General features: G+C 59.9%; 37 protein-coding genes, 3 tRNA genes and 3 riboswitches (2 of these 43 cut by a window edge). Of the genes, 26 read left to right on the top strand and 14 right to left on the bottom strand.

Features of this window, described 5'->3' with window-relative positions; all coding sequences use genetic code 11:
- The 4 genes from AC3E6W_RS07320 to AC3E6W_RS07305 form a co-directional block, all read right to left on the bottom strand.
- Window positions 1-1,010 carry the beginning of an AMP-binding protein gene (locus tag AC3E6W_RS07320; RefSeq protein WP_490646641.1) on the bottom strand. It extends 1,129 nt beyond the left edge of the window, so the window shows 1,010 of its 2,139 coding nt (coding positions 1-1,010); it begins with the start codon at window positions 1,008-1,010; the stop codon falls past the left edge of the window.
- 4 nt (window positions 1,011-1,014) lie between these two features.
- Window positions 1,015-1,132: riboswitch (SAM riboswitch) on the bottom strand.
- Between the two features lie 270 nt (window positions 1,133-1,402).
- Window positions 1,403-2,230, bottom strand: a complete 828-nt coding sequence (locus AC3E6W_RS07315) for an ABC transporter permease (RefSeq protein ID WP_049333929.1) — start codon at window positions 2,228-2,230, stop codon at window positions 1,403-1,405.
- The gene (locus AC3E6W_RS07310) at window positions 2,230-3,291 is read right to left on the bottom strand and encodes an aliphatic sulfonate ABC transporter substrate-binding protein (protein ID WP_371556204.1); all 1,062 of its coding nucleotides are present in this window, start codon (window positions 3,289-3,291) and stop codon (window positions 2,230-2,232) included. Before AC3E6W_RS07310 ends, AC3E6W_RS07315 begins: the two co-directional genes overlap by 1 nt.
- Window positions 3,292-3,410: 119 nt before the next feature.
- On the bottom strand, window positions 3,411-4,250 hold the full coding sequence (locus AC3E6W_RS07305; protein ID WP_306540152.1) for an ABC transporter ATP-binding protein: 840 nt from the start codon (window positions 4,248-4,250) through the stop codon (window positions 3,411-3,413).
- A 5-nt stretch (window positions 4,251-4,255) separates the two neighbouring features.
- Window positions 4,256-4,352: riboswitch (SAM riboswitch) on the bottom strand.
- A 175-nt stretch (window positions 4,353-4,527) separates the two neighbouring features.
- Window positions 4,528-4,636, top strand: a riboswitch (SAM riboswitch).
- Between the two features lie 113 nt (window positions 4,637-4,749).
- Between AC3E6W_RS07305 and AC3E6W_RS07300 the strand changes: the two genes are divergently transcribed.
- Window positions 4,750-6,177: an LLM class flavin-dependent oxidoreductase gene (locus AC3E6W_RS07300; protein ID WP_049327388.1), complete on the top strand. Its 1,428-nt coding sequence runs from the start codon at window positions 4,750-4,752 to the stop codon at window positions 6,175-6,177.
- 183 nt (window positions 6,178-6,360) lie between these two features.
- Entirely contained in the window at window positions 6,361-6,789 is a 429-nt protein-coding gene (locus tag AC3E6W_RS07295) for a YchJ family protein (RefSeq protein WP_314081279.1), read from the top strand.
- 143 nt (window positions 6,790-6,932) lie between these two features.
- Here the strand turns inward: AC3E6W_RS07295 and AC3E6W_RS07290 are convergent, their stop codons facing one another.
- Both AC3E6W_RS07290 and AC3E6W_RS07285 read right to left on the bottom strand, forming a co-directional pair.
- On the bottom strand, window positions 6,933-8,381 hold the full coding sequence (locus tag AC3E6W_RS07290; RefSeq protein WP_490652725.1) for an NCS2 family permease: 1,449 nt from the start codon (window positions 8,379-8,381) through the stop codon (window positions 6,933-6,935).
- A gap of 317 nt (window positions 8,382-8,698) precedes the next feature.
- The gene (locus AC3E6W_RS07285) at window positions 8,699-10,165 is read right to left on the bottom strand and encodes an NCS2 family permease (protein ID WP_294646779.1); all 1,467 of its coding nucleotides are present in this window, start codon (window positions 10,163-10,165) and stop codon (window positions 8,699-8,701) included.
- A gap of 391 nt (window positions 10,166-10,556) precedes the next feature.
- Between AC3E6W_RS07285 and AC3E6W_RS07280 the strand changes: the two genes are divergently transcribed.
- From AC3E6W_RS07280 to AC3E6W_RS07240, 9 genes are all read left to right on the top strand, one after another.
- Window positions 10,557-10,961 carry a DUF2218 domain-containing protein gene (locus AC3E6W_RS07280; RefSeq protein WP_490652724.1) on the top strand — a complete coding sequence of 135 codons (405 nt, stop codon included), beginning with the start codon at window positions 10,557-10,559 and terminating at the stop codon, window positions 10,959-10,961.
- A gap of 278 nt (window positions 10,962-11,239) precedes the next feature.
- Window positions 11,240-12,643: an FAD-dependent oxidoreductase gene (locus AC3E6W_RS07275; RefSeq protein ID WP_490652723.1), complete on the top strand. Its 1,404-nt coding sequence runs from the start codon at window positions 11,240-11,242 to the stop codon at window positions 12,641-12,643.
- Between the two features lie 1,487 nt (window positions 12,644-14,130).
- Window positions 14,131-14,203, top strand: a tRNA-Glu gene (locus AC3E6W_RS07270).
- 69 nt (window positions 14,204-14,272) lie between these two features.
- Window positions 14,273-14,346: transfer RNA gene (locus AC3E6W_RS07265), tRNA-Asp, on the top strand.
- A gap of 73 nt (window positions 14,347-14,419) precedes the next feature.
- A tRNA-Phe gene (locus tag AC3E6W_RS07260) sits at window positions 14,420-14,492 on the top strand.
- A gap of 257 nt (window positions 14,493-14,749) precedes the next feature.
- Window positions 14,750-15,700, top strand: coding sequence for an ABC transporter ATP-binding protein (locus AC3E6W_RS07255; RefSeq protein WP_490652722.1), 951 nt, complete (start codon window positions 14,750-14,752; stop codon window positions 15,698-15,700).
- Window positions 15,697-16,476 (top strand): ABC transporter permease, encoded by a 780-nt coding sequence (locus AC3E6W_RS07250; RefSeq protein WP_490652721.1) that lies wholly within the window; start codon window positions 15,697-15,699, stop codon window positions 16,474-16,476. Before AC3E6W_RS07255 ends, AC3E6W_RS07250 begins: the two co-directional genes overlap by 4 nt.
- 3 nt (window positions 16,477-16,479) lie before the next feature.
- The gene (locus tag AC3E6W_RS07245; protein ID WP_490652720.1) at window positions 16,480-17,178 is read left to right on the top strand and encodes an ABC transporter permease; all 699 of its coding nucleotides are present in this window, start codon (window positions 16,480-16,482) and stop codon (window positions 17,176-17,178) included.
- A 5-nt stretch (window positions 17,179-17,183) separates the two neighbouring features.
- Window positions 17,184-18,149, top strand: a complete 966-nt coding sequence (locus AC3E6W_RS07240; RefSeq protein ID WP_490652795.1) for an ABC transporter substrate-binding protein — start codon at window positions 17,184-17,186, stop codon at window positions 18,147-18,149.
- A gap of 142 nt (window positions 18,150-18,291) precedes the next feature.
- Here the strand turns inward: AC3E6W_RS07240 and AC3E6W_RS07235 are convergent, their stop codons facing one another.
- Window positions 18,292-20,088 carry an alpha,alpha-phosphotrehalase gene (locus AC3E6W_RS07235; protein WP_490652719.1) on the bottom strand — a complete coding sequence of 599 codons (1,797 nt, stop codon included), beginning with the start codon at window positions 20,086-20,088 and terminating at the stop codon, window positions 18,292-18,294.
- A gap of 403 nt (window positions 20,089-20,491) precedes the next feature.
- Here AC3E6W_RS07235 and ilvD point away from each other — a divergent pair, with 403 nt between their 5' ends.
- Window positions 20,492-22,336: a dihydroxy-acid dehydratase gene (gene ilvD, locus AC3E6W_RS07230; RefSeq protein ID WP_070483302.1), complete on the top strand. Its 1,845-nt coding sequence runs from the start codon at window positions 20,492-20,494 to the stop codon at window positions 22,334-22,336.
- A gap of 251 nt (window positions 22,337-22,587) precedes the next feature.
- Window positions 22,588-23,622 (top strand): 2-oxoglutarate dehydrogenase, encoded by a 1,035-nt coding sequence (locus AC3E6W_RS07225; protein ID WP_490652718.1) that lies wholly within the window; start codon window positions 22,588-22,590, stop codon window positions 23,620-23,622.
- A gap of 87 nt (window positions 23,623-23,709) precedes the next feature.
- Here AC3E6W_RS07225 and AC3E6W_RS07220 read toward each other — a convergent pair whose 3' ends face one another.
- A complete protein-coding gene (locus AC3E6W_RS07220) occupies window positions 23,710-23,988 on the bottom strand; it encodes a putative quinol monooxygenase (protein WP_490652717.1) in 279 nt (92 codons plus the stop codon).
- A 254-nt stretch (window positions 23,989-24,242) separates the two neighbouring features.
- Between AC3E6W_RS07220 and AC3E6W_RS07215 the strand changes: the two genes are divergently transcribed.
- Together AC3E6W_RS07215 and AC3E6W_RS07210 are read left to right on the top strand one after the other, a co-directional pair.
- Window positions 24,243-25,439 carry an RNase H family protein gene (locus AC3E6W_RS07215; protein WP_070679784.1) on the top strand — a complete coding sequence of 399 codons (1,197 nt, stop codon included), beginning with the start codon at window positions 24,243-24,245 and terminating at the stop codon, window positions 25,437-25,439.
- 205 nt (window positions 25,440-25,644) lie between these two features.
- On the top strand, window positions 25,645-26,742 hold the full coding sequence (locus AC3E6W_RS07210) for a YdcF family protein (RefSeq protein WP_490652716.1): 1,098 nt from the start codon (window positions 25,645-25,647) through the stop codon (window positions 26,740-26,742).
- Window positions 26,743-26,841: 99 nt separating this feature from the next.
- Here the strand turns inward: AC3E6W_RS07210 and cls are convergent, their stop codons facing one another.
- Window positions 26,842-28,320 carry a cardiolipin synthase gene (gene cls / locus AC3E6W_RS07205; protein ID WP_313967952.1) on the bottom strand — a complete coding sequence of 493 codons (1,479 nt, stop codon included), beginning with the start codon at window positions 28,318-28,320 and terminating at the stop codon, window positions 26,842-26,844.
- Between the two features lie 170 nt (window positions 28,321-28,490).
- Between cls and AC3E6W_RS07200 the strand changes: the two genes are divergently transcribed.
- The 11 genes from AC3E6W_RS07200 to AC3E6W_RS07150 all read left to right on the top strand — a co-directional run bounded on the left by AC3E6W_RS07200 (window position 28,491) and on the right by AC3E6W_RS07150 (window position 48,132).
- Window positions 28,491-29,168, top strand: coding sequence for a TetR/AcrR family transcriptional regulator (locus AC3E6W_RS07200; RefSeq protein ID WP_049347283.1), 678 nt, complete (start codon window positions 28,491-28,493; stop codon window positions 29,166-29,168).
- 128 nt (window positions 29,169-29,296) lie between these two features.
- Entirely contained in the window at window positions 29,297-31,024 is a 1,728-nt protein-coding gene (locus tag AC3E6W_RS07195; RefSeq protein ID WP_304025075.1) for an MDR family MFS transporter, read from the top strand.
- A gap of 517 nt (window positions 31,025-31,541) precedes the next feature.
- Window positions 31,542-32,537, top strand: coding sequence for an ABC transporter permease (locus AC3E6W_RS07190; protein WP_070648347.1), 996 nt, complete (start codon window positions 31,542-31,544; stop codon window positions 32,535-32,537).
- Complete coding sequence (locus AC3E6W_RS07185) at window positions 32,534-33,511, top strand: ABC transporter permease (protein WP_049333950.1); 978 nt, start codon at window positions 32,534-32,536, stop codon at window positions 33,509-33,511. The genes AC3E6W_RS07190 and AC3E6W_RS07185 overlap by 4 nt, the downstream gene beginning before the upstream one ends.
- Window positions 33,511-35,604, top strand: a complete 2,094-nt coding sequence (locus AC3E6W_RS07180; protein WP_304025076.1) for an ABC transporter ATP-binding protein — start codon at window positions 33,511-33,513, stop codon at window positions 35,602-35,604. Before AC3E6W_RS07185 ends, AC3E6W_RS07180 begins: the two co-directional genes overlap by 1 nt.
- A 414-nt stretch (window positions 35,605-36,018) precedes the next feature.
- A complete protein-coding gene (locus AC3E6W_RS07175; protein ID WP_070679673.1) occupies window positions 36,019-37,716 on the top strand; it encodes an ABC transporter family substrate-binding protein in 1,698 nt (565 codons plus the stop codon).
- A 352-nt stretch (window positions 37,717-38,068) separates the two neighbouring features.
- Entirely contained in the window at window positions 38,069-39,802 is a 1,734-nt protein-coding gene (locus tag AC3E6W_RS07170) for an ABC transporter family substrate-binding protein (RefSeq protein ID WP_070679676.1), read from the top strand.
- Between the two features lie 406 nt (window positions 39,803-40,208).
- A complete protein-coding gene (locus AC3E6W_RS07165) occupies window positions 40,209-41,909 on the top strand; it encodes an ABC transporter family substrate-binding protein (RefSeq protein WP_490652715.1) in 1,701 nt (566 codons plus the stop codon).
- Between the two features lie 443 nt (window positions 41,910-42,352).
- Window positions 42,353-44,062, top strand: a complete 1,710-nt coding sequence (locus AC3E6W_RS07160; protein WP_490652714.1) for an ABC transporter family substrate-binding protein — start codon at window positions 42,353-42,355, stop codon at window positions 44,060-44,062.
- Between the two features lie 408 nt (window positions 44,063-44,470).
- Window positions 44,471-46,171 (top strand): ABC transporter family substrate-binding protein, encoded by a 1,701-nt coding sequence (locus AC3E6W_RS07155; protein WP_049342725.1) that lies wholly within the window; start codon window positions 44,471-44,473, stop codon window positions 46,169-46,171.
- Window positions 46,172-46,428: 257 nt separating this feature from the next.
- Window positions 46,429-48,132, top strand: a complete 1,704-nt coding sequence (locus AC3E6W_RS07150; protein ID WP_490652713.1) for an ABC transporter family substrate-binding protein — start codon at window positions 46,429-46,431, stop codon at window positions 48,130-48,132.
- Between the two features lie 188 nt (window positions 48,133-48,320).
- Here AC3E6W_RS07150 and AC3E6W_RS07145 read toward each other — a convergent pair whose 3' ends face one another.
- The 5 genes from AC3E6W_RS07145 to purQ form a co-directional block, all read right to left on the bottom strand.
- Window positions 48,321-49,259 (bottom strand): dihydrodipicolinate synthase, encoded by a 939-nt coding sequence (locus tag AC3E6W_RS07145; RefSeq protein ID WP_490652711.1) that lies wholly within the window; start codon window positions 49,257-49,259, stop codon window positions 48,321-48,323.
- A 303-nt stretch (window positions 49,260-49,562) separates the two neighbouring features.
- Window positions 49,563-51,629, bottom strand: a complete 2,067-nt coding sequence (locus AC3E6W_RS07140; protein WP_049333958.1) for a glucose PTS transporter subunit IIA — start codon at window positions 51,627-51,629, stop codon at window positions 49,563-49,565.
- Window positions 51,630-52,146: 517 nt separating this feature from the next.
- Complete coding sequence (locus tag AC3E6W_RS07135; protein WP_490652709.1) at window positions 52,147-54,723, bottom strand: HAD-IC family P-type ATPase; 2,577 nt, start codon at window positions 54,721-54,723, stop codon at window positions 52,147-52,149.
- 298 nt (window positions 54,724-55,021) lie between these two features.
- Window positions 55,022-57,340: a phosphoribosylformylglycinamidine synthase subunit PurL gene (gene purL, locus AC3E6W_RS07130; protein WP_490652708.1), complete on the bottom strand. Its 2,319-nt coding sequence runs from the start codon at window positions 57,338-57,340 to the stop codon at window positions 55,022-55,024.
- A gap of 25 nt (window positions 57,341-57,365) precedes the next feature.
- On the bottom strand, window positions 57,366-57,671 hold the 3' portion of the coding sequence (gene purQ, locus AC3E6W_RS07125) for a phosphoribosylformylglycinamidine synthase subunit PurQ (protein ID WP_070679697.1). The gene runs 507 nt beyond the window's last position; only the last 306 of its 813 coding nucleotides appear in the window; its start codon lies off the right edge, out of view — the gene reads right to left on this strand; its stop codon occupies window positions 57,366-57,368.

The raw sequence follows: 57,671 nt of genomic DNA, 5'->3' as shown, positions 1-57,671 counted from the left end.
GTGCACCAGTGAACGGTGGACTCCACCTTCTCGGGGTCGTTGACGGCCGACAGCTCGTCGGGGCGCAGCACGCCGTTCTCATCCACGTAATCCGGCAGCAGATCGTAGAGCAAAGCGTGGGTGTACGCGGTCTGCACCAGGTAGCCGCCCATCGTGTGCACCAGGCCCTTGGGCTTACCGGTCGTGCCGGAGGTGTAGATGATGAACAGCGGATCCTCTGCGTCGTGCAGCTCGTAGGCGTGGGTGTCGGGCTGGTCGTCCACCAGGTCGTGGTACCAGACGTCGCGGCCCTCGGTCCAGGGAACCTCAGCGTGCGCTACGGGGTCGGAGGCGCTGGTGCGGTCCACCACGATGACGTGCTCGATGTTGTTCTCGCCCGAGCAGGCCTCGTCGGCGTTGACCTTCACGGGAACAACCTTGCCGCGGCGGTTCTGGCCGTCGGTGGTGACGAGCACCTTCGCACCGGTGTCTTCCACACGGAATTTCAGCGCCTCGGCGGAGAAACCGCCGAACACGAGGGAGTGGATCGCGCCAATACGCGCGCAGGCCAGGGTGAAGATAATGGTTTCGGGAATGACGGGCAGGTAGATGACCACACGGTCACCCTTGCGCACGCCCAGGGACAGCAGACCGTTGGCGGCCTTCGCGATGCGGCGCTGCAGCTCGGCGTAGGTGATGGCCTCGCGGTCGCCGGGCTCACCCTCGAAGTAGAGGGCGACCTTGTCGCCGCGGCCCGCCTCCACGTGGCGGTCCACGCAGTTGTAGGCGACGTTGAGCTTGCCGCCCTCGAACCACTTAATCTCGGGAACAGTGAACTGCTCGATGCCCTCCTCGTCGAAGCCGAGGGACTTCGGCTTCTCGAAGCGGTGCGCGGTGTGCCAGGGCTCAGCCCAGGTGAGTCGCTGCGCCTGCTTCTCCCAGAACGCGACGCGTGCCTCGTCAGATTCGAGCGCGGGGTTCGGGGTGGGGTTCAGCGGGTCGGTGAACGAAAAGGGGGTGGGCAGTCCCATATCTCTCCCATCGGTAGCTGGCATTAGCACCCTTGCTCGCGCTGCCTACTCGTGTGTGCAGATGCGCGAGGGGGTTGCTGCGACGTCATGGAGCCAGGTCTCTCGGTCGCTCTGGATGGTTTGCCTTCTTAGTAAAGCGCGCCGCGGGGCCCGATGCAAAGGTTCCCGTCATAAAAGGCACACTGTGTAGCGCTTCGTAATATAACGACACATTAAGAACCCCGCCCCGCGCTCACTACTGTGGGGCGCGGGGCGGGGCACATCATCATCATTCAGTAGGCGACAGGTTTCCCCGCCGACTTCTTTTTCCTGCGCGTCACGATGACTGACGCGCGGACATCTCTCCTGAAAACTCAGCGTGTGCTGAGCGTTGTGTTTAGCTGCCGGTGGCGCTAGTTACTGGGGTACTTTGCCTTGACCCAGCGCTCAAACAGGCCGACGAGGGCGTCCGTAATCTTGCCCAGGATGGCCAGCGCCACGATGGCGAGCAGCAGGCGGTCGGTGCGGCCGTTGTTCTGCGAGTCGGTCAGCAGGTAACCCAGGCCCATGGAGGCGCCCAGCAGCTCGGCGGCGACCAGGAACAGCCACGCCTGAGCGAGCGCGAGGCGCAGACCCGAGATGACGGCGGGCAGAACCGCGGGAAGCTGAACCGTGGTGAACAGGCGCAGGCCCTTCAGGCCGAAGGCGCGGGCCATCTCCACGAGCTTGGGGTCCACGTGGGCGAGGGCTGCGGAAACCGTGGTGTACACGGGGAAGAACGCGCCGATGGCCACGAGGGTCACCTTCGAGTTCTCGCCGATACCAATCCACAGCAGAAGCAGCGGGACCCACGCTAGTGAGGGGACCGCGCGCAGAGCGCCGATGGTCGGGGCGACGAACACGCGCACCGGGGCCGACAAGCCAATCAGCGATCCCAGCACCAGGCCGAGTACCGCGCCGATGCCGAAGCCAATCAGCACACGCTGGGTCGAAATCGCGACGTGCTTGGCCAGCTCACCGCGCTGCGCCAGCTCGATACCGGCGCCCACCACACGGTCGGGGGAGGGCAGCTGGACCTGCGTGAACACGCCGTTGGTGCTCAGAATATACCAGAGCGCAATGAGCGCCAGGGGCAGGATCAGGCCCAGGTACTGCTTGCCGGCGAAGGGGTTCGAGGGAAGCTTCGGCGTCGGGAGCTTGGCCGCGCTCTCCTGCGCGGGGGCAATGGTTGCGGCGCTCATTACTTCTCCACCGCCTTGGCAATCTTCTCGACTGCGGCGCTGTCAGCCTTCTTCGCGAACTGGTCGTCCACGATGCTGTTCAGGGCCTTGTCCACGTCGGACTGGGAGGGGACGTCGCCGGACTCGACCAGAATCGGGCCAACGCCCTTGAGTACCTCAACCTGCTTGGCGCCCGGAACCGGGTCGATGTCCAGGTGGGTGCGGTCCATGACGACCTGGGCGGTCTCGTGCTTAATGCCGGACTCTTCCTCCACGATCTTCACGGCCTCTTCGGGGTTCTTCTTGGCCCAGGCGCGAGCGTACTCGTACACGTCCACGATGACCTGCGCGGCGGTCGGGTTGGACTGAATGAACTTCTCGGTGGCGTTCAGGAAGCCGTAGGTGTTGAAGTCCAGGTTGCGGTAGAAGAGCACGTCGCCGCTCTCCACCTCGGCGGCAGCCATAATCGGGTCCAGACCGCTCCACGCGTTGACCTGGCCGTTGTCCAGGGCGGTGCGGCCGTCGGCGTGCTGCAGGTTCTGAATGTTCACGTCGGAGGCGGAAACGCCGGCCTGCTTGAGGGCCTGCAGGAGCAGGAAGTAGGGGTCGGTACCCTTGGTGACGGCCACGCTCTTACCCTTCAGGTCGGTGACCTTGGTGATGCCCGAGTCCTTGCGGGTGACGAGCGCCGACCACTCGGGCTGCGAGTAGAGGCTGATGACCTTGATGGGGGAGCCGTTCGCGCGGGCCAGCAGCGCCGCCGAGCCCGCGGTGGAGCCGACATCGATGTTGCCGCTGCGCAGCGCCTCGTTGGCCTTGTTCGAGCCGGCCGACTTGACCCACTCAACCTTCTTGCCCTCGGCGGACAGGGCGGTCTCGAGCCAGCCCTTCTTGCGGATAATCAGCGAGAGTGGGTTGTAGGTGGCGTAGTCAATGGTCACGGTGTCCTTGCCGCTGCCGGCTGCACCGGAGGCGTTGGAGGAGCCGGAACCCTCACCGGCGCAACCGCTGAGCAGGGTTGCGAAGGCGGCGGCTGCGGCCAGGGACTTGAGGGCGGTACGGCGAGACGGGGAGAAAGTCATGATGGTTCTTTTCGCTTCTGAAGATGATGATGTGATGAGATGGGGAGCGCGGCCCGCAGAATATAGCCAACCGGATATATGCCCTGGACAGCGCTAATACAGAGAGGGGTGGGGACGGCTTAGGCCGCGGCTTCCTCCACGCCGAGCTCGGCGAGCAGTTCGCTACGCAACGCGGTGATTTCTGCATCCGCGCGGTCGCGGGGGTGGGCACGGTCAACGGTCACGATGCGCTGAATGGTCGCGGGGCCCTCCGGGGTGTCCTTGCCGAGCACGATGACCCGATCGGAGAGGTAGAGCGCCTCCTCCACGTCGTGGGTGACCAGCAGGATCGTGGTCGGATCCTGACGGTGCACGTCCAGCAGCAGGTCCTGCATGTTGATGCGGGTCAGCGCGTCGAGGGCTCCGAAGGGTTCGTCGAGCAGCAGCACGCCGGGGGTGCGGGCGAGCGCTCGGGCCAGGGAGACGCGCTGCGCCATGCCGCCCGAAATTTCCTTGGGGCGGTGGTCGGCGTACTCGCTCAGGCCGACCAGGCTCAGCAGGCGGGTTACGGTCGCCTCGCCCTCGGCTTTCTTGGTGCCCTGCGGCAGTCCGAGCGCCACGTTGTTGGCGACGGTGCGCCAGGGGAGCAGGCGCGGTTCCTGAAAGCCGATAGCTACGCGGGGGTCGAGCCCGGTCACGGCCTTCTCGCCGATGCGCACGGTGCCGGCGGTGATGCGGTTCAGGCCGGCGGCTGCACGCAGGAGGGTGGACTTGCCGCATCCCGAGGAGCCAATTACCGAAATAATTTCGCCGGGTTCGGCGGTGAAGGTGACCTCGCGCAGAACCTCGTGGGTTCCGCCGGGTACCGCAAAGGACTGGCCAACGGCATCGAAGACGAGGGGCACTGCGGCACTGGATACGGCGTGCCGGTTCGCTGAGGATTCGGATGCGCCGGGAGTTACTGCACTGTTGAGTGTCATAGTCACTTCCATCGTTCCTGGCGTTAGCACCGGCGGTGGGGAAACCGCTATCGGTTGCTGCGACGTCGTGGAGCCAGGTCTCTCGGTCGCTCTGGATGGTTTGCTCTACTCACCCTATGGGCTGTGCCACGCCTCAATCAACCCGACGGGCGCGTATGAATTTCTATGACTCTTTATTTCGCATTTATCACGAAATATTTCGGTTCCGCGTCACAAAAATATTTTTTCGTCACAAACGTGCCCTCCCTCCCGCGCGCCCCGTACACTCAAACCACGAGATCATGAGTCCCGGCGCTAAGCTCTGGCTAGCCGGGCGGCAACCCTCTCCCGTAGCGGGGTGCCCCAGATGATGATCTGGCCTCAACGGAAAGAGGCAAGTACGGCGCGAACGCGCCACCTGCACGAAGGCCACCACCGAACGCAGAAGGCAAGAAGGAGGCGGCGCGCGGGGTGCAGGGTACAACCCGATCGTCCCCAATCATTCGCGAAAGGAAAATCGATGGCTGAGCAGAAGAAGCGCATCGTAGTTAACGCATTCGAGATGACCTGCATCGGTCACCAGAGCTTCGACCTCTGGCGTCACCCGCGCTCCCGCGCAACCGAGTACAACACCATCAAGTACTGGACTGACCTGGCTAAGACCCTTGAGCGCGGCCTGTTTGACGCCGTGTTCATCGCTGACGTGGTCGGCATCTACGACGTGTACAAGAACTCTGCCGCTCCCGCCATCGAGGGTGCCGCTCAGGTTCCCGTGAATGACCCCGCAACCCAGATTTCTGCAATGGCTGCAGTGACCGAGCACCTCGGCTTCGGCGTGACCGCTGCCGCTACTTTCGAGCAGCCCTACACCCTGGCTCGCCGCTACGCCTCCCTCGACCACCTCACCGAGGGCCGCGTCGGCTTCAACGTGGTGACTTCTTACCTGCCGTCGGCTGCTGAGAACCAGGGCCTGCCCACCCAGATCCCGCACGACGAGCGCTACGAAATCGCCGACGAGTTCCTGGACGTCTGCTACAAGCTGTGGGAAGGCTCCTGGGAAGACGGCGCAGTCATCAAGGACCGCGAGCGCGGCATCTACGCTGACCCCTCCAAGGTCCACCCGATTGGCCACAAGGGCAAGTACTTCTCCGTACCCGGCATCTCCCTGACCGAGCCGAGCCCGCAGCGCACCCCCGTGATCTTCCAGGCTGGCGCATCCAGCCGTGGCCAGCAGTTCTCCGGTAAGCACGCTGAGGCTGTGTTCATCAGCGCCCTGCGTCCCGACCTGACCCGCGTTGTGACCGACCGTATTCGCGCCGCTGCCGAGGAGCAGGGCCGTAGCCGCGACGACGTCAAGATCCTCGCAATGCTCTCCGTCATCGTGGATGAGACCGAAGAGAAGGCAAAGGCAAAGTACGAGGAGTACAAGAAGTACATCAACCTCGACTCTGCACAGGCTATCATCGGCGGCTGGTCCGGCGTTGACCTGTCCCAGTTCGACGAGGACGAGGTTCTGAACTACGTGCAGACCGAGTCGATTCAGTCCTTCCTGACCCCCTTCACCCTGCAGGCGAAGGACAAGAAGTGGACCCGCAAGGCCATCGCTGAGCACACCACCCTCGGCGGCATGGGCGATGTCATTGTTGGTGACCCGGTTCAGGTTGCTGACGAGCTCGAGCGCTGGATCGACGAGGGCGGCCTGGACGGCATCAACCTGGCGTACCACGTCTCCCCGGGCTCCTTCGAGGACTTCATCGAGTACGTTGTTCCCGAGCTGCAGAAGCGCGGCCGCTACCGCACCGAGTACGAGGGCAACACCCTGCGCGAGAACATCTTCGGCAAGGGCCACACCAAGGTCGCTGACTCCCACCCGGCCGCTAAGTACCGCGGCGCATACGTGGGCAAGCCTTCGGCTGCTGACACCCCGGCTCGCGCAATCGCTGAATAAGCGGTGCCGCTGATGCGAACCGTGTAGGTGCGCTCAAACTTAACGATTGAAAACAAGAACACCCGTTCTGCTGAGGACAGTGTCCCCGGCGGAACGGGTGTTTCTCTGCGCTGTGCCTTCTTGCCGCTGTGCTTTCTTGACGCGGGGCTTCCTTGGCGCGGCGCGTTCCCTATACTGGTTGGCATGACTGAACTGAATCATGACGACCGCTGCCCCTGCTCGAGCGGCGAGGTGTACGGCGCCTGCTGCGGCAGGTTCCTGGGCGAGTTTGCCGCCTCCGGAACGCTGACCGCCCCCGCGCCGGAGCAGCTGATGCGCTCGCGTTTTACCGCCTTTGCGATTGGCGATGCGGCGTACCTGTTGGCGAGCTGGCATCCGAGTACCCGCCCGAGCACCCTGGAGCTGGAGGATGATATCCGCTGGTACCGCCTGGATATTCTGGGCTCTTCGGGCGGCCCCTTTGACGCCTCCGGCACGGTGGAGTTCGTTGCGTATTACCGGTCGGTGCCGGGCACCCCTGCGGAGGAGCGGGTGAAGGGCAGCATGCACGAGCTGTCGCGCTTTGAGAAGGTGGGCGGCGCCTGGTTCTACGTGGATGGAGACGTCCGCTAAATCTCGTAACTTTCCCTGCCTCTCGTACATGCTGAGTGCGGGTGGGCAGATAAAGAAATGGCAGAATCATTCCGAAACCGGAACGATTCTGCCATTCTTCGTATATGCCCCCTCAAAGAGGCGATTATCGGGAGTTAGCGGACTTAGCTAGTCCAGCCGTTAATGATGCCCATACCGAAGTAGATTACGAACACCGCGGAGACCAGGTACATCAGCCAGTGCACGTCCTTACCGCGGCCCTGCACCAGGCGAATGAAAGTGTACGCCACGAAGCCGGCACCAATACCGTTCGCAATCGAGTACGACAGCGGCATGAAAATAATGGTCAAGAACGCCGGAATACCCAGACCCCAGTCGGTCCAGTCAATATTCACGGCCTGGCGAATCATCAGGAAACCAACCACGACCAGCGCCGGAGCAACCGCCTCGAAAGGAACGATGGTGACCAGCGGCGAAATGAAAATCGCCAGCAGGAACAGCACACCGGTCACAATGTTCGCAAAGCCGGTGCGTGCACCCGCACCAATACCGGTAGCGGACTCCACGAAAATCTGGTTCGCCGAACCGGACGCGCCACCACCAACAACGGAACCGAAAGCGTCCACGAGCAGGACCTTGTCAATGTCCTCAACCTTGCCGTCCTTCATCGTGCCAGCCTCGGCGGCAAGACCAACCGAAACGCCCATCGCGTCGAAGAACACGGACAGCAGAATGGTGAACACCAGCAGCGATGCGGCCAGCGGGCCGATGTGGGTGAACGCGCCGAACAGGTCAGCGGAACCGATGAGGGAGAAGTTCGGGGTGGTGAACTTCATGTCCGCCAGGGAGGGCACGTTCAGGGACCAGCCAGTTGCCGACTCCTTCACGGAACCGGAGGGGACGACCGCCTCCAGAATCAGGGACAGCGCGGTGGAGGCGAGCACGCCCCACAGGATCGCGCCCTTCACGTTACGGATGAACAGGGCGATGGTGAAGAACAGGCCGAAGAGGAAGACGAGGGTGGGCCAGCCGAGCAGGTGACCGCCCGCGCCGAGGCTCACCGGAACGGTGGTGCCAGCTGCGTCAGGCATGCGGCGGATAATGCCGGAGTCGACCAGACCGATAAAGGAAATGAAGAAGCCGATACCGACCACAATCGCGGTCTTGAGCGACTCGGGGACCGCCTCAAACACCGCGGTACGGAAGCCGGTGAGCACCAGAACGGTCATGATCAGACCGGCGAGAACGACCAGGCCCATGATGTCTGCCCAGGTCAGGTTCGGGGTGGTGGCAATGGTGGAGGCGAGCAGTGCATTCACGCCCAGGCCAGCCGCCATGGCGAAAGGCTGCTTGGCGATAACACCCATGAGGATGGTCATCACGCCGGCAACCAGCGCGGTCACAGCCGCGACGGGTGCGATGCCGAGGGTGCGTTCGGAGGCGTCGGCACCGGTACCGATGACGAGGGGGTTCAGCACCACGATGTAGCTCATGGCGAAGAATGCGGCGAGGCCGCCGCGGAATTCTGCGGCGATGGAGGAGCCACGCTCGGAAATCTTGAAGTAGCGGTCGAGCGCACCGGTGGGTGCGGTCGCCTTCTGAGGTTCAGACATGTGAGGATCCGTTGATGTTGTTCGGTGTGTACTGTTGCGCCGCCGGTTTCGCCGAAGCTCGCGGGCTAGGGCCATAACCGGGCGTCACAATGGTTCAACCATTGTAGGCGCCGCCGAGCGGCTCGTGCCGTTGAAACGCGTTGTGTGCGACGGTTCAGTCGGTGATGTGGTGTTTCCCCGGCCCCAGCTAAATAGCCAGAATCGGCAACCGGGGTAGAGGGGAGAATAGCCCAGGGCGGGGCGCCGACACTCGAAGGTGCCGGTACCCCGCCCTGCCGGTGCCCGCCTCCATGTGCGGAGGCGGGCATCCGATGTGTTTAGTGCATCCAGCCGGTAATCAGGCCGTTAGCGAAGAAGATGAGGAACACTGCGGAAACCACGTACATGAGCCAGTGAACTTCCTTGCCGCGGCCCTGCACCAGGCGGATGAAGACGTAGGACAGGAAGCCTGCGCCGATACCGTCCGCGATGGAGTAGGACAGAGGCATGAAGATGATGGTCATGAACGCGGGGATACCCAGGCCCCAGTCGGTCCACTCGATGTTCACTGCCTGGCGAATCATCAGGAAGCCGACGAACACCATTGCGGGTGCAACAGCTTCGAAGGGCACGATGGTGACCAGGGGGGTCAGGAAGATCGCGACGAGGAACAGTACGCCGGTGACGATGTTTGCGAAGCCGGTGCGTGCGCCTGCGCCGATACCGGTTGCGGACTCCACGAAGATCTGGCTCGAGGAGGAGGAGGTGCCACCGCCGGCTACGGAGCCGAGGGCGTCCACGAGCAGGACCTTGTCGACGTTCTCGATCTGGCCGTCCTTGATGGTGCCTGCCTCGGTTGCGAGACCGACGGAGGTGCCCATTGCGTCGAAGAAGGCGGAAATCAGGATGGTGAAGATCAGCAGAACGGCTGCCATGCCGCCGAGGGTGCCGAAGGCGCTGAACAGGTCAGCGGAACCGAACAGCGAGAAGTCGGGCAGCTTGCTGGTGCTGGAATCCCAAACGGGGACGTTCAGGGACCAACCGGTGGGGGACTTAACCGAGCTGCCGGAGGGCACGACCTGCTCCAGGATGATGGAGAGGGCGGTGGAGGCAATCACGCCGTAGAGGATTGCACCCTTCACGTTGCGAATGAACAGCGCAATGGTGAGGAACAGGCCGAAGAGGAAGACCAGGGTGGGCCAGCCGAGCAGGTGGCCGCTCACGCCGAAGGAGACGGGCACGGTGGTGCCGGCTGCGTCGGGCATGCGGCGGATGATACCCGCGTTAACGAGGCCGATGAAGGCGATGAAGAAACCGATACCGACGACGATTGCGACCTTGAGCGATTCGGGGACCGCGTTGAACACCGCGGTGCGGAAGCCGGTCAGCACGAGGATGGTCATCAGCACACCCGCCCAGACGACCAGACCCATGATGGCGGGCCAGGTCAGTCCGTGGGTGGAGGCGATGGTGGTTGCCAGCAGCGCGTTCACGCCGAGGCCTGCGGCCATGGCGAAGGGCTGCTTGGCGACGACGCCCATGAGGATGGTCATGACACCTGCGACCAGTGCGGTCATTGCGGCGACCTGCGGCACGCCGAGCGTGTTGCCGGATGCGTCCTTGCCGAGGCCGATGATGAGGGGGTTCAGCACGACGATGTAGCTCATCGCGAAGAAGGTGGCGAGGCCGCCTCGGAATTCTGCGCCGAGGGTGGAGCCACGTTCGCTGATCTTGAAGTAACGGTCCAGTGCGCCCTTGGCTTCTGCCTTGGGGTTCTGGGGAGCCGCGGTGTTCTCAGAAGACATTCGTGAAAATCCGTAGATACTCTTAGTAGGGGCGGGCGCCGGGGTTCCGAGCCCGCATAAGAAAAGCGTCACGTCCCGCAAAGTGGGGATGTGACGCTGTTGTTACCACGATATTTTACGGCTAAAGGTATTTTCTTCGCTAGTTCAGCAAACTTTCAGGTAGTTTTCAGCCGTTGGAACCGCTCTCGGAGCCCTTCTCACGGTGCCTGCGAGGTTGTCGAGGGAGGATGCGTCATAGAGGTAGTTATCTCTCGCCCCTGCGCGAACATCAACGAATTATTAGGTTAGTGAACCCTAACCGCCTGTTATATTTCGAAGTGAAATAACGTGTCGCCGGATGCCAGGTTCAGTGTGGTGAGCCTTTTTCGGCATAGATGAGAAGGAGTCCACCGTGGCTGAAACTCCCCAGGAAAACACTGCTGCCCCCACTGAAAACCAGTCTGTTGAAAACCAGTCTGTCGAGAACTACCCCGCCGCAGAATCCCTGCCGGTACGCCAGCGCGCCGTTGTCGCAACCGACCGACCCGCACGCTACATCAAGCAGCTCGGCTCCCACATGGGCCGCAAGCTCAGCACCGCAGAACTGCCCGACGGCCTGCGCCTCACCTTCAACCGCGACGGCATTTTCCGCGGCTACGGTGACCTGCGCGAAACCGACGGCGCACTCGTCATGGAGGTGCGCGCCGAAAGCGACGAGCAGGCTGCCCACCTGGCGGATGTGCTGGACCGCCACCTGGTCCGCTTCGGTGAGCGTGACGAACTGGTCGTGACCTTCGAGGCGGTACCCGCCTCCTAGCAACCGACCCCCTAGTCTTCGTTACCCTGCCCCGCCCTCCTGCACCTCGGAGGGCGGGACGGTTTTCTGTGCGGAGCGGCTCACCCGCAACCCGTCCCGCGGTTCTCCACCGAGGCCAGATTAGGTGATAGAAAATTATCCTATTTGCTGAGCTTGTCCCCTTTTCCCCGTAAAGGGGCGCTCCTGCCCGGTAAAATAGGCACGAAGTGAACACTAAGCTCACCGCGCCTTCACGCCGTACCTGGCGTTTGCCGGTGAACTTTGAAAGGAAGATATTCGTGTCTGAAGCAGCACGCCCCCTGCGCGTCGCCGTTATCGGTGCAGGTCCCGCCGGTATTTACACCGCCGACATCCTCACCAAATCCGAAGAGGTCCGCACCGGCGCCGTTGAGGTCGCCATCGACATCTTCGACCGCTACCCCGCCCCCTTCGGCCTGATTCGTTACGGTGTGGCACCGGATCACCCCCGCATCAAGGGCATCATCACCGCACTGCACAAGGTCCTGGACCGCGGCGACATCCGTTTCTTCGGTAACGTCGAGTACGGTAAGGATCTAACCCTCGCCGACCTGCGCGAGCACTACGACGCCATTATCTTCGCGACCGGCGCCATCCACGACGCAGCGCTGAACATTGAGGGTATCGACCTGGACGGCTCCTACGGTGCAGCCGACTTCGTCTCCTGGTACGACGGCCACCCCGACTACCCCCGCACCTGGCCGCTCGAAGCTGAGCAGGTTGCGGTGCTCGGTAACGGCAACGTCGCCCTGGACGTCTCCCGCATCCTCTCCAAGCACGCTGACGACCTGCTCGTCACCGAAATCCCCGACAACGTCTACGAGGGTCTGAAGGCTTCCCCCGTGACCGACGTGCACGTCTTCGGTCGCCGCGGCCCCGCACAGATGAAGTTCACCCCGCTCGAGCTGCGCGAACTCGCGCACTCCCGCGACGTGGACATCGTCCTGTACGAGGAAGACTTCCAGTTCGACGAGGCTTCCGAGGAAGCCATGGAGAAGAACGCGCAGACCAAGGTCATGATGAAGACCCTGCGCGGCTGGCTGGAAGACCAGAAGAACAACGAGCAGACCGCATCCCGCCGCCTGCACCTGCACTTCCTGCAGTCCCCGCACGAGATTCTCGGCGAAGGCGGCAAGGTCGTGGGTCTGCGCATGGAGCGCAACAAACTGGACGGCAAGGGCGGCATCATCGGCACCGGCGAGTACGTGGATTACCCCGTGCAGGCCGTCTACCGCGCCATCGGCTACTTTGGTTCCGAGCTGCCCGAGGTCGGTTACGACAGTAAGCGCGGTGTGGTCACCAACGTTGAGGGTCGCGTCGTGGACGAGAATGGCGAGGTTGTTCCCGGCCTGTACGCAACCGGCTGGATCAAGCGCGGCCCCGTGGGCCTAATCGGCTCCACCAAGTCTGACGCACTCGAGACCATTACCCACCTGCTCGAGGACCGCGAGAACCTCTACACCGCGCCCGAGCCGGACGCCGAAACCTTCAGCGCCTGCCTGGATTCCAAAGGCATCAAGTACACCACCTGGGAAGGCTGGCACCGCCTGGACGACCACGAGAAGGCACTGGGCGCAGCATCCAAGGACGCTGCCGGTGAGCCTCGCGCTCGCGTGAAGGTTGTGGACCGCGACGAGATGATTAACATCTCTCGTGGCGAGTAATCCTCGCGTTTAGAACGTAGAGCGTAGAAATCGACCCCGCACCGTGAGCCGGTGCGGGGTCGATTTTTGTCTCTGCAGGGATGCGGGGGAGGTTAAAGAAAACCCACCCCGCATCATGAGGTAATGCGGGGTGGGCGGGGTAGGTGCCGAAGACACTCGAGGACATACCCTCCGGCTACCCTGAACGCGCGGCGAACCCATGCAGTGGCTCCACGTGCGGCGCGTCCTCTAACGGGGTCTAGAAAGCTAAAGAAACACCAAGATTAGCTCTCTAAACAAGCACGCGGTCCTACGGTGTGTAGACCGCGCACACTTATTCAAACCTGGGATGCTACTGGCGGCGCGGCATGATCGACGCGCTCAGCGAGCTAGGGACACAGTTGGAGGATCCAGGGTTGCATGCTTCGTACGGGATGGTGCCCGTGCCCGTCACGCGGTGATTCGTGGCAGGCGTTGCTGCTGACGCTGGATCCCCCATTAGATCTCTATGCGGTTTATCGGTAAATAATGTGCGGCGACTTTCGTCATTGGGACTTATCGGAAGCAGTCCCGTGAGGTCCGGAAGTAATCTCACGTCTCCTATAGTACGGTGCTCAAAGAGGGGGCTTCAAGCAATATAGGGGGCTATTTCGGGACGGATATTATCTCGCCTTGTCAATCGCTGGAGGTTTATCAAATCTTTATATTTGTGTGTCGTCATAAATCTCAATTTAAGTGCACGGCTATAAAAATATGCCTCTGACAAGCCGGTTTATTGTATTCCCTGGAGTGAATATTTGCATTATGGTGCACACTGTGAGGCAAGAGACGTAAATTTCTACCAAAAGTGCATTTTCACTCGGTGCATTGTTGGATGGATACTTGATATGCGCGACGGGTAAACCGCCATTTTTATTTAATATGCACAAAGTGCATTTTTGGTAAATGTCAAAAAGAATAAAAGTAATCCGGGTTCGCCCCGCAAATAGGGGAATATCGGTGGGGGTCTTTCGGTGGCATCGGGGGCACGGGATTGCGCGGGGGCCGAGACGATCGGGACGGTGGGGATTTTGGGTTTGCGCGAGCTCTCGCCGGCTCCTTTCTCTAGCTTTCCTGGGTTCCTCTTGCTGGCCCCTCCGCGAGTTCACGACAGGGGAGCGCATCTTCTCGGGGTTTCTAGTTCGGGATGTCGGAGAAAGGACAATGCCGACCTCTTTGCGGAGAGTCGTTGGGGACAATTTGAGGGTGGTTTGGGAAGTGGGGAGGGGGTTTGCAACCTCAAAAGTGCACTCAAGAGGGGTTTTTGAAGAAAATTTAAAATTTTTTTGATATCTGCTTAATCCTTTCTGACCTGTTGGAATGATGGTGTCATGGGGCATAAATACCTGCATTTCGGCCTTGAAAACACCCAAAATCGAACAAAACGATTTGCGCACCTTTTTGAACCTGGCGTAGACTAGTGGAGGTTCGAACGACGGGATGAACAAAGAACCTGTTCGATCGACTAGGCCCCCATCGTCTAGCGGCCTAGGACGCCGCCCTTTCACGGCGGTAGCACGGGTTCAAATCCCGTTGGGGGTACTTGCAAATCACCTCGATTTGCAAAGCCAAGTTAGATGACGTAGGATTTACTCCTGTTGATTCCAACAAGGCCCCGTAGCGCAGTTGGTTAGCGCGCCGCCCTGTCACGGCGGAGGTCGCGGGTTCAAGTCCCGTCGGGGTCGCTCTGGCCGCGTAATTTCAGATGAGAGATCATCGAAAGACGCGGTCATTGCGTATCTAAAACAAAATACGCAAGGCTCTGTAGCTCAGTTGGTAGAGCGTACGACTGAAAATCGTAAGGTCACCGGATCGACGCCGGTCGGAGCCACGAAATCCGCCTCCAGGCTTCTACAGTGGGGCGGGTTTTGTTTTTAAAAAACTTTGCGGTTGCAATACTGCAAAACCGTCGAAAAGGCGGCATCTTGGGAATAAAACCCTGAGATGCTGCCTTCTTCTATACAGTACGGACCCACCGCACTGCTGCGGATAGCTCCTGTAGATAGCTCCGCGCCGGAACCTAACCGGGTAATTCCTGCGCACAGGCACACACATACACGATGGCCAGCAGAAAGGATCACTGCACCCATGACCGCTCAGAATCCCAGCTCACAGCCTCCGGAGAGCTCACCTCAGATTCCGAGCTCACCCCAAATTCCGTGGGCAAAAAATTCTGCCGCTGACAGCAACCCCGCAGGCGGAATCCGCTTCGAGAACATCACCAAGAACTACCCGAGCCGAACCGGCGAACCCACCACGGTGCTGCAGAACCTGAACCTGTATATTCCCGCCGGGCAGATTACCGTGTTCGTCGGCCCCTCCGGCTGCGGTAAAACCACTAGTCTACGCATGATTAACCGCATGGTGGAGCCCAATAGCGGCACCATCACCATTGACGGCGTGAACGTGCACGAGAAGAACCCCTACGAGCTGCGCCGCGGCATTGGCTACGTGATGCAGCAGGGTGGGCTCATGCCGCACCGCACCGTCGCGCAGAATATTGCCACCGTGCCGCGCCTGCTCGGCGCCTCCCGCAAGGAGGCGCAGGTTCGCGCCCTCGAACTGCTTGAGGTCGTCGGTCTGGATTCTTCGTACGCCAAGCGCTACCCCTCCCAGCTTTCGGGCGGTCAGGTGCAGCGCGTTGGTGTGGCGCGTGCTCTCGCCGCCGATGCACCCGTCCTGCTGATGGACGAGCCGTTCTCCGCGGTGGATCCCGTGGTGCGCACCGGCCTGCAGAAAGAGCTGCTGCGCCTACAGGCTCGCCTCGCCAAGACGATTGTGTTCGTCACCCACGACATTGACGAGGCGCTCCTGCTCGGCGATACAATCGCTGTCTTCGCGGAGGGCGGTCGCCTCGCGCAGTTCGGCACTCCCGAAGAGATTCTGTACAGCCCCGCCGATGATTTTGTGCGCTCCTTCGTGAGCCGCTCCGTTGCCGGTCTGCTGGATGAGCAGACGGTGCGCCAGGCGCGTGCACGCCGACTTGCCGCCTCCCGAGAAGAGCAGAATAGCGCGGCAGAAGGCGAGAAAAGCGAATGAGTCTTCTAGAAAATAGTGTGCTGGCGGCGCCACCTCTCGCCGCGCAGCCCCTAGTGGCATCACCCCTGGCGGCAAGCGACATGCATTGGGAGTGGGTCGCCACCAACAGCCAGCGCATCCTCGAGCTGACCCTCAGCCACCTCTACCAGGGCGTCGTACCCGTCGCGATTGGTGCTCTCGTCGCGCTGCCGGTCGCCTACTACGCGAGCCGTCGCCGTGACCGCGGTTCCGAACGCCGCATCGGTGCGCGAACCCTCATGCACCTCTCCTCACTGCTGTACACCATCCCCTCGATCGCGCTGTTCGTGCTCATGCCGCTCATTCTGGGAACCTCCATTATTTCCCCGCTGAACGTGCTTGTTGCCCTGAGCGTCTACTCCTTCTCGCTCATGGTGCGCTCCGGTGTGGATGCCTTCGACTCCGTACCCGATAGCGTGCACGAATCTGCACGGGCCCTCGGATACACGCCCCGACAGGCGCTGATGGAACTCTACCTGCCCCTCGCCCTACCCGTCATCATGGCGGGAATCCGCGTGGCAACCGTGGCAAATATTGCGATGGTGTCCGTGGGTGCCCTCATCGGTGTGCCCTCGCTCGGTACGCTCTTCACCGACGGCCTCGCGCGCAATATCCCTTCGGAGATCCTGGCTGGCGTAATCCTCAGCCTGCTGTTGGCACTGGTCCTCGACCTGCTCCTTATCCTTCTGACGAGGGCACTTACGCCCTGGCAGGTGGCTACGGTTGCGAACCGCTGCAGCCCCGAAAGGAAGGCATAACCCGTGAACGTCATAGAACGAACCTTCGCCTACCTCATGGACGGCGCCAACTGGCAGGGAAGCACCGGAATTCTCGTGCGCCTGCTCGAACACCTAAGCGTCACCGCCCTCGCCACCGCCTGCGCGGCACTCATTGTGGTGCCTCTCGGTCTCTGGGCTGGGCACCACCGCCCGGGTTACGGCACCAACCGCGGCCGCAGCAACCTGCTCATGAGCACCGTTGCCGCCACCCGTGCGCTGCCCGCGCTCGGTCTGCTCACCATCCTGGCACTCTGGCTGGGTGTCTCGACCCTGCCCTCCCTCATCGTGCTCATTATTATTGCGGCGGCACCCCTGCTCGCCGGAGTTCTCGAAGGCCTCGCCGCCGTACCGGAAGACCTCGTGGACGCAGCCCGCGCCCAAGGCCTCACCGAATGGCAGATTCTGACCCGCCTCGAAATCCCGCTCGCCGCCAACATGATACTCGGCGGGCTCCGCTCCGCACTCGTGCAGGTCATTGCAACCGCGACTATCGTCGCCTATCTGAGCGGCGGAACCCTCGGCAGGTACCTCTTCGACGGGCTCGCCGTGCGCGATTACCCGCGTATGCTCGTCGCAACCCTGCTCGTGGCGCTTCTCGCCTTCGCCGTGGACGCGCTCATGGGTCTTGTTCAGCGTGCGCTCACCCCCGCGGGGCTCACCATCAACCGGAAGAAGGCATGAACCCGATGATTCAGGCACCTAAAACCTTCTCGCGCCGTACCGTATCTCGTCGCACTGCTCTCACCGCCGCCGGTGCACTCGGCATGGCGGGTATCCTCAGCGCCTGCGGGCTCAGCGGCGACAAAGTCTTCAGCGGCGAACACGAAGGAATCATTGTCGGCTCAGCGGCCTTCGCCGAATCCCAAATCCTCGCCGAAATCTACGCCGGAGCCCTCGCCCGGGCGGGATTCAATGCCCGCACCCAGCTGAGTATCGGCGCCCGTGAGGCGTACCTGGGGGCACTCGCCTCCGGTGCGGTGGATGTTATCCCGGACTACTCCGGAAACCTGCTACTTTACCTGGACCCGAAGGCTACAGCTAACACTGCGCAGGAGATTCTGCAGGCGCTACCCGCCGCCCTTGGCACCCTTAAGACGGGCGACTCAGGAGCGGAAATTCGCGCCCTGAACGCCTCCGAGGCGGAGGATAAGGACTCGCTCGTCGTTACCGCGCAGACCGCCCAAAAGTACGGTCTGCGAACCCTTGAAGATCTCGCCTCCCGCTGCACGAATCTGAAGCTTGGCGCCGCCCCGGAGTTTGCCGAGCGCGCCTACGGCATCCCCGGCCTTAAAGAGAAGTACGGATGCGTTCCCGCCGAGTTTGTACCCCTCTCGGACGGCGGCGGCGCGCTGACCGTCAAAGCCCTGCTGGATGACACCGTGCAGGTGGTTGACCTCTACTCGACCACCCCCGCAATTGAGCAGAATCAGCTGGTGGTGCTGGAGGATCCGAAGAACATGATTCTGGCTCAGCAGGTGCTGCCCATTATCAATACGTCGCGAGTTCCCGACTCCGCGGCGGAGGTCCTGAATCGTGTCTCGGCGAAGCTCATCACCGCCGATTTGCGCACTCTCAATGACCGTGTTTCGGGCACCTCCAAGCAGGAGCCCGCGCAGGCGGCGGCTACCTGGCTGAACGAGCACGGCTTTTAAGACTCCGCCTGATATTCCGTATAAATTCCTCTACAGGAATGGTATATATAAAACGACCTGGGAATATTCTAGAAATAGAATATTGCCAGGTCAGTTTATATCATCCCGCCCCACAGGCTAGGGGAGAGGCGCGGAACCGCTTTTAGCCCTCAATCAGTAGCGCCAGAGCCTCATAGGGGCGCAGGCTCAGCGTCACCGTCTCAGCCGAATCAGACACAGCAGAGGAGTCCACCGCAGAATTCTTGTAATTACACACCAGCACGCGACCGGAACGAACGAATTCAGCCGGAACCTCAACCTCGGTCGGCTCACCGTAGAAGTTCGTCAGCACCAGCAGACGCTGCGCCGGGCTACCGTTTTCAGCTACAGCGGGCAGCTCACGCAGGTACGCAAGCACCCGCTCGTGATCCAGCGCGTAGGGCGCGTACGAACCCGCAGAGATGACCGGGTACTGCTTACGCAGGGCAATCAGGTTGCGGTAGTAGGGCAGAATCACGCCGTCACGTTCCTCATCCTCCACCGAAATACCGGCACCGGTCGCCGCATCACGCACCGGGGCGGGAGCCAGCCACGGCGACGTGGAACCGAAACCAGCGGTCGCCGGATCCGCGGTCCACTGCATCGGCACACGCGAATTATCGCGAGCCTTCGACGCCACAATCTCCAGGGTCTGCTGCTCGTTCAGGCCGCGCTCACGCAGCATCGCGTAGGCGTTGTGCGCCTCCACATCCACATACTGCTCAATCGAGGAGTAGACCGGGTCAATCATGCCGATTTCCTCGCCCTGGTACACGTACGGGGTGCCGCGCAGCAGGTGAATCACAGCCGCCAGCATGGTTGCCGACTCGGCACGGTAACGCTCAACGTCACCAAAACGGTTCAGCGCGCGCGGCTGATCGTGATTATTCCAGAACAGCGCGTTCCAGCCGCCGCCGGCCTGCATGCCCAGTGCCCAATCGTTCAGAATCTGCTTCAACTCGGCAAAACGGAACGGCACCTTCGACCACTTCTCGCCGTTCTCATAGTCCACCTTCAGGTGGTGGAAGCTGAACACCATGTCCAGCTCGTGGTTTGCCGGGTTGGAGTAGCCCACGCAGTTTTCGATGCTGGTCGAGGACATTTCGCCCACGGTCACGGTGTCATCATGCTGACCGAAGGAGGCGCGGTTCAGCTGCTGAACACGGGTGTGCACAATCGGGGTGTCGGTGTATTGTGCCTTGTCCACGCTGCCTTCGGGGGCGTCGAGCAGCTCTTCACCCTTACCGATGACGTTAATGACGTCGAAACGGAAACCGCGCACGCCCTTCTCGTACCAGAAGTTCACGACCTTAAACAGCTCGTCGCGCACAACCGGGTTGTACCAGTTCACGTCCGCCTGGGTGCGGTCGTACAGGTGCATGTAGAACAGAGGAGTGCCGTGCTCATCCGTGTACTCGCCGAAACGGGACCAGCAGGGGCCGCCGAACTTCGACTCCCAGTTGGTCGGTTCGCGCAGCTGACCGTCCTCGGTGTATTTACCGGGGCGAATGTAGAAGTAATCCCAGTACTCGCGCTCGTTGGCGAGCGCACGCTGGAACCACTCGTGCTCGGTCGAAACATGGTTGAGCACCATGTCGAACATGACGCCCACACCGTGCTCGGCGAGGGCGGCAATCATCTCTTCGACGTCTTCCATGGTGCCCAGGTCGGGGTTGATGGCGTAGTAGTCGGAGATGTCGTAGCCGTTGTCGTTCTGGGGGGAGGCAAAGAACGGGTTGAACCACACCATGTCCACGCCCAGGGAAGCAATGTAGGGCACCTTCTCGATGACGCCGCGCAGGTCGCCGTAGGCGCCACCCGCCGAGGAGTAGAAGGACTTGGGGTACACCTGGTAGATGACGGAGGACGCGAAGTCCTTGCCGCCTGCCGGGGTGAGCGATGCGGTGGGTGCCTGTGTCATAGAAACCTTCTGAAATATATGCAGGGTTCAGCGTGTATAAAAGCGTGTATAAATCAGTGCGTTAGAAACAAACCGCGTCGGTGCTACATATGCGCAGCGAGGTTCGTCCGCGGCAGACATAGACGCCTGCCGCCTCCCGGTGCGTTCGCCGCTTGAATATCGCCGCCCGCAACCTGGGCTCATTCCAGATTAGGGGGCATAATGGGGTGATGTCCCCCCATCTACCCCAAAGGGGGCAATTCTGCCGCAGATCCGGCACAACTCCGTGGCCTCAGCCCTCCCACCGATAGGCGGTTGCAGGCTCGTGCGCGTTTCGATGCATGAAACCAAAGTGACCCTGAGCTGAAGAGCGTTGGACGCCGCGCGTAAAATCAGTACTTGCATCACTACGGAAGGTAAAACAATGCCAGAACTGCGTTCACGTACTTCAACTCACGGCCGTAACATGGCTGGTGCCCGCGCCCTGTGGCGTGCCACCGGCATGGGCGATGACGATTTCGGTAAGCCCATTATTGCTATCGCGAACTCTTTCACTCAGTTCGTGCCCGGTCACGTGCACCTGAAGAACATGGGTGAACTGGTCGCCGGCGCTATCCGTGAGGCTGGCGGCGTCGCCAAGGAATTCAACACCATCGCCGTTGATGACGGTATCGCGATGGGCCACGACGGGATGCTCTACTCGCTGCCTTCCCGCGACCTGATTGCTGACTCGGTCGAGTACATGGTGAACGCGCACCGTGCCGACGCGCTGGTCTGCATCTCTAACTGTGACAAGATCACCCCCGGTATGCTTCTGGCGGCAATGCGCCTGAACATCCCCACTATCTTTGTGTCCGGCGGCCCGATGGAGTCCGGCGAGGGTATTGAGGGCGTTGTTGAGCACCGCCTCGACCTGATTGACGCCATGGTGATGGCTGTTAACGACAGCGTCAGCGATGAGGCGCTCGCTCAGGTTGAGAAGAATGCCTGCCCGACCTGTGGTTCCTGCGCGGGTATGTTCACCGCGAACTCCATGAACTGCCTGAACGAGGCGATTGGCCTGGCGCTGCCCGGTAACGGCACCACTCTGGCTACCCAGGTGGCTCGTAAGGAGCTGTTCCTGGACGCTGGCCGCCGCATCGTGGAGCTGGCTAAGCGCTACTACGAGCAGGATGACGAGTCGGTTCTGCCCCGCTCCATTGCGACCAAGGAGGCGTTCGAGAACGCTATGGCGCTGGATGTGGCGATGGGCGGTTCGACCAACACCGTGCTGCACACCCTGGCGATCGCTCACGAGGCGGGTGCCGACTTCACTCTGGATGACATTGACCGTATTTCGCGTCAGGTTCCCTGCCTGGCTAAGATTGCCCCGAACTCCACTAAGTACCACATTGAGCACGTGCACCGTGCCGGTGGTATCCCCGCCCTGCTGGGTGAGCTGAACCGTGCCGGCCTGCTGCACAAGAACGTTCATTCTGTTCACGCTGATTCGCTGGACGAGTGGCTGGACGAATGGGATATCCGCGGCGGCAAGGCCAGCGAAAAGGCCAAGGACCTCTTCCTGGCAGCCCCCGGTGGCGTGCGCACCACCCATGCGTTCTCGACCGCGAACAAGTACGAGTCCCACGAGACTGACTCCGAGAACGGTTGCATCCGCGCCGTGGAGCACGCGTACACCAAGGACGGCGGCCTGGCGGTCCTGTACGGCAACATCGCCCAGGACGGCGCAATCATCAAGTCCGCTGGTATTGATGAGGAGCTGTTCCACTTCAAGGGTCGCGCCTTCGTGGTCGAGTCTCAGGACGAGGCTGTGTACGAGATCCTGTCGAAGAACGTGAAGGAAGGCGACGTTGTCGTCATCCAGTACGAGGGCCCGAAGGGCGGCCCGGGTATGCAGGAGATGCTGTACCCGACCTCCTACCTGAAGGGTTTGGGCCTCGGTAAGAAGTGTGCACTGATTACTGACGGTCGTTTCTCCGGCGGTACCTCTGGTATTTCGATTGGTCACGTCTCCCCGGAGGCGGCTGCTGGCGGCGCTATCGGCCTGGTGCAGACCGGCGACGAGATTGAGATTGACGTGAACAACCGCATCCTGCGTGTGAACGTTTCGGATGAGGAGCTGGCTGCTCGCCGCGAGGCGAAGGGCGCTGCACCGTGGCGTCCGACCAAGCCGCGTGAGCGTCACGTGTCGAACGCCCTGAAGGTGTACGGCATGCTGGCCGCATCCGCCGATAAGGGTGGCGTGCGCATCCTGCCCGAGGACGCATAAGCCCTTCACGCATCGTGTGAGAATTTAATATCTTGCCCTGATGGGCTGGCGCTCCGTTCCGTGGTTTTTCTGCGGGCGGGGCGCTGCTCTTTGTGCGCGTCTTTGTCTACCGTTGTGGGATACCCGGTGCGGCGTATTGCCTTGTCAGTTGCGGTGCAGTAGGGTGTAGAAGGGTATTTAGGTACCCGATTCACCGACTCGGCACAACCACTCAACACAACGCAATTCGCAACCCTCACGAGGACGTATTCATGATTACCCTGCCCGCACGCGCACAGCGTGCCTTTACTTGCCGTGCCCTGGCGGCTCTTGCCTGCATCGGTGCGCTCGCTTTGAGTTCTTGCTCTGCCCAGCCGCAGGCTGATGATTCTGAAACCGCCCCGATGAAGGTGGCGACTTCTTCCGCGCCCGTGGACGCTAAGACCCTGTTCACCGCGGCGGATGGCTCCTGGAAACCGAATACCGTGCAGATTGCTGCCGGCTTGGATTCCCCTGCAACCTACGATTCGGTGGCGACCCCCACGAATGAGCCGAGCACCGACGCCGAGTACGAGGCGGCATACGCCACGGCGAGCGGCTCCGTGAGCACTATCGATCCTGGTACTCGCTGTGGCGTGACGAGTCTGCTGGGTGGTTCCGCCGGTATTTACGTGTATGACGGTTCGGATTGCGCGAAGGCTCAGGAGGCGGTGCGCCTCTTCAACAGCCGCAAGAACCAGGACGGCACGGCGAGTGTTGAGTGGTACCAGTGCGCTACGAAGGTGCAGGGCCGCGACTACATTACGGGTGCCTGCTTCACGCAGGGTGGTAGCGTTGAGAAGCCGCGCCTGGCGCTGATTCCGGCACAGACCCGCATGCTGTCGGGTACGCTGACTTTCGCTGAAGCGTACGGTGGCGGCACTTTCGGTCAGGGTGATTCTGCGAAGACTGTTGAGGCGCTGCGTTTCACCAGCCCGGACTCTAAGGTCGCGTGTTCGGTGACCCCGTCGGGTGTGGACTGCCAGGCGCTGGTGGGCGTGACCCTGCAGGGCTGGGATGCCGCATCCGGTAAGGCGCAGCAGCGCGTGCACATGGTGCAGGGCCAGGCGCCCGAGGTGAGCCTGGTCGGTCAGACCGCCACCCCGGAGCCGGTGAATACTGAGGGTATTGTTGCCCTGTCTACCGGTCAGGTGGTGACCGCGTACGGGTACACCTGCAAGTCGGTGAATACCGGTAAGGTGCACTGCGTGAGCGAGGGCAACGGTTTCACCCTCGACTCGGTTGAGGTCGGCCTGGAGCGTCACTAGCGGGTGCGCTCGCCTTCGGGACTTAACACACGGTGCCCGGCGCCCCTCAGCGGAAGGGGTGCCGGGCACCGTATGTTTAGATGCTGCTTAGCGGAAGTTGACGATACGCACGTCCAGCTCGGAGGCGAGCAGCGGCTCCCATGCGGCGACGGCCTGGGTGAAATGCTCGGTGGCCATATGCACATCCAGTAGAGCCTGGGACTCCCAACGCTCGATGAAGGCGAACTCGGTTTCGGAGACGGCGCCGAAGTCGTAGCTGACGTTGCCCTCGTCCTTGCGGCTGGCGGTCACGAGCGGCTCAATGGTCTTGAGGAACTCCTCGACGTGCTCGGGCTTGATGGACAGTCCTGCGTAGACACCAATCATGGTTTCTCCTTTGGGTGGGGCGGCTGGTGCCGCATCGTTGATGACTCTCTTACGGTACACCTTTGGGGCGGCGGCGTGGTTCAGGCACGACGGATGTCCACCCCGGCGGGAGGGGGTAGCCGCCGGCCCTTCGCTGACTGGAAAAAATCTCACAAATGTTTGCGACTCCTCCAGCTTCGACCTATAAAAGAAAGGTAAGTCAATCCGCACGCATGAAAGGAGAAGCGGAATGGTAGTCACGGGAGGTGACCGCGTTGGTATTTTCACCGGCTCATATCAAACGATGCGCCCTGACCTGGGAAGCGCCCGACTATAGTGCTTCCTACCCGGCCGGATACACCGATCAGGGAGTTGCCGTCATTGCGGTAGCTCAGGAACACCGCCAGGCGCAGGGTTTTTGCTACTCGGCGCTGTCGACGGTGGTTTTTATTTCGAAGCAGGACGGCACCCGCGCCGTCATTAATGAGGAGCCCCTGCTCTTTCAGCACACTCATTCGCTCATGGAGTCCTGCGATGAGGTGCATCCCCGTCTGCTGGGCCGAGCCGTGTTGGCCGCCTGGGATCACATCCCGGAGCAGTACCGCTGCAACCTGGTGACGATTGCGGCCGATCGTAAGCATCTGAAGCACCTGTTCCGGGATTGCGACCACCTGAAGACGATTATGGAGTACCGCGCTTTCGAGAAGGTGCTGGACCCCTACGATAATCACTCCCTGGGTGAGGTGCACGTGAAGCTGGCCGGCACCCCCGCCTACGAGCGGATGCAGGCCGAGGTCACCCGTACGCGCGAGACCGTGGATGCCATGGTGCACGACGCTCTTGCCCCCCGCCCACTTGAACAGCTGGAGGATTACAGCGTCTTTACGGACTGCTCGTTTCGTTCCACGCACAACAAGAAGTACCAGCGCGGTGGCCGCATGGGCATCGCCGGAGTGAGCGAGGACGGCTTTTACTTTCACTCTCACTATGACGGCGTGAATATCATGACCGGAGAGCTGTCGGCCGTGCTGGCCGCATATACCGTGTTTCACAGCGGTTCGCGCCGCCTGATTATCAATACCGATTCCTTGGGCGCCATCACCTTCGTGTTGCGCCTGGCGCACAGCCGCTGGACCTTCGAGACCTGGGCCTCCGAGGGTGTGCAGGATGAACGCGTGGTCGCCCAGATGCGCTCCCTCACCGAGGCAATCCGCGAGAAGCGCGTGCTGGTTAAGCACGTTCCGGGCCATACCGGTCACGGCCTGCAGGAGAGCAGCGACTCCGTGTCGAAAATGCATCGGCACTTTCCCGGACAAATTGTTGATAAACGGCATCAAAGCGAATTTAACCAGCGCTGTGAGTCGATTATTACCGCTCTGGCGGGGTGCGCGAAGGCGGTTCGCCTGATGGCTCCCGACTGGGTGCAGATTAAACCCTCTTCAATTCACGCGGGAAACCGTTTGTGGCGTTAGAATAGAATTGGGTAGAAATGAACGCGCGATGCGTCCACCGCATAGAATCTATGCGTCGAGTGGAGGCCTCGCGTGTTTCTTTTACCCTTTTTCTGCCCAGCGCTTCCGAATGGGGTGGGTGCAGGCAGGCATAGAATTGGGGGAAGAATTTCTGAATCTCCCGATTTTTAGCGGGCACGCACTTCACTTATTTTTGGGACCCTTTATGCCTTTTCAGATTCCCGACTCTTCTCTATCTATTCCGCTGGTGGTGCTGTATGCGCTGACGGTGTTTTCGCTGGTGCTCTTTATCTGCCTCTACCTGCGGGAACGCCGTAGCGTGTTTGTCGGCTGGTTGCTGATTGCGACCGTGGGGTTGCTGGGTACGAGCCTGGGCGTAACGGCGATTGTGGCAGAGAACCAGATTTTGCTGGTGTTGGCGTTCCTCATTGTTATCGTTCCGGCGATCCTTTCGATTTTTACGCCTTTGGGTTTGACCGGTCTTTTCCTTTATAGCGGTGTGCGTCTTATTGTTCGTGAGGGTTTTTCGCTCACTAATTCTTTGGCATTGGCTACCGGTATTGCCCTTATTGTGGGCCCGTTCTTTGCTCCCGGTCCGGCGGAGAACACTCCGTTGGGCGGCGTGTGGGGAACAATTTATTTCTATTTTTCGCTGGTGCTGACCTATTTCACCATCTACGCGGTGGGCTTTACTGTGTCGGCAGTGTTGAATCTGGTGAATTTCCGTCAGCAGGCTGACTATGTGGTGGTGCTCGGCTCGGGTCTCATGGGGGACCAGGTGACTCCGCTGCTGGCGGGTCGTATCAATCGCGGCATTGAAATTTACCGTAAGAACCCCGGCTCGAAGCTGATTATGTCTGGCGGTCAGGGCCCGGATGAGGATGTACCCGAGGGTGTGGCGATGACTCGCTACGCTGTATCCCGTGGTATTCCCGAGACAGACGTTATTGTGGAGGACCGCGCGGTGAATACCCGCGAGAACCTGCTCTTCTCTTACGCTCTGATGCCGGAGGTTGCCGAGGGAAAGACCCCGAAGGTGGCGCTCGCAACTACGAACTACCACCTCTTCCGAGCCCTGCTTTTGGCGCGTTCGCTGGGCCTGAAATGCTGGGGCGCGGGGGCTCGTACGAAGGTGTATTTTGCGGTGAACGCGTTTATTCGCGAGTTCATCGGCTATTTGAGCATGACTCGCCGCCGCCACATCATTACTTTGAGCCTGTGCACGGTCCTCTACATTGCAGTGGTGCTCTTCGTGTGGTGGATGCACTCCGCAGGTTTGGTGGGCCCGGGCGAGCCGATCTAGCCTCCAGCGGCGGCTTTAGCTTGTAGCCCGGTGCATCCTGCGATAGCGCCTCATACAATAAAACTGCCCACCCGGGGTTATCCGGGTGGGCAGTTTTATTTAGAGGAGCGATGACCACAATCGGCAGAGGTTCTCAATCACCTTGATGCGGCGCGGACGCTCAGCCCACTGGGTGTACAGCAGCTCGGTGCACTTGCTTTCGTAATCGGCCGTGACCTCCTCAAGCATGGTGACCATGGCGCGGTCGGTAATAAAGGTGGAAACCTCCATGTTGAGCGAGAAGGAGCGCGGGTCCATATTCGAGGAGCCGATGAACGCCAGGTCGTCGTCCACGAACATGAACTTGGAGTGCAGCACGGTCGGGCTGGGGTACTGCAGGATGCGCACACCCGCCTGGAGCAGCTGCTCGTAGTAGGAACGCTGCGCCATGTTGGGCAGGAACTGATCGCCCTTTTCACACACAATCACGGTGGTTTCGATGCCTGAGTAGGCGGCGTTGGTGAGCGCCTGAAGCAGGGTTTCCTCGGGCACGAAGTAGGGCGAGCAGATGGTGATACGCCGCTCGGCGTTGTAGATCATGTAGTTGATGAGGCGCAGGTTGTTTTCCGTCTCGAAACCGGGGCCGGAGGGCACAACCTGGGCGCGCATCCCATCACCCGCATAGGGGATATCCGTGTTAATTTCGGCGAGCAGCAGCTGGTTCGTCTCGGAGTACCAATCGGAGACGAAGACGGCGTTGAGCTCTTCGACGATGGGGCCGGTGCAGGAGAACGTAAGGTCCTTCCACTGCAAACCCTTTTTGATGTTTTCGGGGGTGTCGTAGGAACGATCGATGACGTTCTGCGAGCCGGAGAAGGCGACCTGTCCATCTACGACGAGTACCTTGCGGTGGTTACGCAGGTCGGGTCGCTGCCACTTGAGCTTCCAGGGCTTAATCGGCAGCATGAGCTTCCACTGCATGCCGGACTCGTTGAGCATCTTCACGAGGTGCTTGTAGGAGGGGTACTTACGCGAGCCGATGTGGTCGATCAGCACGCGTACCTGCACTCCGCGGCGGTGGGCCGCGAAGAGGGAATCCCAGAGCACGGCGCTGGATTCGTCGTAGGCGGCGATGTAGAACTCGAAGTGCACGTATTCGGTGGCCCGGTCCACGGCCTTGGACATTTCAACCATGGCCTGGTGGTTGTCGGTGTGGAGGGTGAACTGGTTGCCGCCGACGAGGGGGAGAGAACCGAGGGTGTAGTTGAGCTGGCTGGCTACCTTAGCGGGGTCGGAGAGGTCGTCGGTGCGGGTGAGGGCCGGCTTGTTTTCGGTGGCTTCGCGAATCATATCGTTCATGGCGTGCTGCCGTGCGCGTCGGTACGCGGGCAGGCGTGAGGAGCCGAAGACGAGGAAGACGAAGAATCCGGCGTAGGGGATGAAGAAGATAGCCATGAGCCAACCGAGGGCGACCACGGGCTTGCGATTGTAGGGCAGCCAGAAGAGAGCGATAAGTCGAATCAGGATATCGAGGATACCGAGGGTGAGGCGTAGCCAATCGGGGAGGAAGTCGAGGTATGCGGGGGCAAATAGGTTCACCCGTCTATTATGCCGTGGCCGGTGAATTCGTGCGGGGGAGTGCGGTGGCGCCTTACGATTCGGGTCGGGGGTGCCGTTTGCAGGGGAGAGACGAAAGGCACAGAACGGCTAATTGCAATAGCGCAAATATTCACTTGAGCATCCCGTGCAGAGATGAAATAATTGCACTCATGCAGAAAAAGGAACTGAGCCTTCGAGAACGACGACGCGAACAGACCTGGCGCGCCCTCCACGAAGCGGCCCTCAAGCGCGTCCGCGAACACGGGATGCGCGGAACCACCGTTGAGGAAATTGCCCGTGAGGCTGGGGTCTCGCCCCGTACCTTCTTCAACTACTTCCCCTCCAAAGAAGACGCCGTCCTGGGTTTGCGCGAACCGGTCGTCAGCGAGGAAATCCTTGAAACCGATCGTCTCCACGAGGACGAAAACACGATTATTCGTGTCACCCACCTGCTGTGGCAGATTATTTTCCATAGCTTCTATTACATCAAGGTCAAGAGCAACGATTTCCAGACCCACTGTCGTGAATTCCCCGACTCGGCCAAGCGCTTCAAGATGCACCACATGCGGTGCGAGCAGGTGCTCACCGAGTATCTGAACACGATTGACTGGGTTGCCTTTGACGCCGCCGGCCGCCGCGGTCCCTTCCCACGCCGATCCCCGTCGGACCCGCTGACCGACCACCTGCAGGAGCGTGCCCGCGCCAAGGTGCAGCTGGCCTCGGCGGTGTTGCGTCAGCTGGAGTTTGCTCGCCACCTTGAGGATGAGGAAGAAATTAACCGCGGTATTCGACAGACGGTGAAAACCTACCAGTTCCTGCTTTTTGAGCAGGGTAGGCCTGCAATCTAGCGGCGGTTCACCGCCCTTGGCTACACACGGCTATACACGGGCTACAGAAACCCGCCTGCTGGAACCAGAACGTGGATTCTGGCGGGCACCCGCAACAGACACATATTGAACGTAACTAAGGATTATCGATGAGTACAGAGGAAAAGAACCTACCTCAGCCGCCAGCAGGCGAGGCTAAGCAGGAAAGTAAAAACCGCATCCGCGCCATGTTCTTGGGCTTGGTCGTTGTGATGCTCATGTCCTCGCTGAACCAGACGATTCTGGCGCCGTCACTGCCCACAATCGTGGGTGAGCTACACGGCGTGGAGCACATGAGCTGGGTAATTACCATTTTCATCCTGCTTTCGACCATTACGATGCCGGTCTACGGTAAGCTTTCCGACCAGTTCGGACGCAAGCCCTTCCTGATTTTTGCGATTGTTGCTTTCATGGCGGGTTCCGTGGTTGGTGCGCTCGCGCAGAGCATGAACTGGCTGATTTTTGCTCGTGCCCTGCAGGGTCTGGGCGGTGGTGGTCTGATGATTCTGTCTCAGGCCGTGATTGCCGATGTGATTCCTCCCCGCGACCGCGGCCGCTATATGGGTATTATTGGTGGCGTTTTCGCGTTCTCGTCGGTGGCTGGTCCGCTGATTGGTGGCTGGATTACTGAGGGTCCGGGTTGGCGCTGGGCGTTCTGGCTGAACCTGCCGCTGGCTATTCTGTCGATTCTTGCGGTGATTTTCTTGCTGCCGCACCGCCCGTTCCGTGAGCGTGAGAAGCACAGCATCGACTACCTTGGCTCGCTGATTCTGATGGCGGGCACGAGTGCGCTGGTGCTTGCCACGATTTGGGGCGGTAACCAGTACGAGTGGACTTCGCCGCAGATTATTGGCCTGCTGGTCTTCTCGGTGGTTGCTGCGCTGGTGTTCATCCCGGTGGAGAACCGTGCGACTGAGCCGGTCATGCCCATGTACCTGTTCAAGAACCGTAACTTCCTGCTGACTCTGGGTGCTTCGCTGGCGCTGGGTGTGGCGATGTTCGGTGCGGTGGAGTACATCCCGACTTACCTGCAGATGGCGCTGGGTGTGAGCGCTACGGTTGCCGGTCTGCTGATGATTCCGATGATGGGCGTCATGCTGGTGGTGTCCATTGTGACGGGCCGCGTGGTGTCGAAGACTGGTCGCTACAAGCGTTACGTGACGAGTGGTACCGCGATTGTGGCGCTGGGCCTGTTCCTGCTGTCGACCGTGAATGTTGATACCCCGACCTGGCTGTTCTGTGTGTACCTTGCGGTGATGGGTGCCGGTCTGGGTATGTCCATGCAGTTCTTGACTCTGATTGTTCAGAATGCGTTCCCGGTGAGCGTGGTTGGTACCGCGACGGCGTCGAATAACTTCTTCCGTCAGGTGGGTGCTACCGTGGGTGCCTCGCTGGTGGGTGGTCTGTTCACCTCGCGTCTGACCTCGCTGATTTCTGAGCGTATGCCGCAGCAGGCGCTGCAGTCTTCGGGTGGTCACGCGTCGTCGTCTCTGACTCCTGAGCTGGTGGCGTCTTTGCCGGAGCCGGTGCACGGCATCATTGTGAATGCGTATAACGATGCGCTGATTCCGCTATTCCTGTACCTGGTGCCGCTGGGTCTGGTGTCTACGCTGCTTCTGTTCTTCATTCGTGAGGATGCGTTGGCGACGACCCTGGAGACTGAGCCGGCTGTTGATATTGCTCGCGCGGCGACTGGCGCGATTCCGGTAATTACTCCGGAGATGGCTGCTAAGGATGCGCAGGCTCTGAAGAGCATGCACGGCTCTGCTCGTGCTCGTATTGCCGAGTCGCTGAGCTCGGAGGCTTCGCCTGATTCGGAGCCTAACGCTAAGAGCTAGGGTCTTAGCACTAGATGCGGAGGCGTTGCCTTCCTATATAAGTGGCGCCCCGGTGCGAGTCGTGTGCTCGTGCCAGGGCGCCGCTTTTGGCTGAGTTGCCTTAAATAGCGCGCTTAAGAGGTGTGCCTTAGCTTCTGCTACTGCCTTCTGAACTGTTGGCTTAGCCAGTGAATTAGTGGGTTTACGTGGTGTTTTACCCCGGTAATGCCCCTATCGAAAGTGTCATAACGTCCTTATGTCGCGGAGAATGTTTCCGATGTAAAATTTTCGTAAAAATTATTAATTCACCCCTTTACCCCGGTAATTCCGGGGTATTTTTTTGCACAGTCTCCTTCCAGCCTCTGCACAGGGTGTTCTAAGGGGTGAAAGTGTCCAATGTGGGTTTGGTGGAAGTGTTGCAGGCTATATAAGATAAAGTAACTATGCTCCTAGTGACAGTCATCACGAAGCAGTGCACTGGGACAGCATGACACACATGCCTTAACACCGACATCTACACAAGGAGGGGAACCGTCCCATGTTTAGGTACATCCTCCAGCGATCGCTGACGTATCTCGTCATGGTCTTTATTACGACCACGATGGGTTACTTCGCCGCGGTTACTGCCCTGAAGCCTGCTCTGCTGGAGCAGGAAAAGGTTCCGAAGCCCAGCCCCGAGCAGGTGAACCGCAACTTCGCATCCCTGGGTCTTGACCCCGAGATGAACCCCTGGGACCGTTACGTTCAATGGCTGACCAATGTGGTCACCAAGTTCGACTGGGGTCGTAGCCCCAACGGTGCGTACATCAACCAGGAGTTCGGCCAGCGAGTATGGGTTTCGACCCGACTGCTGCTGGTTGCGACCATCCTGTCCATCGTGATTGGTATCGCCCTGGGTGTGTACTCGGCAGCTCGCCAGTACAAGTTCTCTGACCGTGTTATTACCGGTTACTCCTACCTGGTCTACATCATCCCCGCTCCCGTTGCTTACTTCGTGGTGCAGCAGGGCGCGACCACTATCAACAACATTGCTGTTGCTAATGGTGGCGAGAAGATTTTCTACGTGACCGGTATTTCGACCCCGGGCCTGACGGGCTTCTGGGAGATTACCATCGATATGGCCGCACACTACATCGTGCCGACCTTCTGTATGACCATCTTCGGTTGGGCTGGCTACCAGATTGCCCAGCGTCAGTACCTGCTCGATAACGTGAACGCAGACTTCGTGCGTACCGCTCGCGCTAAGGGCCTGACCCGTAACCAGGCTATTACCCGTCACGCTCTGCGCGTGTCCTTCATTCCCGTGGCGCAGTCCATCGCCTACCAGATTCCGCTGATCTTCGCGGGTGCATTCTTCGCCGAGAGCGTGTTCGCGTGGCCCGGTATTGGTAAGTGGTCGATTGACTCCATCTCCTCGCAGGATGTGAACGCTGCGACCGTGACCCTCGCGTACGGTTCTGCACTGTTCGCTGTAGGTGCGATTATCGCTGATATCGCGACCACCATCGTTGACCCCCGAGTGAGGATCTCATGAGCCAGGTAACTGCAACTTCCTCCGTGCCGGTGGTACAGGAGAACGGTGACTTCAAGGTCATCAACAAGAACGTCATTATTCTGCGCCGCTTCCTGCGTAACAAGGCGGCTGTCTTCGGCCTCGCGGTCTTCATCGGTATGGGTCTGTTCGGCCTGTTCGGTAAGTACCTGACTAAGTACAAGCCGAACGATATTGACTACATGGCTCTGGGTGAAGGCCCGAGTGCCGACCACTGGTTCGGTACCACCATTGCTGGTAACGACGTGTTCGCCATGATGGTGGAGGCCGTGTGGACCTCCCTCGAAATCGGTGTGATCGTTGGTCTGGCAACCGTGCTGATTTCCGCAGTGTACGGCTGTGTGATGGCCTACTTCGGTGGCTGGATCGATAAGATCATGCTCTTCATCCTGGAAACCCTCATCATGGTTCCCTCTCTGCTGATTCTGGCTATCCTGATCAACGGTCAGGTTGGTAAGCAGATTCAGAAGAGCGTGCCGACCTGGATTCTGCTCTCCGCCGTGCTGATTGCCTTCGGCTGGATGGGTAGCGCCCGTGTGATTCGTGCAATGGCACAGTCCCTCATCAGCCGCGACTTCGTGAAGGCTGCACGCTACATGGGTGTGCACCCCTTCAAGATTGTGATGCGCCACCTGGTGCCGAACATCGGCTCCCTGCTGGTTCTGAACTTCACCAGCGGCATTATGAACGCTGTGCTCTCCGAGGTTGCCTACTCCTTCATCGGCATCGGTATTAAGTACCCGAACTACTCGCTGGGTTCGCTGATTTCGGATGCTTCGCAGCAGATTAACACCCTGCCGCACATGTTCTGGTTCCCGGTTCTGTTCTTCTTCCTGCTGGTTGGTCCGCTGGCCCTCATGAACGACGGTCTGCGTGACGCCTTCGACCCGACCTCCATGTCGGTCGGTAAGATCAAGAAGTCTAAGAAGAACGAGAAGAAGGAGGCGAAGAACTAATGAGCACCTCTCCCGTTCTGAGCGTTAAGGACCTCAACGTCCGATTCAACACCGAAAACGGCGTCGTGCACGCCGTGCGCGGTGTGAACTTCGACCTGTACCCGGGCAAGACCCTGGGTATCGTGGGTGAGTCCGGTTCCGGTAAGTCGGTGGCTTCGATGGCCATCATGGGTCTGCACCCGACCACCGCGGACATCACCGGTTCGATTAAGTACAACGGTACCGAGCTGCTGGGCCTGAACGACAAGGAAATGTGTGCCTACCGTGGCAAGCACATCTCCATGATTTTCCAGGATCCGCTGTCCTCGCTGACCCCCGTGTACACCATTGGTGACCAGATTGCCGAGGTGCTCAAGGTCCACAACAAGGGCATGAGCAAGCAGGCCATCAAGGAGCGCTCCATCGAGCTGATGCGCATGGTGGGTATTCCCTCGCCGGCCGATCGTCTGCGTTCCTTCCCGCACGAGTTCTCGGGCGGTATGCGCCAGCGCATCATGATCGCTATGGCGATTGCGAACGACCCCCGCGTGCTGATTGCTGACGAGCCCACCACCGCACTGGATGTGACCATCCAGGCGCAGGTGCTGGAGGTCATGCAGAAGGCCCAGGAGGAGACCGGCGCGGCCACCATCATGATTACCCACGACCTGGGCGTCGTGGCGGGCATGGCTGACGACATCCTGGTGATGTACGCCGGTAAGCCGGTGGAGATTGCCAAGGCCGAGGACCTGTACAAGTACCCCTCGCACCCGTACACCATCGGTCTGCTGGGTGCGGTGCCTCGCGTGGACCGCTCCGAGAAGGTTTCGCTGGTTCCGATTGAGGGTACCCCGCCGAACCTGATTAAGCCCGTGACCTGCTGCTCCTTCCGTGAGCGTTGCCCGATTGCCAAGAGCGGCGGCCAGTGCTGCCAGGACTCCAACGGTGAGCCCGATCTGCAGCCGCTCGAGGGTGTGGGCGAGGGCCACTACTCCTCCTGCACCATCTCGCAGGATCTGGTGGGTAAGACTGCGGAGGAACTGTACCCGGTTCCCGAGCCTCCCGTATCCAGCTTCGACGGTATTCCGCGCGAGGAGCGCGCTCCCGTGCTGGAGGTGCGCAACGTCAAGAAGCACTTCCCGCTCATGAAGGGTGCTCTCATCAAGCGCCGCGTGGGTACCGTGAAGGCCGTGAACGGCGTGACCTTCGATATTCGCGAGGGCGAGTGCTTCTCTATCGTGGGTGAGTCCGGTTGTGGTAAGACCACCACCCTGCTGGAAATCATGGAGTTCAACAAGAACACCGACGGTGAGATTCTGATTAACGGCGTCTCCACCAAGGACGGCAAGTCCGCCGGTGAGATTCTTGCACTGCGTAAGAACCAGCAGATGGTGTTCCAGGACCCGACCGGTGCCCTGGACCCGCGCTTCACCGTCTTTGAGGTCTTGGCTGAGCCCCTGGAGAACCAGGGCATGAAGAAGTCCGAGATTAAGAAGCGCGTCGTCGAGCTGATGCGTACCGTGGGTCTGCAGCCCGACCACGTGAACCGCTTCCCGAACCAGTTCTCGGGCGGTCAGCGTCAGCGTATCGGTATCGCCCGTGCGCTGGCTGTGAACCCCAAGCTGGTGGTTCTGGATGAGCCGGTGTCGGCGCTGGATGTGTCGGTTCAGGCGGGTGTGATTAACCTGCTCGAGGAGCTGCGTGCCAACCTGGGCCTGAGCTACCTGATGGTGGCTCACGACCTCGCGGTGATTCGCCACGCCTCCGATCGCGTCGCGGTGATGTACCTGGGTCGCATCGTGGAGATTGGTGACGTCGACCGCGTGTTCGACAACCCGATCCACCCGTACACCCGTGCTCTGCTCTCGGCCATCCCGGTTCCCGATCCCGAGGTTGAGGCTAACCGCCACCGCATCATGCTGGAAGGCGACCTGCCCACCCCGGTGAACGCTCCGAAGGGTTGCGGCTTCTCGAGCCGTTGCCCGATCTTCAAGCTGCTGCCCGAGGATAAGAAGCGGCGTTGCCTGGAGGAGATGCCCGAGATTACTCACGTTGAGGGTGAGGATCACGGTTATGCTTGCTACTACCCTGAAGCCGAAGCGGCCATGGTGTAGCTCTAGAGTCGGCTGAAAAGTCGCATGTGTGCCGAGGGGCGAGTATCCATTGGATGCTCGCCCCTCGGGTTTTCTGTTCTCCGCGGTATTTGCGACCGTGGTAGCGGCCCGGGCTGTGCTTTCTTGTGTGGTTCTCGGCACTGAGGATGCACTGATGTATAAGTTAATTTCTCCTTGACAAGGCGTAACCTTTCTCAATATTCAAGATATGAATATTTATGGGAGGGCATCTGAATGGAGGGTGGGTAATAATTAACCCTAGGGGCGCGTCGCTAGGGGCGCACCCGAAGGAACACATTCATAGACCGGCACTAATTCATCGCTCACCGCACCCTTCGGGCGGCGCGTGAGCAGGGAATCCTTGACGCTTTCCTGCGGGATTATTGAGGGTCATACATATAAGAGGACACTCTCATGGAGAAGAATTTCATCCTGAATCGTCGTACCGTTCTCGGTGGCGCTGTAGCGCTGAGCGCTGTGGGCGTACTGGCTGCGTGCGGCTCGTCGAAGGACTCCAAGGCCACCACCCAGGGCGCAACCGCAGGCACCGATTCCAAGGAACTGTACGACATCGCTGAGACCGCTGTTTCTGAGCTGAAGGATGGCGGCACTCTGCGCCTGTCCGTGACTTCGCTCGGTCCTGACTTCAACCTTCTTGGCACCAATGTCACTGCCTACACCCAGGCTGCTCTGAGCCCCGTGTACTACAACGGCATCTGGCAGGCAGACCCCATGGGCAAGCGCACCCTGTCTCCCGAGTTTGCCAAGAGCTTCGACGTTTCCGAGGAGAACGGCGTACCTGTGGTCTCCATCGAGCTGAACCCCCAGGCTAAGTTCAACGATGGTACCCCCATCGACTACAAGGCCCTGCAGGCTACCTGGAACATCCTCAAGAGCACCGACGGTGACTACAAGATCGAGACCAGCGGTATTTACGGTAGCGTTGGCTCCGTGGAGCGTGACGGTGATGACTTCAAGGTGAAGGTCACCTTCGCTAAGCCGTACTACCCGGTGAACATCCTCTTCGGCGAGATTCTGCACCCGGCTCTGCTGGATAAGGAACTCTTCAACAGTGGTTTCGTGGACAACCCGCACCCCGAGTACGCTGCCGGTCCCTTCACCATTGCCGAGGGTGGCTGGAACTCCTCCGAGAAGACCCTGACCCTGACCCGCAACGAGAAGTGGTGGGGTGAGAAGCCCATTCTGGAGCGCATCGTCTTCCGTCAGATGGACACCGCTGCTGAGCGTGCGGCGTTCAAGAACGATGAGATTGACGCTGCCCCCGCTACGGCTGCCGCAAGCTACAAGGAACTGAAGGAAGTTGCTAACACCGAGATGCGTCGCGGTGTCCGCCTCTTCTCCGGCGGTATGATCATGAACCCCGCCCGCATGCAGGATGTTGCTCTGCGCCGCGCGGTTATGGCAGGCCTGAAGCGCGAAGCTATTTCCAAGGTGCGCTTCCAGGGCCTGGACTACGAAGAGAAGCAGCCTGGTTCGATGATCCACATGCCCTTCTCCGAGTACTACCAGGACGTTTACCCGACCCCGAACAACGATGCAGCTGCTGCTTCCAAGATTCTGGAAGAGGCTGGCTACACCAAGAACGGCGAGTTCTACGAGAAGGACGGCAAGCAGGCCACCTTCAAGTACTCCGTCTTCGGCGAGGACCCCACCTCTAAGGCTGTGGCTCAGACCATCGTGCAGCAGCTGAAGGATGCCGGTATTAACGTTGAGCTCGATGCTCGCGCTGCTAGCGAATTCGGCAAGGCAATGCAGGCTAAGGATTACGACGCTACCGCATCGGGCTACGGCCTGACCGACCCGGATGCTACTCAGGCTACCCAGCAGTTCTACCTGCGCGAGAAGCCCGAGGATGCCGGTACCGACGAAATCAACGAGCTGATTGAGAAGATGAAGCTCATCTCTGATGACAAGGCACGTAACCAGGCTTGCAACGACATTGAGAAGAAGCACATGGCCGAGGTTGCTGTGATGGTTCCGCTGTTCAATGGCCCCGAGTACAAGTTCGTCAAGAAGGGTCTGCGCAACTACGGCGTTTCCCTCTACCAGGGCAATGGTATTCACTGGGAGAAGGTTGGTTGGGCTAAGTAAGTCCTCAGCCCTTCGCCTACTAGGTGAATAGCTTAGAGCTATTGAAAGTGTCCACCCGGATGATCCGGGTGGACACTTTTGCATTTTCGGAGGGTTTGCTTGGGGTGCTTCTGTATGCCGATGCAGGGGAGCGGTGGTATAGCTATCCGATAAAATCCGAAAAATTTGTACAAATACCGGGTATTCATAGTATGAATATTCAAAAAACACGATAAATATTAAGAAATATTGTGAAAATGCTTGGTTTTCGCTCTCGAGGTGCGCTACAGTGGAGTCATACAAAGTTATGCAATACATTGCATAAATAATCAACACTCGCCGGGATCACCGGCGCATCCCAGAAAGAAGACCCATGACCGCGAACACCGCATACACCGCGACCAGCCACGAAGCGACTAAGAATAGCTTCAGCCGCCGTGCGCTCATTGGCGGTACCGCGGCCCTGGGTGCCGTCGGCCTGCTCAGCGCCTGCGGTAACGGTAGCGCAAGTGCTGAAAAGACTAAGGGTGCAGGTGCCGGAGCAAACATTGAAGACCTCTACAACATCAACGCTCAGGATGTGAATAGCCTCAAGAAGGGTGGCACCCTGCGCCTGCCGGCCGGCGCCATCGGCCCGAACTTCAACTTCCACACCCAGAGTGGTAACACCACCGATAATGTCAACGTCATGAGCACCATCAGCCAGGCGGGCCTGTGGAACCTCGACTTTGATGGTACCTACAAGCTGAACACCGACTTCGCTGTCTCCTTCGAGCACAGTACAAAGGACGACAAGGTCCAGGTGGCCATCAAGCTCAACCCCAAGGCTGTCTTCACCGATGGCACCCCCATCACCTACAAGGCACTCCAGTCCACCTGGAACGTCTTCAAGAGCCTGGATAACGGCTACAACATCGTTGCCACCGGCATCTACGAGTTTGTTGAATCCGTCGAAAAGGGCGATGACGACTACAGTGCGACCGTCACCTTCTCCAAGCCCTACTACCCGCTACAGAGCCTCTTCTCGGTGATTCTGCACCCCGCTCTGGAGGACGTCGAGCTCTTCAATAACGGCTTTGTGGATGCGCCCCACCCCGAGTACTGGGCTGGTCCCTTCACCCTGGCTGACAAGGGCTGGGATTCCACCGCGAAGACCTTCAGTGTGGTGCCCAATGACAAGTGGTGGGGCACTAAGCCCCTGCTGGACAAGATTGTCTTCACCCAGATGGAGTCCAGTGCTTCGCGCGCTGCCTTCAAGAACGACGAGATTGACGCTATCGGCGCGAACACCTCCTCCATTTACGCCGAGGTGAAGAACGTGGCCGGGACCGAACTGCGTAAGGGTACCCGCCTCTACGCCGGCGGTCTGGATATCAATCCGCGGCGCGTGAAGGATGCCGCCCTGCGTAAGGCTATCTTCGCCGGCACCAACCGTGAAGCACTCGCGAAGATTCAGTTCCAGGGCCTGCCCTACGAGGAAACCATCCCCGGTTCGATGATTCACATGCCCTTCTCGCCCTACTACCAGGATTCTTACCCGACCCCGAATAACAGCGTTTCGGAGGCGCAGAAGATTCTGGAGGCCGCCGGCTACACCAAGAATGGCGACTACTACGAGAAGGCTGGCGCGAAGGCCGGCTGCGCCGTGGTGGTCTTCGGTGACGATCCGACCACCAAGGGTAAAGCTCAGACCTTCACTCAGCAGATGAAGGATGTCGGTATCGAGATCCGGATTGACCAGCACGCCGATAGCGAGTTCGCCACCGTTCTGGGCAACTGGGACTACGATATTTCCTTCAGTGGCTACTCGGTCTCTAGCCCGGATGCCACCGAGGGCACCAAGCAGTTCTACTACTCTGAGAACAATGAAGGTATCGGCAGTAAGGAAATTGACGCCCTCATCGACGCCATGACCCTCATTGAGGATGACAAGGAACGTAACCTTGCCTGTAACGAGATTGAGAAGAAGCACATGGCTGAGTTCGCCTTCCTGGGTACCATCACGAACGGTCCTGACTTTGTGATGGTCAAGAAGAATCTGGCTAACTACGGTCCGAGCCTCTATAAGACTACGGACTGGACCGCTGTGGGTTGGATGAACTCCTAAACGGTTCTGCCCTATGAGCGGGTCGAATGTGTATGCGCACATTCGGCCCGCTTTGTTGTGCCCGCTGGCTATTTCTGGAGGCGGGGGAGGGGTTGCTGTGTGGAGGTGTAGGGCTCAGGTAGTGTGCTCTGGCGGTGTGGATATATGCTCGGGCGTAATAATTAAGAAATATTTATCGTGTTGCGCACCTGTAGTGACGTGTGTGGTGTACACTACTAAAAATATTAAATGTGGTTTAGGGCATAGCTTTAGGTCACATTATTTTACATGGCTTCACCTGCCCGCCCCATCACCGCAGATAGCAGGCGCTCCCGCAGACGGAAAACCCGCCTCCAGAGCACGCGAGCCACCCACTCTACACTGCAAACACTGCATCAGCGCAGTCCACACCCACAAGGAGCCCGTCATGAGCCCCCAGCCCATCCCCTCCCTCTCCGGATTCAACCCGATCATGAGCCGCCGCGTACTGTTCGGCGGCGCAACCGCCGTCGCTGCTGCCGGCGTACTGAGCGCTTGTGGCTCCTCGTCCCCCAAGACCGAGCACAAGGCAAGCGAAACCCCGTTCTATGAAATCAACGAGCAGGATGCCTCGAAGCTCAAGCAGGGCGGTACCCTGAACCTGAGCACCTACTCTCTTGGTCCGGACTTCAACCGCTTCTCCCAGAATGGCTCGAGCACCTCCGTCTCCGAAACCATGGGCATTATCGCCGGTGCCGGCATCTGGCGCAGCACCTTCAAGGGTGAAGACGAGCTCGACCCCAACTACTGCCTCGGCTTCGAAGCTAAGGAAGTAGACGGCAAGATTACCGCAGAGGTTCGCCTGAACCCCAAGGCAGTCTTCAACGACGGCACCCCCATCGACATCGACGCCCTCAAGGCAACCTGGCAGATCCAGCGTGACCCCGAGGGTGAATACAAGATTGGTGCAGCAGGTATCTACGAATTCATCGAAAGCGTTGAAGCTATCGATGGCGACCGCTACCACGCACGCGTTGTCCTCAAGACCGCACACAACCCCGTCAAGGGTCTGCTCTTCGGCGGAATCCTGCACCCGGCAATGCTCGACGTCACCCTCTTCAACGAAGGCTTCGTGGACAACCCCCACCCCGAGCTCGGTTGCGGCCCCTTCACCCTGGCACCCAACGGCTGGAACTCCTCCGAGAAGACCTTCACTGCTGTGCCCAACGACAAGTGGTGGGGTGAGAAGCCCAAGCTGGACCGCATCGTCGTGCGTGAAATGGCAGACGCCGCAGCACGCGCCGCCTACAAGAACGGCGAACTGGACGTCGTGGAATCACGTACCCTCAGCGCCTACAACGAGATGAAGGACGTTGCGAACTCTGAAATCCGCCGCGGTCGCCGCCTCTTCGCCGGTGGTATGAACCTGAACGCACAGCACATCACCGATGTTGCTGTCCGTAAGGCAATCTTCCTGGGTATCGACCGTGGTGCTCTGGCAAAGATTCGCTTCCAGGGTCTGCCCTACGAAGAAGAAGTTCCCGGCTCGATGCTTCTGTTGGGTTCCTCCCAGTACTACCGCGACAACTACCCGGCACGTAACCCGGAGGAAGCACGCAAGGTCCTGGAGAAGGCAGGCTACACCAAGTCCGGCGACTTCTACGCGAAGGACGGCAAGACCATCACCCTGAAGCTGACCACCTTCGGTGATGATGCCACCACCAAGGGCCAGGCACAGACCTTCATTCAGAGCATGAAGGAAATCGGCATTAACTTCGAGCTCGATTCGCGTGCACAGTCTGAATTCTCGAAGGTTGTTGGTAACCGTGAGTACGACGTAAGCATTTCGGGCTTTGGCGTAGGCTCCGAGCCGACCAGTGCTGCCGAGTACTTCTACCACTCCAAGAACTGGGACGGCGTCGGCACCCCCGAAATTGACGCTATGGTCGACGAGATGGTCACTATCCTCGATGACGCTAAGCGCGCCGAGAAGTGCAACGAAATTGAGAAGAAGCACATGAGCGAGGTTTGCCTCTTCATCCCGTTCCTCAATGGTCCGGACTTCAAGGCATGCCGCCCGAAGCTCGCTAACTACGGTGCGTTCCTCTTTAAGAGCCTCGACTGGTCTACGGTCGGCTGGATGGCATAAGCCGCAGTTTTAAGCTCCCCGCCCCTATACGTTTTCGCAGTGTCGTATAGGGGTGGGGAGCTTTTTCTTGTGGAGGGTTTAGTGCGCTTTAGCTGCCCCGACGCTGTGCTTGTGACTTGTAACGATTCTCAAAGCACCGGGCGTGACGCGCTCGCGCGCCAATGCGACATAATATTTCATTTTTTAGTTTTCGTACGCGGCTTCCGCGTGATGATGCGGGTTTAGGTGCTGAACCCGTGATTTTTAGACGGTGTATAGTTCTTCCACGGATTGGACTGTGGTCTGCGTCGCTTCTTTTGGGGGTATACTGTGTTTCAACCACAAACAATGTGGGGGCTCTCACAAGGGTGATGGGCGGGAGCTTCGGCGCTCCCGAAAAATCGGCGCACAACATGGTGCGCTATATCGAATAGCACCCGAGCCCTCCGGCATGAGGAGAATACATGACTCATCTACGTATTAATCGCCGTACCCTGCTGACCGGCACTGTTGCCCTGGGTACCGTCGGCCTGCTCGCTGCCTGCGGCGGCGGCTCTGACAAGAAGATCAGCGGTAAGGCTGCATCAAGCACCGAGGAAATCGTCAAGAACCTCGAAATCAACAAGCAGGACCGCTCCTCCCTCAAGCAGGGTGGCGAGTTCCGCGGTAGCGTCTCTGCAGTCGGCCCGAACTTCAACATTCTGACTCAGAGCGGCTACACCACCGAGAACCTCACCGCATTCGGTGGCGCCTGCAACATCCCCTCCGCTATCGGTTTCACCTCCCTGAGCCCTGCCGGCGAATACAGCCTCAACGACGACTATGTCTCCGATTACAAGGCAGAGACCGTTGACGGTGTGCAGACCATTACCTTCAAGCTTAACTCTAAGGCTGTCTTCAATGACGGCACCCCCGTTGACGTTGAGGCAATCCGCGCCGCGTGGACCGTCTATCGCAACCCCGATGACGGCTACAACGTTATCGCCGCTCCCTTCTGGCAGCAGGTGGCGTCCATCGACCCCGTGGATGGCGACAAGACCCGCGTCAAGATCGTGATGTCCAAGCCCCTGTACCCTGCCGAAACCCTCGGCCTGCTCGGTCTGCACCCCGCACTGACCGACAAGGAGCTCTTCAACAACGGCTTCGTGAACAAGCCCATGGATCAGTACTGGTCCGGCCCCTTCAAGCTGGGCGAGTGGAACTCTTCGGCTAAGACCCTCACCCTCGTTCCCAACGACAAGTGGTGGGGTGAGAAGCCGCTGCTGGACCGCATCATCTGGCGTGAAATGGGCGACGAGGCAGAGCGCGCAGCGTTCAAGAATGGCGAGCTGGACAGCATTGGCTTTGCTGGCCTGGCAACCTACAACGCTGTCAAGGGTCAGCCCGGTGTCCAGATTCGCTCCGGTCAGAGCGTCGGCGTGATCAACCTGCAGTTCAACCCGACCCGCGTGACCGACACCGCCCTGCGCCGTGCAGTCTTCGCCGCGGTTGACCGCTCCCAGCTGGCTAAGGTCAAGTTCGGCCAGATCAACTGGGAAGAGCCTCTGACCGGCTCCCTGATTGCTATGCCCTTCCAGAAGGGCTACCAGGACGCTATGCCCACCAACCCCGGCCCCGAGGCTGCGGCAAAGATCCTGGAAGCAGCAGGCTACTCCAAGAATGGCGACTACTACGCCAAGGATGGCAAGACTGCAGGCTTCTCCATCACCTACTTCGGTTCGGATGCAACCTCTCTGGCTCAGTTCCAGAACCTCGAGCAGCAGCTCAAGGCGGCAGGTATTAAGCTCGAGCAGGACAACCAGCCGCAGTCCCAGTTCAACTCCGTGATGGGTGCTAAGCAGTACGACTGCGCCTTCTCCGGTTGGGGTATTGGTGCTGACCCTGCAGACAGCGTTCAGTACTTCTACACCAGCGAAATCAACGAAGGTGTGGGTGATCCCGAGCTGGATAAGTTCATCGCGTCCATTTACGAGAAGGAATCCCATGATGAGCAGCTGAAGATGGCTGCTGAGGCTGAGAAGCAGCACATGGAGAAGGTTGCTATTTACTTCCCCTACGGCAACGGCCCCAGCTACGCAGCTGTGAAGGAGAAGCTGGCTAACTACGGTCCTTCCCTCTTCGCAACCAGCTACACCGACCCCAAGCGCTGGGTCAATGTGGGTTGGCAGAACTAAAGCCACAGGTTAATTTTCTGGATTTCTATTCGGTAGTTTCTGAATTTTTGGAGGCGCCGGCATAAGACTCCGGAAGGGTAAAGTCCCGCGGTATTCCGCCTAATGGGCGGGGTACCGCGGGACTCTTTTGTTTCTCGGGGGAGGGTCGGCTGAAATTGAGGGAAGAAAAGTTTCTGCTGAAATATTTCCCGTAAAAGATGAGGCGGGTCATGCCGTATGGGTTTTGTGTGTATACTAATCCCAATGCAAACGTGTGTTCCATCATAGATGTGCATCACGAGTATGCGGGGTGGGTTGTGTTCCCCCACCCTCAGATTGTCGAGATGGCGCCACGTTTCAACACTCATCCCGGGCCGGGAGCGCATGGTACCTCACGTGCGCATCCCGGTCCTCAGACAAGGACAGATCATGACCACTTTCACCCTCAACCGCCGCGCCCTGCTCACCGGCACCGTCGCCCTGGGCACCGTAGGCCTGCTCGCAGCCTGCGGCGGCAACTCCTCCAAGACCGAAACCAGCGCTCTCTCCGCGGGCGACGACCTCTCAAAGGCAGTCTCCTACAACGAGAAGGACCGCTCCGCCCTCAAGGACGGCGGCGAACTGCGCCTGAGCGCTGACGGCATCGGCCCGAACTTCAACATCCTCAACACCAACGGCTACACCGCCGGCAACCTGAACATTCAGGCAGCCATCAACTCCGCCTTCACCGGCGGCTTCTACGCCGACTTCCGCGGCGAGTCGCACATGAACGAGGACTACGTCACTGAGTACAAGGCGCAGACCGTTGACGGCGTGCAGACCGTGACCTTCAAGATCAACCCCAAGGCAGCCTTCAACGACGGTACCCCCATCGACGTGAACGCCGTCAAGAGCTACCAGACCATCTACACCGCCGCGGCATCCGGTTCGGACTACCAGATCACCCCCTCGCCCATCTGGGAGCAGGTCGCAAGCGTCGAGGCTGTGGACGGCGATACCCGCCACGTGAAGGTCACGATGTCCAAGCCCTGGTACCCCATCGAAGGCAGCTTCACCTCGTTCCTGCACCCGGCATTCGCCGACCCCAAATTCTTCAACGACGGCCTGAACGACAAGCCCCTCGACCAGTACTGGGCAGGCCCCTTCAAGGTCGGCGAGTGGAACTCCTCCTCCAAGGTGCTCACCGTCGTCCGCAACGACAAGTGGTGGGGCCAGAAGCCCGCCCTCGAGCGCATCACCTGGCGTGAAATGAGCTCCCAGGCAGAGCAGGCAGCCTACAAGAACAACGAAATCGACTACGTGGACGCCAGCACCCTCAGCTCCTACAACGAGCTCTCCGGCGTGGCAAACACCGACATTCGCAAGGGTAGCGCTCTCAGCGTGGGCAACTACGAAATCAACCCCGAAAAGGTGCCCCTGCCCGTCCGCCGCGCATTCGTTGCAGCCCTCAACCGTGAGCAGCTGCAGAAGCTGCGCTACGAGAAGCTCGGCTGGAAGGAAACCCTGCCCGGCTCCATGTGCATGCTGCCCATGCAGGAAGGCTACCAGGACAACTACCCGACCAAGCTCGGCAAGGACGTCGCCACCAAGATCCTTGAGGACGCAGGCTACACCAAGTCCGGTGACTACTACACCAAGGACGGCGCTAAGGTCTCCTACCCGGTTATCACCTTCGGTAGCGACCCGGTTGTCAGCTCCACCGCCCAGTTCCTGGTGCAGCAGATGAAGGAGGTCGGCATCGAGCTGACCATCGAGAACCACGGTGCCTCCGAAATGTCGAGCATCATCTCCTCCAAGAACTTCGCGATTAAGACCGGCGGCTACGGCATCACCACCTCCCCGGTGGATGCGGCGAACTACTTCTACATCTCCGAGACCAACAACGGTCACGGTAAGGATCTGGACTCGCTGGCAGCAACCATGATGTCCACCGAGGACCCGAAGGAACAGCTCAAGATCATGAACGAGCTGGAGAAGCGCCACCTTGACGAGGTCGCCATCTACGTGCCCACCCACAACGGCCCGAACTTCAAGGCGTGCCGTAAGGGCCTGGCGAACTACGGTCCGATGCTCTTCGGCCTGCCCTACTACAACCCGAACGTATGGATCAACGTCGGTTGGGAGAAGTAAAAATCTAAGCGTTGAGCACTGCTCACACACTCCATAAGGGGTAAAAGCGCTACAGCGGCGTGTTACAGAAGGATTAAAACCTTCTGGAGCACGCCGCTTTCCCGTTCCTCAGAGATTTGCACGGATATACTTAAAACAAATGCGGGCATTCTGCCTGCGACCCCGGCAGAGACTGTCCTCCCGCCGGGTTGGAGTGTTAGTTGCGCACCGTTCGCGCGCCGCCTCCACAACACTGCGAATACTCTAGGAGAAATTCCATGAAGAGCATGTCTGTCTCTCGCCGTACCCTCCTGACCGGCACCGTTGCCCTCGGCACCGTTGGTCTACTGGCTGCCTGCGGCAGCTCGAAGGAAAAGGTTGGCGGTAGCGCCGCTAACAACGCTGAAGACATTCTGAAGAACCTTCAGGTCAACAAGCAGGACCGTTCCTCCCTCAAGCAGGGCGGTACCCTGACCCTCGCGGCTACCGCCCTGGGCCCCAACTTCAACCTGCAGACCCAGAGCGGCTACACCTCCAGCAACCTGGACGCACTGGCACCCTGCAACATCGCTGCAGTCATGGGTTTCTACACCATGAGCCCCGACGGCGAAGGTACCCTCAACACCGAGTTCTGCACCGAACACAAGACTGAAACCGTCGACGGTGTGCAGACCGCAACCTTCAAGATCAACCCCAAGGCTGTCTTCAACGACGGTACTCCCATGGACGTGAAGGCTGTGCAGGCTTGCTGGAAGGTCTACAGCGCAGTCACCGACAACCCCTACCACATCACCGATAACCAGATGTGGCAGCAGGTGGAAAGCATCGAGGCAGTGGACGGCGACGACCGCCACGTCAAGGTCACCATGAAGACCCCGTACTACCCCTCCGAGGGTCTGTGCGCCTTCGCAATTCACCCCGCTCTGGAAGACGTCAACCTCTTCAATGACGGCTTTGTCGACAAGCCCCTCGACCAGTACTGGGCAGGCCCCTTCAAGATTGGTGAGTGGAACTCCTCCCAGAAGGTGCTCACCCTGGTCAAGAACGACAAGTGGTGGGGCACCCCGGCTCTGCTGGATCGCATTATCTGGCGCCAGATGGACTCCGATGCAATCCGTGCAAGCTTCAAGAACGGCGAACTGGACGCCTTCACCTTCGTGGGTGCAACCAGCTACAACGCTGTGAAGGGTCAGGCAGGCACCGAGATTCGCCAGAGCCAGAACACCAACGTCAACATCATTCAGCTGAACCCCAAGCGCATCGAGGACCTGGCACTGCGCCGCGCAATCCTTGCTTCTGTGGACCGCGAGCAGATTGCTAAGGCATACTTCTCGCAGCTCGGTTGGACCGAGCCGCTGCCCGGCTCCATCATCGCAATGCCGTTCCAGAAGGGCTACCAGAACAACTACGAGGGTGAGTCCGGCGCCCAGGCAGCCGCCAAGATTCTGGAGGCCGCAGGCTACTCCAAGTCCGGCGACTACTACGCTAAGGGCGGCAAGACTGCCAGCTTCGCCCTGACCTCCTTCGGCTCCGAGGCTGTCTACCAGGCTGTCTACCAGATCCTGGAGCAGCAGCTGAAGTCTGCAGGTATCCGCCTGACCTCCGACAACCAGCCGCAGTCGAACTCCAACTCCGTGCTCGGCCAGAAGAGCTACGAAGCAATCTTCACCGGTTGGGGCGTTCTGCCCGACCTGGCATCCTCGGCACCCTACTTCTTCACCACCGAGGTGTTCGGAGTCGGTGACCCCGAGGTTGATAAGCTCATCGAGAAGCTGCAGAACACCGAGAACGATGGCGAGCGCATCAAGATCGCCAACGAGGCTGAGAAGCTCTACTACGAGAAGGTCGCAGTGTACCTGCCCTACGGTAACGGCCCGATGTACGCCGCTGTGAAGGCAAAGGTTGCGAACTACGGTCCGTCCCTGTTCAAGCAGAGCTACACCAGCGCTGACTACTGGGTCAACGTCGGCTGGCAGGAATAGAGTAGGCGAGAGTAATACCGTTTCAGGTAATGCTCTAGTCATCCTGTAGGACTCAAAATCCCGGGTACTCTCACAAGAGAGTGCCCGGGATTTTTCTGTTCCCCTTGTTCTGTGTCCTTCAGCGGGACACGTTAGCAGGATATGTAATTACAAAAACTGAGGGAGGGGAGTGCCGCCCTAACCGGTTGCTACCACTCGCCCATGTACAGGGAACGCTCCTGCAGGTACCTCAACAGGTTCGGGTTCTGCCGCAGATAGAAGATGCGGTAAATGCCGCCTCCAGCGACAATAAAGGCCAGCGGGAATCCCAAAATCACGAGGACGCGGCTCATATTAGCTGGCAAATCAAAAGGAGCGCCGCTGGTTGCGACCAGCACAATCCACAGAGAATATCCAGCGCAAGCTATCGGGGTACCCCACATTCCGCGCACCAGCCAGCTCACCAGCGTCACCGCAATGACCCACGCGAGTGCCAACGTGAACTGATGCCGCTCCGCGTGAGCCCAGGGGAGAGCCCCCACGAAGATAATTGCGGGGATGCCGAGGTAACCGGGGATATTCAGTGAGGCAAGAATGTTTACGCAAAAGTAGCCCAGGAAAATAGCGCTCAACGACGAAGACAGGAACAGGTGCAGGGGTATCGTGCCGTCGCCGCTATAGGCTGCGGTGGGGCCTGCATACACGGTTTCAAACATGAGGGTTAGCGGAGTCATCATGTATTCAATCCAGACCACCAGCGCAAACGCACCGAAAATGCCGAGAGCCTGCATCAGCGCAATCAGCCGTGAACGCGCATCGTGAGGAATGGTGAAGCTCTGGCCCTTCGCCTTGACTCCGCAGACATGAACGACAGCTACCATTGCCGCGATGCACAGTACCCAGCGCAAGAGGACGCCGGGCAGCTCAGGAAGACCGCCGTAAGCCCCCGTGGCGGGGTTACCCCAGGCTCCGGGGAGCAGCGTAATAGCGTGAGTACCCTCGGGGAGGCTGGTAGAGGAAGCAAGCCGGTGCGGCTCATAGATAACCCACCACAGAAGGCAGGCTGGAATCAGCGCGGAGAGCTTACGCAACAGAACCGGAAACGGCGCGGAATCGTAGACGAGCGCCTCAAGATTGAGCCGGCGCATCAGCCGTCGAACAGGAGAAAGAGCATGCAACTCTTTTTGCTGCTCTTCCCACACCCCGGTATCCCATGTCCTAGTATCAGAAGACATCATCGTACTCCCTATCACGTGAGAACTTCCTTGTTGAGCTTATTATCACATTAGCAGAAATACCCCCCCCGGCCAGTGCCTAAACCCCAGCAAACCCCTGCCCAGCAAACCCCTGGCCAGCAAACCCGGCCCAAAGACTCAGCACATCAGGAAGCAGGGCATAAGGAAAGGGGCCCCACCACAATGGTGGGGCCCCTTAGAGCCTCAGAAAGCGAACTACTTAGTGGTCACCTTCAGGACGGTGCTCAGGTTCTGGTGAGCAACGCCCGGCAGGCCCTTCACCTCAGCAAACTTGCGGGTGTTGGTGACAATCACCGGGGTAATCAGCGGGTAACCCGCCTCCTTGATAACCTCGGGATCGAACTCAATCAGAGTGTCGCCGGCGGCAACAACATCGCCCTTGGCAACCTTCACGCTGAAGCCCTTACCGTCAAGGTTCACGGTATCCAGACCAACGTGAATCAGCAGCTCAATGCCGTTCTCCAGCTTCAGGCCCACAGCGTGGCCCGAGGGGTAGGTTGCGGCAACCTTACCGGCTGCGGGAGCAGCAACAGTGGTACCGGTCGGCTCAATAGCCACACCCTCGCCCAGCTTGCCAGCAGCGAAAATCGGGTCCGGAACATCGGCCAGAGCAACGGCGGTACCCTCAATCGGGGCGTGCAGCTCAATGACCTCACCGGCTGCAGCGGGAGCCGCGGCGGCGGCCTCAGCCTTGGGAGCCTCCTCGGCCTTCTTCTCTACCTTCTTCTCGGCGGGAGCAGCGGCAGCCTCTTCCTTCGCACGCTGAGCGGCGTGCTTAGCGGCGTCGTCCTTCGACTCGTAACCGAAGACCAGCACACCGGCCATCGCGCCGAAGAAGGCAATAGCCAGGCCAATCACGTACAGGTACGAGGGCTGCATAGCCGGAATCGACAGCAGCGAGGTGAACGCAAAGGCGTAGGACTTAACGCCCAGCATCGAAATGGTCGCACCACCGATCACGGCGGGAACCAGAATAATCGGAATCACGCGCTTGTAGCGGAGTACCACACCGTACATGGACGGCTCAGAAATACCGCCCAGCAGACCGGACATCGACGCACCGATAGCGGTCTGGCGTAGCTCGCGGTCCTTCTTGGCGCGGATAGCCACACCGGTCACCAGGCCGAACACGGCGAAGTTGTACGCACCCATGGGGGACTGGATGAAGTCGGTACCCATGGTCTGCAGGTTGTTAATCATCACGGCGTTCAGCGGCCAGTGCAGGCCCAGCGGAACCATGAACAGGTACAGGCCGGCAATCAGGGCACCCACAACACCGGGAGCCACATCGTTAATCATCTTCAGGAAGTCAGAGATTCCCATAGCCACACCGATACCGATCGGGCCCACCAGGAACACGGTCAGCGGAACCAGGATCATCACCGAAATCATCGGCACGAACACCATCTGCAGCATCGAAGGAATAACCTTCTTCAGGAAGCGCTCAAGCGGAGCCAACAGAGCAACAGCCAGCAGCGGCGGGAAGACCTGGCCGGTGTAGCTGAACGCGTACAGCGGCAGATCCAGACCGAAGAACGGAACGTTCAGAACCTTGGTTGCGGGATCAGCCAGAGCGGTCAAATCGGTGAAAGTACCGGTCATCAGCGCAGCGGGGATAGCCGCACCAACCCACATGTTCGCGCCCAGACGCTTAGCAGCGGTAGCACCCAGCATAATGGGCATGAAGTTCAGCACCGACAGCGAAGCAGCCTTCAGGATGTACCAGAAAGCAAACTGATGCATCCACTGGTTGTTCAGAGCGGTAGCGGCTTCCTTATCAGCCACGCGAGCACCGTTGACGATGTCCACGTTCACAACCTGACCGGTCAGGTCGGTGTACTGGCCGAAGAAACCCAGCTGCTGCAGGAACACGATGAGGGTCAGAATCATCGAGGTACCCAGAAGTGCCCACAGCAGCGGACGGAAGGAGTCAGACAGAACGTCGAAGACGTTGGTGAGCCAGCCGGCCTTCTTACCGTTAGACTCTGCCGGAGCCTCGCTCTCAGCCTGCTTCGACATGGAGGGCAGCGCGTTAATCTCGTTGTACACGGCCTCAACACGGTCACCCAGCACCACCTGGGTCTGGCCGGACTGCTCAATCACGGTGAGCACGCCGGGCAGGGACTTAATCTTCTCGTTCTGCACGGCCTCGTTCGACACGGGGGTCACACGCAGGCGGGTCGCGCAGTGCGTCATGTGCGAGATGTTCTCGGGGCCGCCGAGGCCGTCGAGAATCTTCTCGCCAAGTTCGCGGTTGTTCACGATACTTCCTTAGATATGCGGTCAAAGTCTATGCACAGGGTGAAATCTGGACGGCCGGGTGGGGGTGGGAAAACAGCCGCGCTACGCGCAAAAGCTTCCCAAAAACACAAAAGACCCGAGCGCTCTCAACCTACGGTCGGGACGGATGCCCCGTACGGGTACAGCGATACGGCGCGACCACCGGCTACGCGCCGGAAGCTACACTACCGCTATGGTGTTGAGTCACTCAGGTCTTGCCTGCCAATCCAGTAACAATCCTGTTCAAGAGAGGGATACCCCTTCTCAATAGTTCCCTGTAACTTTAAGGGTTTTCCCAGGTTCAGGGCAAGATGGATACAGGAAACTCCCAGAAGCTGTTAAAAATTTCCGCAAATGGATGCGACCCCCGGGCGGGTCATTCGGGCGAGCCAACCGACGGATAAAGGCACAACGCACGGAGGGCCCCGCATCCTCGAAACGAGAATACGGGGCCCTCCAAAAAGTCCCAGCCGGGGCTATCCCGGGTAGGGGCAACGAACTACTTCGCGGCCTTCTTCGGGACGAAGCTCAGCGAGGCCACCTCAAGATCGGGGTAGTGGCGCTTCTGCCAGCGGCGGTTGCGATGCGCATTCACCTCAATCAGAGCCGCACCCAGGGCACCGGCACCAATTGCGGTCCACAGCAGGTGCGGGGCCACCTCGGTGAACTGATGGTACTCCACTAGGATCGGCACGAAGAGCGCCGCGAAGAACACCGCCAGCAGCGCACCGAAGAGCAGCACGCGGGCGCGGTTCAGCGGGCGGGCCACGGCGGCCAGGTTCCACAGGCCCATCATGACCAGGGTAATGAACGAAGCCGTCTGCACCTGGCGGATATCGCCGATGTGCATCCACAGCGAAGCGGCCGTCACCAGTAGCAGCATGGCCACTACAATAATCGAGTTCGGAACCGTGTAGTTCAGCACGCGGCGCAGGAAGCCCGGCACGTAGCGGCGCGAGTTCGGCAGCAGGGTCAACGCGAAGGAGGACGCACCCACAATCAGGAAGTCAGCGGTCGAGTACTGGCGCGGTAGGAAGGGGAACACCCAGCCGAACAGGCCAAACACCACGCCCAGCAGAATCGCGAAACCGGTCTTCGTCAGGAACAGGTTCGCCACCATCTCAATGTTCGTGATGACCTGGCGGCCCTGCTCCAGGGCGGCCGGCAGAGACGAGAACTTACCGTCCAGCAGCACCAGACGGGAGACAGCCTTCGTCGCCGGGGCAGCGTTACCCATCGCGATACCCAAGCTTGCGTGCTTGAGCGCCAGCGCGTCGTTAATACCGTCACCGGTCATCGCCACCACGTGGCCGCGCTCCTTCAGCGCAATGACCATGTTCTTCTTCTGCTCGGGCGAGACACGACCGAAAATATTGTGGGTCGCGGCAGCCTCGGCAAGCTCCGGGCCGTCCTCGGGCAGGGTAGAGGCATCAACCGCGCCGGCGGAGGTGTCCATACCCGCAGTCTTTGCGGCGGCGGCAACCGTGAACGGGTTATCACCCGAGAAGACCTTCAGCGTCACACCCTGACGGTGGAAGTACTCCACAATCTCCGGGGCGTCCGCGCGCACGTTCTCGCGGAAAATCACGAACAGAACCGGGGTAGCGTCCGCCGGAATCTTCTGGACGGGCTCACCCTTCTCGTTACGCACCACGGCCGCGGCATGGGCCAGCACCATCGTGCGCAGACCCAGAGCCGCTAGCTCGGCGGCGCGCTCGCGCTCGGCGGTGCCCTTGGCGAGCAGCGCCTCCGGGGCGCCCAGCAGCCAGGCCCCCGAATCCTTAAACTCAATCGCGCTAAAACGCAGCGCCGACGAGAACGGCACGATGCCGCTGACGGTAGCCGAGGAAGCCTGCGGGAAGCCGCCGGTCAGCGCTGCGGCGGTCGGATTCGCGTTCTCATCGTGGCCGAACCACGACAGCGCCTCGTTCCAGCCGGTCGGCAGGGAGGCACGCCAGGAAGTATGCTCGGCAGAGTCGGCGTCAGGACCCTCAGCCACCGCCTCGGTGGTCAGGGGACGCACCGAATCAAAAATCACGCCACCTTCGGTCAGCGTGCCGGTCTTATCGAAGCAGACCACGTCAACGCGAGCCAGCACCTCAACCGCAGGCTGCTCCTGCACCAGGATATTGTGCTTGCGGCCCAGAGCCACGGCTGCCGCGGCGAAGGCCAGGGTGGTCATCAGCGCCAGGCCCTGCGGAATCATCGAAGCCACCGAAGAGACCACGGCGATAGACACCTGCTCCCACATGTGGTTCTGCTCCACGGCCTCCAGGCCACCGGCGGCGCGAATCTGACCCCACAGCACCACCGGAATAATGACGGCCAGACCAATCGTAATCCAGCGGACCACGAGGTTCAGGGCATCGCGCAACTCAGACTGGATACGCGAGAACTGGCGCGCCTCGTCGGAAATCTTGCTGGCTCGCGAGTTCGCACCCACGTGAGAGAGCAGGACGCGGCCGGTACCACCGAGTACGCTCGAGGCCGAGAGCACCATGTCGCCCGGGCGCTTAGCAATCGGGTCGTTCTCACCGGTCAGTAGGGATTCGTCCAGCTCCAAAGAATCGGAGGTGAGCACAATAGCATCCGCCGGAACCTGATCGCCGCGCTTGAGGACCACCACGTCGCCCTCCACCAGCTGCTCCATGGGAACCTCGACGGTCTTGCCATCGCGCACAGCGGTTGCGGGGGAGCGGTCCAGCAGGGAGATGCGGTCCAGCTCAAGCTTCGCCTTGTACTCCTGCACAAAACCAATCACCACGTTAGCGATAACAGCCCCCAGGAAGAGCAGATCAGCCCAACGCTGGTACACAATCACCACGGCACCACAGGCGCCCAACACAAAGTTGAAGACCGTGAACAGGTGCGCACGCATAATGCTCCACAGCGTGCGAGAAGACTTCGTGTTCTGGGTATTGATCTTACCCTCAGCCGTCAGGCGTGCAACGTCATCGCTGGTGAGGCCGTGCTGGGCGATATCAAAGGAGCCGCTATGCGCCGCTTCGGAGTACTCGGGAACGTATCCGGCGACAGCGCTCGCGGTTCTCTGCTTGTGAGGCTGCTGAGGGTCCATGCAGGGGTCTCTTTCTCGAAGGGGTCTCTAGGGGCGCCGTTCAACCGACCGGGGTCCGAGGGGCGCTACCTTTCAGTGTATCGGTGCGGGCGGGGATAAAGATAATCCCGCACCTGTTAATCAACTGATAGTTGCCAGCGTAACGAACGGGAATTTATATATATGAATATTGGAATATATTGAGGTGGGAAGAGCAGGTGCTATACATGAGCCTGAACCATCCACCGAGCACACACAAGGGGCGGATGCTTTCACAAGCATCCGCCCCTTTCGGCGTTAGTCTCAAACTAGCCGAAGATTAGCCCTTCGCAACCTCACCGAAGTGAGCTGCAAGAGTACCCTCGTGAGCTGCACGCAGCTCATCCAGGTCAATGGAAACCTCATCCTGGAAGTCCAGAGCGTTCGACTCAGCATCCACCACACCAATACGTGCGAAGGGGAACTGGCGAGCGGTGCACATATCCTTGAAGCGCACCTCCTCAGAACGCGGAACCGAAACCACAACGCGGCCCAGGGACTCCGAGAACAGCAGGGTGAACAGGTCCAGACCGTCACGCTCAGCAACCTCACCCAGACCAATGCGGGCACCGGTGTTGAAACGCAGGCAGGCCTCCACCAGAGCCGCAGCCAGACCACCGGCAGACACGTCGTGTGCGGCATCAATCATGCCGTCACGAGACATGTTCACCAGCATGTCACCCAGCTGACGCTCCAGAGCCAGATCAACCTTCGGCGGCTGACCGCCCAGGTGGCCCTTGAAGCGAGCCCACTCGGAGCCGTCCAGCTCATCGCGAGTGGTACCCAGCAGGTAGATAGCCTGACCGTCATGCTCAGGAGCCCAACCCGAAGGGGTGCGGCGGGTGACGTCATCCATAACGCCCATCATCGCCACCACGGGGGTCGGGTTAATAGCCTTACCACCGGTCTGGTTGTACAGGGACACGTTACCGCCGGTCACCGGAACACCCAGCTCCATGCAGCCATCAGCCAGGCCGCGAACAGCCTCGGCGAACTGCCACATGACGTCCGGATCCTCGGGGGAACCGAAGTTCAGGCAGTCAGACACAGCCACGGGGCGTGCACCAACGGTCGCAACGTTGCGGTACGCCTCAGCCAAGGACGCGCGAGCACCCTCGTACGGATCCAGGTAGGCGAAACGCGGGGAGGCGTCGGTCGCCAGAGCAACACCGAGGTTGGTGTTCTCGTCCACGCGCACCACGCCGCCGTCGTCCGGCATGGACAGGGCGGTGTTGCCCTGAACGTAGCGGTCGTACTGGTTGGTAATCCAGGACTTGGAGCACATGTTCGGGGACGCCATGAACGCCTTGATTGCCTCACCCAGCTCCTTACCGCGCGGGCGGGAGTCGTCAGCAGTCGAACCGGTGAAGTGGTTAGCCTGGACGTCGTCCTGCCACTCGGGGCGTGCGTAAGGACGCTCGTAGGTGGGGCCGTCGTGTGCGACGGTGCGGGGGTCAACATCCACGATGACCTCGCCGTCCCACTCGATGACCAGGCGGCCGGAGTCGGTCACCTCACCGAGGAAGGAGTACTCCACGCCCCACTTGTTCATGATTGCTTCGAAGCGCTCCACGTTCTCGGGGGAGACAACAGCCATCATGCGTTCCTGAGACTCGGACATCAGAATCTCGCCCGGGGTCAGGGTGGGGTCACGTAGCAGAACCTTGGTCAGGTCGACGTGCATGCCGCCCTCACCGTTAGAAGCCAGCTCGCTGGTTGCGCAGGAAATACCCGCAGCGCCCAGGTCCTGGATACCCTCAACCACGGAGCCCTTGAACAGCTCCAGGCAACACTCAATCAGAACCTTCTCAGCGAAGGGGTCGCCCACCTGAACGGCGGGACGCTTCGAGGGCTTGGTGTCATCGAAGGACTCCGAAGCCAGCACCGACGCACCGCCGATGCCGTCGCCACCGGTGCGCGCACCAAAGAGGACAACCTTGTTGCCCACACCCGATGCGTTCGCCAGGCGGATGTCCTCGTGACGCATAATGCCCACAGCCAACGCGTTGACCAGCGGGTTTGCCTGGTAGCAGGCATCGAACTCAACCTCGCCGCCGATGTTCGGCAGGCCCAGGGAGTTACCGTAACCACCAATACCGGCAACCACGCCGCCAATAACGCGGGCGGTGTCCGGGTGATCAATCGCGCCGAAACGCAGCGGATCCATCACAGCAATCGGGCGTGCACCCATCGAAATAATGTCACGCACAATACCGCCCACACCGGTAGCGGCACCCTGGTAGGGCTCCACGTACGAGGGGTGGTTGTGGGACTCAATCTTGAAGGTCACGGCCCAGCCGTCACCAATGTCGGTCACACCGGCGTTCTCACCGATACCGACCATCAGGTCCTTCTTCATCTCTTCGGTGACCTTCGCACCGAACTGCTTCAGATGAACCTTAGAAGACTTGTAGGAGCAGTGCTCGGACCACATGACCGAGTACATTGCCAGCTCAGCCGCGGTGGGGCGGCGGCCCAGAATCTCCTTGATATCCTCGAACTCGTTCTCCTTCAGGCCCAGCTCGGCCCAGGGGAGTTCGGTGTCCGGGGTAGCTGCCGCATGCTCGACGGTGTCGAGGTTAAACTGCTTTTCGCTCATAACTTCTTAGAATCCTTGTCGTGCTTTAGCGGGCGTTAATCAGGTTGGAAAGAACCGAGGTGAACACGCCGAGACCATCGGCGCCACCGCGCAGGGACACCGAACCGAAACCGGAGGACGAAGGACCGAAGCCCGGCTCCACAGCGTGCTCCGGGTGCGGCATCAGGCCGACCACGTTACCGCGCTCGTTGGTAATGCCGGCAATATCGTTACGGGAACCGTTCGGGTTGAAGCCAACGTAGCGGAACACCACGCGACCCTCAGCCTCCAGAGCCTCCAGGGTCTTAGCATCCGCAACGTACTGGCCGTCCTGGTTCTTCAGCGGAACAAC

It is taken from the genome of Rothia sp. SCPM-O-B-18226 (M350) (assembly GCF_058213595.1).
The sequence above is the reverse complement of the archived record's forward strand: the minus strand, read 5'-3'. Positions and strand labels throughout refer to the sequence as shown.

Coding starts and splice junctions, on each gene's coding strand:
- AC3E6W_RS07315 (WP_049333929.1), bottom strand. CDS start 2,230: ATGAGCGCCGCAACCATTGCCCCCGCGCAGGAGAGCGCGGCCAAGCTC.
- AC3E6W_RS07310 (WP_371556204.1), bottom strand. CDS start 3,291: ATGACTTTCTCCCCGTCTCGCCGTACCGCCCTCAAGTCCCTGGCCGCA.
- AC3E6W_RS07305 (WP_306540152.1), bottom strand. CDS start 4,250: ATGACACTCAACAGTGCAGTAACTCCCGGCGCATCCGAATCCTCAGCG.
- AC3E6W_RS07300 (WP_049327388.1), top strand. CDS start 4,750: ATGGCTGAGCAGAAGAAGCGCATCGTAGTTAACGCATTCGAGATGACC.
- AC3E6W_RS07295 (WP_314081279.1), top strand. CDS start 6,361: ATGACTGAACTGAATCATGACGACCGCTGCCCCTGCTCGAGCGGCGAG.
- AC3E6W_RS07290 (WP_490652725.1), bottom strand. CDS start 8,381: ATGTCTGAACCTCAGAAGGCGACCGCACCCACCGGTGCGCTCGACCGC.
- AC3E6W_RS07285 (WP_294646779.1), bottom strand. CDS start 10,165: ATGTCTTCTGAGAACACCGCGGCTCCCCAGAACCCCAAGGCAGAAGCC.
- AC3E6W_RS07255 (WP_490652722.1), top strand. CDS start 14,750: ATGACCGCTCAGAATCCCAGCTCACAGCCTCCGGAGAGCTCACCTCAG.
- AC3E6W_RS07250 (WP_490652721.1), top strand. CDS start 15,697: ATGAGTCTTCTAGAAAATAGTGTGCTGGCGGCGCCACCTCTCGCCGCG.
- AC3E6W_RS07240 (WP_490652795.1), top strand. CDS start 17,184: ATGATTCAGGCACCTAAAACCTTCTCGCGCCGTACCGTATCTCGTCGC.
- AC3E6W_RS07235 (WP_490652719.1), bottom strand. CDS start 20,088: ATGACACAGGCACCCACCGCATCGCTCACCCCGGCAGGCGGCAAGGAC.
- ilvD (WP_070483302.1), top strand. CDS start 20,492: ATGCCAGAACTGCGTTCACGTACTTCAACTCACGGCCGTAACATGGCT.
- AC3E6W_RS07225 (WP_490652718.1), top strand. CDS start 22,588: ATGATTACCCTGCCCGCACGCGCACAGCGTGCCTTTACTTGCCGTGCC.
- AC3E6W_RS07220 (WP_490652717.1), bottom strand. CDS start 23,988: ATGATTGGTGTCTACGCAGGACTGTCCATCAAGCCCGAGCACGTCGAG.
- AC3E6W_RS07210 (WP_490652716.1), top strand. CDS start 25,645: ATGCCTTTTCAGATTCCCGACTCTTCTCTATCTATTCCGCTGGTGGTG.
- AC3E6W_RS07200 (WP_049347283.1), top strand. CDS start 28,491: ATGCAGAAAAAGGAACTGAGCCTTCGAGAACGACGACGCGAACAGACC.
- AC3E6W_RS07195 (WP_304025075.1), top strand. CDS start 29,297: ATGAGTACAGAGGAAAAGAACCTACCTCAGCCGCCAGCAGGCGAGGCT.
- AC3E6W_RS07190 (WP_070648347.1), top strand. CDS start 31,542: ATGTTTAGGTACATCCTCCAGCGATCGCTGACGTATCTCGTCATGGTC.
- AC3E6W_RS07185 (WP_049333950.1), top strand. CDS start 32,534: ATGAGCCAGGTAACTGCAACTTCCTCCGTGCCGGTGGTACAGGAGAAC.
- AC3E6W_RS07180 (WP_304025076.1), top strand. CDS start 33,511: ATGAGCACCTCTCCCGTTCTGAGCGTTAAGGACCTCAACGTCCGATTC.
- AC3E6W_RS07175 (WP_070679673.1), top strand. CDS start 36,019: ATGGAGAAGAATTTCATCCTGAATCGTCGTACCGTTCTCGGTGGCGCT.
- AC3E6W_RS07170 (WP_070679676.1), top strand. CDS start 38,069: ATGACCGCGAACACCGCATACACCGCGACCAGCCACGAAGCGACTAAG.
- AC3E6W_RS07165 (WP_490652715.1), top strand. CDS start 40,209: ATGAGCCCCCAGCCCATCCCCTCCCTCTCCGGATTCAACCCGATCATG.
- AC3E6W_RS07160 (WP_490652714.1), top strand. CDS start 42,353: ATGACTCATCTACGTATTAATCGCCGTACCCTGCTGACCGGCACTGTT.
- AC3E6W_RS07155 (WP_049342725.1), top strand. CDS start 44,471: ATGACCACTTTCACCCTCAACCGCCGCGCCCTGCTCACCGGCACCGTC.
- AC3E6W_RS07150 (WP_490652713.1), top strand. CDS start 46,429: ATGAAGAGCATGTCTGTCTCTCGCCGTACCCTCCTGACCGGCACCGTT.
- AC3E6W_RS07145 (WP_490652711.1), bottom strand. CDS start 49,259: ATGCGCCGGCTCAATCTTGAGGCGCTCGTCTACGATTCCGCGCCGTTT.
- AC3E6W_RS07135 (WP_490652709.1), bottom strand. CDS start 54,723: ATGGACCCTCAGCAGCCTCACAAGCAGAGAACCGCGAGCGCTGTCGCC.
- purL (WP_490652708.1), bottom strand. CDS start 57,340: ATGAGCGAAAAGCAGTTTAACCTCGACACCGTCGAGCATGCGGCAGCT.